Source organism: Treponema succinifaciens DSM 2489 (genome assembly GCF_000195275.1).
In the GTDB taxonomy this organism is placed as follows: domain Bacteria; phylum Spirochaetota; class Spirochaetia; order Treponematales; family Treponemataceae; genus Treponema_D; species Treponema_D succinifaciens.
Map to the genome: position 1 here is coordinate 1,709,216 of NC_015385.1, position 57,671 is coordinate 1,766,886.

At 40.7% G+C, this 57,671-nt stretch carries 55 protein-coding genes (2 of these 55 running past the window's edge); 10 read left to right on the top strand and 45 right to left on the bottom strand.

Going from position 1 to position 57,671, the window contains the following annotated elements; all coding sequences use genetic code 11:
* From TRESU_RS08060 to TRESU_RS08080, 6 genes are all read right to left on the bottom strand, one after another.
* Window positions 1-160 carry the 5' end (the start) of a methyl-accepting chemotaxis protein gene (locus TRESU_RS08060; RefSeq protein WP_013701757.1) on the bottom strand. 1,949 nt of this gene lie to the left of the window's left edge, so the window shows 160 of its 2,109 coding nt (coding positions 1-160); the start codon lies at window positions 158-160; the stop codon falls past the left edge of the window.
* Window positions 161-242: 82 nt separating this feature from the next.
* Window positions 243-401 (bottom strand): hypothetical protein, encoded by a 159-nt coding sequence (locus TRESU_RS15150; protein WP_169309751.1) that lies wholly within the window; start codon window positions 399-401, stop codon window positions 243-245.
* Window positions 402-649: 248 nt separating this feature from the next.
* Window positions 650-1,735 carry a hypothetical protein gene (locus TRESU_RS08065; protein WP_013701758.1) on the bottom strand — a complete coding sequence of 362 codons (1,086 nt, stop codon included), beginning with the start codon at window positions 1,733-1,735 and terminating at the stop codon, window positions 650-652.
* On the bottom strand, window positions 1,711-2,940 hold the full coding sequence (thiI, locus tag TRESU_RS08070; RefSeq protein ID WP_013701759.1) for a tRNA uracil 4-sulfurtransferase ThiI: 1,230 nt from the start codon (window positions 2,938-2,940) through the stop codon (window positions 1,711-1,713). Before thiI ends, TRESU_RS08065 begins: the two co-directional genes overlap by 25 nt.
* Before the next feature lie 11 nt (window positions 2,941-2,951).
* A complete protein-coding gene (locus TRESU_RS08075) occupies window positions 2,952-4,844 on the bottom strand; it encodes a hypothetical protein (RefSeq protein ID WP_013701760.1) in 1,893 nt (630 codons plus the stop codon).
* Between the two features lie 19 nt (window positions 4,845-4,863).
* Window positions 4,864-6,561 (bottom strand): hypothetical protein, encoded by a 1,698-nt coding sequence (locus TRESU_RS08080; RefSeq protein ID WP_013701761.1) that lies wholly within the window; start codon window positions 6,559-6,561, stop codon window positions 4,864-4,866.
* 60 nt (window positions 6,562-6,621) lie between these two features.
* Here TRESU_RS08080 and TRESU_RS08085 point away from each other — a divergent pair, with 60 nt between their 5' ends.
* Genes TRESU_RS08085 through priA form a run of 3 tightly spaced genes read left to right on the top strand, consistent with a single transcriptional unit; the run spans window position 6,622 to window position 10,668 of the window.
* Window positions 6,622-7,848 (top strand): glycosyltransferase, encoded by a 1,227-nt coding sequence (locus TRESU_RS08085; protein WP_013701762.1) that lies wholly within the window; start codon window positions 6,622-6,624, stop codon window positions 7,846-7,848.
* Window positions 7,845-8,669, top strand: coding sequence for a uracil-DNA glycosylase (locus TRESU_RS08090; protein ID WP_041612031.1), 825 nt, complete (start codon window positions 7,845-7,847; stop codon window positions 8,667-8,669). The genes TRESU_RS08085 and TRESU_RS08090 overlap by 4 nt, the downstream gene beginning before the upstream one ends.
* The gene (gene priA / locus TRESU_RS08095) at window positions 8,659-10,668 is read left to right on the top strand and encodes a replication restart helicase PriA (RefSeq protein ID WP_013701764.1); all 2,010 of its coding nucleotides are present in this window, start codon (window positions 8,659-8,661) and stop codon (window positions 10,666-10,668) included. Before TRESU_RS08090 ends, priA begins: the two co-directional genes overlap by 11 nt.
* A 104-nt stretch (window positions 10,669-10,772) precedes the next feature.
* Here priA and TRESU_RS08100 read toward each other — a convergent pair whose 3' ends face one another.
* A complete protein-coding gene (locus TRESU_RS08100) occupies window positions 10,773-12,467 on the bottom strand; it encodes an AMP-binding protein (protein ID WP_013701765.1) in 1,695 nt (564 codons plus the stop codon).
* A gap of 175 nt (window positions 12,468-12,642) precedes the next feature.
* Here TRESU_RS08100 and secA point away from each other — a divergent pair, with 175 nt between their 5' ends.
* Entirely contained in the window at window positions 12,643-15,384 is a 2,742-nt protein-coding gene (gene secA, locus TRESU_RS08105) for a preprotein translocase subunit SecA (RefSeq protein ID WP_013701766.1), read from the top strand.
* 86 nt (window positions 15,385-15,470) lie between these two features.
* Here secA and hslU read toward each other — a convergent pair whose 3' ends face one another.
* The 15 genes from hslU to mraZ all read right to left on the bottom strand — a co-directional run bounded on the left by hslU (window position 15,471) and on the right by mraZ (window position 31,386).
* Complete coding sequence (gene hslU, locus TRESU_RS08110) at window positions 15,471-16,994, bottom strand: ATP-dependent protease ATPase subunit HslU (RefSeq protein WP_013701767.1); 1,524 nt, start codon at window positions 16,992-16,994, stop codon at window positions 15,471-15,473.
* A 1-nt stretch (window position 16,995) separates the two neighbouring features.
* Window positions 16,996-17,538, bottom strand: coding sequence for an ATP-dependent protease subunit HslV (gene hslV, locus TRESU_RS08115; protein ID WP_013701768.1), 543 nt, complete (start codon window positions 17,536-17,538; stop codon window positions 16,996-16,998).
* Window positions 17,539-17,571: 33 nt separating this feature from the next.
* Window positions 17,572-18,495: a tyrosine-type recombinase/integrase gene (locus TRESU_RS08120; RefSeq protein WP_013701769.1), complete on the bottom strand. Its 924-nt coding sequence runs from the start codon at window positions 18,493-18,495 to the stop codon at window positions 17,572-17,574.
* Complete coding sequence (gene topA / locus TRESU_RS08125) at window positions 18,488-20,683, bottom strand: type I DNA topoisomerase (protein WP_013701770.1); 2,196 nt, start codon at window positions 20,681-20,683, stop codon at window positions 18,488-18,490. The genes TRESU_RS08120 and topA overlap by 8 nt, the downstream gene beginning before the upstream one ends.
* Window positions 20,684-20,693: 10 nt before the next feature.
* Window positions 20,694-21,650, bottom strand: a complete 957-nt coding sequence (locus tag TRESU_RS08130) for a DNA-processing protein DprA (protein ID WP_013701771.1) — start codon at window positions 21,648-21,650, stop codon at window positions 20,694-20,696.
* A 38-nt stretch (window positions 21,651-21,688) separates the two neighbouring features.
* Complete coding sequence (locus tag TRESU_RS08135) at window positions 21,689-22,423, bottom strand: tetratricopeptide repeat protein (protein WP_013701772.1); 735 nt, start codon at window positions 22,421-22,423, stop codon at window positions 21,689-21,691.
* Window positions 22,424-22,440: 17 nt separating this feature from the next.
* On the bottom strand, window positions 22,441-23,334 hold the full coding sequence (locus TRESU_RS08140) for a tyrosine recombinase (RefSeq protein WP_013701773.1): 894 nt from the start codon (window positions 23,332-23,334) through the stop codon (window positions 22,441-22,443).
* Between the two features lie 3 nt (window positions 23,335-23,337).
* Window positions 23,338-24,825, bottom strand: a complete 1,488-nt coding sequence (gene ftsZ, locus TRESU_RS08145; RefSeq protein WP_013701774.1) for a cell division protein FtsZ — start codon at window positions 24,823-24,825, stop codon at window positions 23,338-23,340.
* 76 nt (window positions 24,826-24,901) lie between these two features.
* Window positions 24,902-26,146, bottom strand: a complete 1,245-nt coding sequence (gene ftsA, locus TRESU_RS08150) for a cell division protein FtsA (protein ID WP_013701775.1) — start codon at window positions 26,144-26,146, stop codon at window positions 24,902-24,904.
* Window positions 26,147-26,158: 12 nt separating this feature from the next.
* Window positions 26,159-27,001, bottom strand: a complete 843-nt coding sequence (locus TRESU_RS08155; RefSeq protein ID WP_013701776.1) for a cell division protein FtsQ/DivIB — start codon at window positions 26,999-27,001, stop codon at window positions 26,159-26,161.
* Window positions 26,994-28,202 carry an FtsW/RodA/SpoVE family cell cycle protein gene (locus tag TRESU_RS08160; protein ID WP_013701777.1) on the bottom strand — a complete coding sequence of 403 codons (1,209 nt, stop codon included), beginning with the start codon at window positions 28,200-28,202 and terminating at the stop codon, window positions 26,994-26,996. The genes TRESU_RS08155 and TRESU_RS08160 overlap by 8 nt, the downstream gene beginning before the upstream one ends.
* Before the next feature lie 2 nt (window positions 28,203-28,204).
* Complete coding sequence (locus tag TRESU_RS08165) at window positions 28,205-29,638, bottom strand: UDP-N-acetylmuramoyl-tripeptide--D-alanyl-D-alanine ligase (protein ID WP_013701778.1); 1,434 nt, start codon at window positions 29,636-29,638, stop codon at window positions 28,205-28,207.
* Window positions 29,625-29,924 carry a cell division protein FtsL gene (locus TRESU_RS08170; RefSeq protein ID WP_013701779.1) on the bottom strand — a complete coding sequence of 100 codons (300 nt, stop codon included), beginning with the start codon at window positions 29,922-29,924 and terminating at the stop codon, window positions 29,625-29,627. Before TRESU_RS08170 ends, TRESU_RS08165 begins: the two co-directional genes overlap by 14 nt.
* On the bottom strand, window positions 29,924-30,907 hold the full coding sequence (gene rsmH, locus TRESU_RS08175) for a 16S rRNA (cytosine(1402)-N(4))-methyltransferase RsmH (protein WP_041612338.1): 984 nt from the start codon (window positions 30,905-30,907) through the stop codon (window positions 29,924-29,926). The genes TRESU_RS08170 and rsmH overlap by 1 nt, the downstream gene beginning before the upstream one ends.
* A gap of 35 nt (window positions 30,908-30,942) precedes the next feature.
* A complete protein-coding gene (gene mraZ, locus TRESU_RS08180; protein ID WP_013701781.1) occupies window positions 30,943-31,386 on the bottom strand; it encodes a division/cell wall cluster transcriptional repressor MraZ in 444 nt (147 codons plus the stop codon).
* A gap of 185 nt (window positions 31,387-31,571) precedes the next feature.
* Between mraZ and TRESU_RS08185 the strand changes: the two genes are divergently transcribed.
* On the top strand, window positions 31,572-32,309 hold the full coding sequence (locus TRESU_RS08185) for a DUF8091 domain-containing protein (RefSeq protein WP_013701782.1): 738 nt from the start codon (window positions 31,572-31,574) through the stop codon (window positions 32,307-32,309).
* On the opposite strand, the gene ruvC is transcribed toward TRESU_RS08185, so the two are convergent.
* From ruvC to TRESU_RS08210, 4 genes are all read right to left on the bottom strand, one after another.
* On the bottom strand, window positions 32,275-32,760 hold the full coding sequence (ruvC, locus tag TRESU_RS08190) for a crossover junction endodeoxyribonuclease RuvC (protein ID WP_013701783.1): 486 nt from the start codon (window positions 32,758-32,760) through the stop codon (window positions 32,275-32,277). The genes TRESU_RS08185 and ruvC overlap by 35 nt on opposite strands.
* A gap of 81 nt (window positions 32,761-32,841) precedes the next feature.
* A complete protein-coding gene (locus TRESU_RS08195) occupies window positions 32,842-33,585 on the bottom strand; it encodes a YebC/PmpR family DNA-binding transcriptional regulator (protein WP_013701784.1) in 744 nt (247 codons plus the stop codon).
* A 612-nt stretch (window positions 33,586-34,197) separates the two neighbouring features.
* Window positions 34,198-35,505, bottom strand: a complete 1,308-nt coding sequence (locus TRESU_RS08205; protein WP_245535657.1) for an IS110 family RNA-guided transposase — start codon at window positions 35,503-35,505, stop codon at window positions 34,198-34,200.
* Window positions 35,505-36,176, bottom strand: a complete 672-nt coding sequence (locus TRESU_RS08210; RefSeq protein WP_013701786.1) for an RluA family pseudouridine synthase — start codon at window positions 36,174-36,176, stop codon at window positions 35,505-35,507. The genes TRESU_RS08205 and TRESU_RS08210 overlap by 1 nt, the downstream gene beginning before the upstream one ends.
* Window positions 36,177-36,269: 93 nt before the next feature.
* Here TRESU_RS08210 and TRESU_RS08215 point away from each other — a divergent pair, with 93 nt between their 5' ends.
* Window positions 36,270-37,427: a hypothetical protein gene (locus TRESU_RS08215; RefSeq protein ID WP_013701787.1), complete on the top strand. Its 1,158-nt coding sequence runs from the start codon at window positions 36,270-36,272 to the stop codon at window positions 37,425-37,427.
* A gap of 30 nt (window positions 37,428-37,457) precedes the next feature.
* Here TRESU_RS08215 and TRESU_RS08220 read toward each other — a convergent pair whose 3' ends face one another.
* Both TRESU_RS08220 and TRESU_RS08225 read right to left on the bottom strand, forming a co-directional pair.
* Entirely contained in the window at window positions 37,458-38,105 is a 648-nt protein-coding gene (locus TRESU_RS08220) for a PTS sugar transporter subunit IIA (protein ID WP_013701788.1), read from the bottom strand.
* A 113-nt stretch (window positions 38,106-38,218) separates the two neighbouring features.
* Window positions 38,219-39,043, bottom strand: coding sequence for a hypothetical protein (locus TRESU_RS08225; RefSeq protein WP_013701789.1), 825 nt, complete (start codon window positions 39,041-39,043; stop codon window positions 38,219-38,221).
* Between the two features lie 60 nt (window positions 39,044-39,103).
* Here TRESU_RS08225 and TRESU_RS08230 point away from each other — a divergent pair, with 60 nt between their 5' ends.
* Window positions 39,104-39,544, top strand: coding sequence for a MarR family winged helix-turn-helix transcriptional regulator (locus tag TRESU_RS08230; RefSeq protein WP_013701790.1), 441 nt, complete (start codon window positions 39,104-39,106; stop codon window positions 39,542-39,544).
* A gap of 49 nt (window positions 39,545-39,593) precedes the next feature.
* Window positions 39,594-39,827 (top strand): transposase, encoded by a 234-nt coding sequence (locus tag TRESU_RS08235; RefSeq protein WP_041612032.1) that lies wholly within the window; start codon window positions 39,594-39,596, stop codon window positions 39,825-39,827.
* 83 nt (window positions 39,828-39,910) lie between these two features.
* On the opposite strand, the gene TRESU_RS08240 is transcribed toward TRESU_RS08235, so the two are convergent.
* From TRESU_RS08240 to TRESU_RS08255, 4 genes are read right to left on the bottom strand one after another with little or no spacing between them, the layout of a single operon-like run.
* Entirely contained in the window at window positions 39,911-40,345 is a 435-nt protein-coding gene (locus TRESU_RS08240) for a response regulator (RefSeq protein WP_013701791.1), read from the bottom strand.
* Window positions 40,346-40,360: 15 nt separating this feature from the next.
* The gene (locus TRESU_RS08245) at window positions 40,361-40,843 is read right to left on the bottom strand and encodes a chemotaxis protein CheX (RefSeq protein WP_013701792.1); all 483 of its coding nucleotides are present in this window, start codon (window positions 40,841-40,843) and stop codon (window positions 40,361-40,363) included.
* Window positions 40,844-40,876: 33 nt separating this feature from the next.
* Complete coding sequence (locus TRESU_RS08250; protein ID WP_148228325.1) at window positions 40,877-42,244, bottom strand: CheR family methyltransferase; 1,368 nt, start codon at window positions 42,242-42,244, stop codon at window positions 40,877-40,879.
* Between the two features lie 45 nt (window positions 42,245-42,289).
* Entirely contained in the window at window positions 42,290-44,728 is a 2,439-nt protein-coding gene (locus TRESU_RS08255) for a chemotaxis protein CheA (RefSeq protein ID WP_013701794.1), read from the bottom strand.
* A 171-nt stretch (window positions 44,729-44,899) separates the two neighbouring features.
* On the opposite strand from TRESU_RS08255, the gene TRESU_RS08260 reads away from it, so the two are divergent.
* Window positions 44,900-46,150 carry a hypothetical protein gene (locus tag TRESU_RS08260; RefSeq protein WP_013701795.1) on the top strand — a complete coding sequence of 417 codons (1,251 nt, stop codon included), beginning with the start codon at window positions 44,900-44,902 and terminating at the stop codon, window positions 46,148-46,150.
* A 3-nt stretch (window positions 46,151-46,153) separates the two neighbouring features.
* On the opposite strand, the gene TRESU_RS08265 is transcribed toward TRESU_RS08260, so the two are convergent.
* From TRESU_RS08265 to secG, 13 genes are all read right to left on the bottom strand, one after another.
* Window positions 46,154-46,831 carry a response regulator transcription factor gene (locus TRESU_RS08265; protein WP_013701796.1) on the bottom strand — a complete coding sequence of 226 codons (678 nt, stop codon included), beginning with the start codon at window positions 46,829-46,831 and terminating at the stop codon, window positions 46,154-46,156.
* 128 nt (window positions 46,832-46,959) lie between these two features.
* Window positions 46,960-47,457 (bottom strand): universal stress protein, encoded by a 498-nt coding sequence (locus tag TRESU_RS08270; protein ID WP_013701797.1) that lies wholly within the window; start codon window positions 47,455-47,457, stop codon window positions 46,960-46,962.
* Window positions 47,454-48,077 carry a V-type ATP synthase subunit D gene (locus TRESU_RS08275; RefSeq protein WP_013701798.1) on the bottom strand — a complete coding sequence of 208 codons (624 nt, stop codon included), beginning with the start codon at window positions 48,075-48,077 and terminating at the stop codon, window positions 47,454-47,456. The genes TRESU_RS08270 and TRESU_RS08275 overlap by 4 nt, the downstream gene beginning before the upstream one ends.
* A 2-nt stretch (window positions 48,078-48,079) precedes the next feature.
* A complete protein-coding gene (locus TRESU_RS08280) occupies window positions 48,080-49,465 on the bottom strand; it encodes a V-type ATP synthase subunit B (RefSeq protein ID WP_013701799.1) in 1,386 nt (461 codons plus the stop codon).
* On the bottom strand, window positions 49,462-51,252 hold the full coding sequence (locus TRESU_RS08285) for a V-type ATP synthase subunit A (protein WP_013701800.1): 1,791 nt from the start codon (window positions 51,250-51,252) through the stop codon (window positions 49,462-49,464). Before TRESU_RS08285 ends, TRESU_RS08280 begins: the two co-directional genes overlap by 4 nt.
* Window positions 51,249-51,887, bottom strand: coding sequence for a V-type ATPase subunit E (locus TRESU_RS08290; protein ID WP_013701801.1), 639 nt, complete (start codon window positions 51,885-51,887; stop codon window positions 51,249-51,251). The genes TRESU_RS08285 and TRESU_RS08290 overlap by 4 nt, the downstream gene beginning before the upstream one ends.
* Before the next feature lie 163 nt (window positions 51,888-52,050).
* The gene (locus tag TRESU_RS08295; RefSeq protein ID WP_013701802.1) at window positions 52,051-52,380 is read right to left on the bottom strand and encodes a V-type ATP synthase subunit F; all 330 of its coding nucleotides are present in this window, start codon (window positions 52,378-52,380) and stop codon (window positions 52,051-52,053) included.
* Window positions 52,381-52,455: 75 nt separating this feature from the next.
* Complete coding sequence (locus TRESU_RS08300; protein ID WP_013701803.1) at window positions 52,456-52,782, bottom strand: ATP synthase subunit C; 327 nt, start codon at window positions 52,780-52,782, stop codon at window positions 52,456-52,458.
* 61 nt (window positions 52,783-52,843) lie between these two features.
* Complete coding sequence (locus TRESU_RS08305) at window positions 52,844-54,832, bottom strand: V-type ATP synthase subunit I (protein WP_013701804.1); 1,989 nt, start codon at window positions 54,830-54,832, stop codon at window positions 52,844-52,846.
* Complete coding sequence (locus tag TRESU_RS08310) at window positions 54,825-55,856, bottom strand: V0D/AC39 family V-type ATPase subunit (RefSeq protein ID WP_013701805.1); 1,032 nt, start codon at window positions 55,854-55,856, stop codon at window positions 54,825-54,827. Before TRESU_RS08310 ends, TRESU_RS08305 begins: the two co-directional genes overlap by 8 nt.
* 9 nt (window positions 55,857-55,865) lie before the next feature.
* On the bottom strand, window positions 55,866-56,174 hold the full coding sequence (locus TRESU_RS08315) for a hypothetical protein (RefSeq protein ID WP_013701806.1): 309 nt from the start codon (window positions 56,172-56,174) through the stop codon (window positions 55,866-55,868).
* 32 nt (window positions 56,175-56,206) lie between these two features.
* Window positions 56,207-56,665, bottom strand: coding sequence for a PTS sugar transporter subunit IIA (locus TRESU_RS08320; protein WP_013701807.1), 459 nt, complete (start codon window positions 56,663-56,665; stop codon window positions 56,207-56,209).
* Between the two features lie 41 nt (window positions 56,666-56,706).
* Entirely contained in the window at window positions 56,707-57,048 is a 342-nt protein-coding gene (gene secG, locus TRESU_RS08325; RefSeq protein ID WP_013701808.1) for a preprotein translocase subunit SecG, read from the bottom strand.
* Window positions 57,049-57,275: 227 nt separating this feature from the next.
* Here secG and TRESU_RS08330 point away from each other — a divergent pair, with 227 nt between their 5' ends.
* Window positions 57,276-57,671, top strand: partial view of an esterase-like activity of phytase family protein gene (locus tag TRESU_RS08330; protein ID WP_013701809.1) — the beginning only. 918 nt of this gene lie beyond the right edge of the window; the window shows 396 of its 1,314 coding nt (coding positions 1-396); its start codon is at window positions 57,276-57,278; its stop codon lies off the right edge, out of view.

A 57,671-nucleotide genomic window follows, 5' to 3' on the forward strand; every position in this document is an offset into this window, starting at 1 on the left:
AGTCATTTGCTGAATCCTCAAGCACAGACTTTTTTGTGATTTCTCCTGTTATAATAATCTGCAGAAAATTAAAAAATACAATTGAAATGCCTGTAAAAAGAACAAGCCGGAACACAAGGCTCTTGCGTTTTTCGGTGTTTGACGAAGTGTTTTCTCCCATAAATAACAGATTCCTCCTTAAAAATAAAGACCACTAAAAGCCTCAAGCTTTTAGTGGCTTGCAACAATACACTTGATTTAGATTATACAACGAAATTTTTGTCTGTCAACATTTTTTTGTACCCCCCCCGCAGGGCAAACGCATTATAAATATATTCAGCATAAAACTGGCTTTCAGACACGGTTTCCTGGTTCAAAATCGCGCAATAATGGGGATGTCCAATAAGTATCTTTTTTGTCATTCATAGGCTTTTATAGACTTGACCCGAAATTCTAAATGCATATATTACAATCATTTAGAAATTGTTCAGCAATGACATTCAGAACTTATTGGACATCCTCTGATTGTTGCAAAGTAACCATAGAATTCCCCGCTAATGCGGTCGCAGCAATCAGAGTGTTTTTGCCCCAGGAGCCGTTCCTTCGCGCAAACTTTACTTAAATTATTTATAATGCGTTTGCCCTGCAAGTCCCCCTGTCTAATAAAAAATTATTTTCCTAAATCAAGGATGCGGCGGTTCCAGTCCTTTGGAGGATCTTCGATTATGCTCCAGTCAAAGTCAAGAATTCCATGCGGAGGAAAAAGAGGCTGTGGTGGCGGATGATTTTTTTTCAGGTTTTCAGCAAGAATTTCTTCAAGAGATTTTCCCTTTTCAAGTGTTAAATACGGCTCGCCGAATGCGCAGATTGTTGAGTAAACAGACTCCTGAGGAACTTGAATTCCATTTAAATCATTTGAAGATTTTATTTTTAAAACTGAATTAAAAGTACAGTCAGCAGGAAAAGAAGAAATTTTTTTCACACTGCGGATTTTGGTTCTGCGCCCTGTAACGCAAGTAAAAATTTGCCCGGCTACAACAAGATGCTTTGGAACAGAATATTCACTTCCTGCGTCGGAAAAAAAAGCCTGGGCTGAACTGTCGTATTCCATGTCGGTTTTCCAGTAGCGGATTTGGTAAACTGCGGAATCCGTGGAAAAATAAGACAAAAGTTCCTTGCTTGAAACAGGCGGACTTATTAAAATTCCAGAAGCGTTTCCTGAATCTTTCCAAAATCCGGAAACTCCAGCTTCCCCGCTTTGCCTTATGACGAATTTTAGAAAAAGCCTGTCTCCAATCACGGCAACCGGCACATTGTAAATTTCTTTTCTATTCGGATATTTTATTTCAAGATTCCAGGCGCCGGACGTAATTCCATTTGCATAAAGAAGTGAGCCGCCATCTTGCAAAACGCTCTTTCCGTCTGACTGCAAAAAAAGCTCATCCGTAAGCGGAACATATTTTATGCTGATTTCCTGCGCCGGATTTTTTGAAGTTGTGTTGTTTACGTTCCGTGGATTTTTTTCTGAATAAAGGCTGCTTTCTGCCGCGCGGTCATCGTACCAAGTGTAGAAAGATCTAAGCACAGCCTGTGGAATTGCACCTCCGTCATCAGAAACATAGCCTGAATCAAAGACAAAATACCGGCTGGAATTTTTCCAAACGCCTTTTAAAAGTACCGGGACTTCTTCCTGCGAAAAAACTTTGAATGAGAAAATTAAAAAAGCAAATGTTAGAAATTTTCTTTTAAAGACCATTTTTCCCCGATAACGTCTCTCATTGAGTATCGGAAAATTTGACGCTCATCAAAAGATTTTTGAATGAGAAAATCAATTTCCATGGAATCATAAATTTTCTTTGCTTCTTCTATAGTTGCGCGCAAAACAGGATGCTTTGGGCTGAACAAAACGCAGCAGTCTTCATACGGAAGAATTGAAGTTTCGTAAGTTCCTATGAAATTCGCAGTGTCCATGATTTCTTCTTTGTCCAAGCCAATCAGAGGACGAACCAAAGGTTTTTCTGCAAAGCTTTCTGTAACTGCAAGATTTTCAATTGTCTGGCTTGCAACCTGCCCCAAACTTTCGCCTGTAATTATGCAGTCGCAGTTAATCCGCTCGGCAAGCATATTGGCGGCTTTCATCATACAAAGGCGGAGCATCAATGTTGAGTAGGCTTCCGGTGTTTTTTGTTTTATTTTCATCTGAACTTCTGTAAAAGAAATCACGTTAAGATGTGTGTCGTTTCCGTACTGCGCGATGATTTTTGCAAGATCCTGGACTTTCTGCTGGGCTTCTTCCGAAGTGTATGGATAAGAATGAAAATAAACACATTCAACTTTCATTCCGCGGCGCATCATTCTGTAGCCCGCAACAGGACTGTCAATTCCGCCTGAAAGAAGCAAAAGACCTTTTCCGCTCACGCCAACTGGAAGACCACGGCAAGTTTTTTTCTGGGAACAGTAAACATAGCATTTTTCGCGCACTTCAATATTAATGGAAACGTCCGGCTTGTGAACATCAACATCAAGAGTTCCGTCATCAAAAAGAACTCCGGCAACTTCCGTGGCAATCTCGTAGGAATTAAGCGGAAAATCTTTGTCTTCACGGCGCGCTTCAATTTTAAAAGTCTTTGCTCCGTTTGATTTTGCAACTTCTCCTTCTTTTCTGACTGCAATTTTTATAGCTTCAAGATTTTTTTCAACAGCCTGAACTTTTGCCCAGCCGGTAATTCCAATCAAATGGTCAAGCGCATACTCAACTGCGCCGCAAGAATTTTTTGTGCAGTAAATGTAAAGCCGCCCGGAAAGAAGTTTTACTTTTGCCTCGACAGTTTCCAAAGCAAGCCGGATATTGCACAAAAGCTGTTTTTCAAAAACACGGATATTTCCGCCTTTAAGTGTAAGCTCGCCAAGCTTTCCAAGATAAGTTTCTGTATAAAAATTTGTGTCAATTTCAGTTTTCATTTTTTAAGCCGTTAAAATCTTATTGTTACGCCAAAGTTAAAGAAAAGATTAAGTTTGTTTGTAAGTTGAGAAATCCAGGCATCTTTAAATCCGTCCACAATTGCTTTTGCCTCAGCTGAATCCAAATCGTATTTTTCTCCGTCCTTTGATTTGCGGAATCCAATGATGTCGCCAGTTCCGCCGCCGTTTCCGTCATCATCTTTTTCGTAAACTGGAATTATGTCTTCATTTCCACCTGGGAACATCTGGTTTGAAACTCCATAATTGTGAATGTATTCAAATGTGCAGCCGGCATTCAAGGAAACGCGCGTTCCTTTTTTTGTAGGCTTAAAATCGTACTTTACATTCAACGAAGACTGAAGCGTAAACTGAACGTGCTTTTGGTTCAGCCAGTTCATGGAATCCCAAGCGGAAGAAACGTGGTTGCCGGAATTTGAATTATTTGCGGCAAACATCGAATGAGTGTAAACCGAGCCGTCTGTTGAATAAACATTTTTGTCTGCGCAAAGATAAATCATGGCTTCTTCTGTGTCCAAAGTTTCGCAGACATTTCCGTGGCGTGAATAAGTTGTTCCCATTGACAAAGTGAGCTGCTTAAAAGGCTTTATGTCAACGGAAAATTTTACAGCGTCTGAGTTCGGTTCATACTGCGAGCCAATCAAAACACCGGCATTTGTACAGTTCTGATAGTTTATTGTTGAAGATGAAATTGAAGCCAAACTGTCGCTGTCATACTGCCAGTGGCTGTAAGTATACGGAAGCACAAAAGTGTAGTTAAAATCCAGCCGGTCAAGGAATGAATTTGCCGGAGTGTAGATAAGCCCGGTTTTTGCAGCAATCCTGTACTTTGAATCGAAATTCAATTTAAAGAAATCTTCCGCCGGAAAATCATCGCACATAACGTCAGTTTCCCACAAAACCCCAGGAGCAGGCTTTATGTCGATTAAAAGTCCCATCGCAAGATTGTCGCTCGCACCTCCGACTCCCTGAGCAACCATATAAGGAACCGGCAAAATGTAAGAAAGATCAAGGCGGTTTCCGTAGACTGCACTTTCATAAAATGAAACTTTCAAAAAATCAAAAGGCTCATATCCAATTGCATGGAACGCCATTATTTTATCTGGAGCCAAAGTTGAAAGGTCGCCGTCATAAGATGAAGTTGCGCCAATCATTGAAAGTTCCTGAACATAAGAAAGTTTGTCGTGCAAATATGTGAGCGAAAGGTTTCCTGAATGATAGCTTGTGTCGTTAAGCGAAAGTCCTTCATTTATAAATGCTGAATATCCGCTTCTGTAAATTCCGCCCTGAACAAAAAGATTTTTGTAGCCAAGCGCAATGATACTATTCACGTCAAGGTACATTTCAATCGGGCCGACTTCAGTGGCATCAAAAATAGAATCGTGGAATGAATTTGAATACTGCGGCATAAAGTCTATATCAGTCGCATTCGAAACCGCAAAGCCCGCTCCGTATCCAAGCGAAACAAAATCATCTTTAAAACCCAAGTCGCCTTTTATTGCAGGATAAAGCGCAAGCATTTTTGAAGTGCTAAAGGACTGCTTTTCTTTCTTTTCGTTCTTTTCGTTCTTTTCTTCCATTTCATGCTTAATGAAAAAATCAGTTTCAAAAGTTATGTGGTAAGGCTTGCCGGTTACGCGCTCATAAATTTCAGTTGCAATTTCCTTGTCTTTTTCGCAGCCGGTTTCAATTACTTCCTGAAGAATCGACTTTACATTTGCAAGCGGATAAGGACGGATTGGAGGCACATTTGAAACAAGCCCGCGGTTTTCCCAAATTAATGCGTACTTATAAAATTCGTCTGACGGGTCAACAGAAACTTGAGAAAAACAAAAAGCTCCAGCAAAAGCAAAAACAGCGGCAAAAAAAAGTTTTCTTAACTTCATTAATATTTCCTTCAATTAATTACAAAATTTTTATATTCGCGGCAAAAGCAACTTCAAATCCATTTTCATTTCTGCCGCTTTCATTATTGTAATTTATAATAAACGTATATGACGGCTGAAACACAAAAGTTATATTTTCCTTAGGGCTGAAAGTTCCGCGCAAAGAAACAACATTCACATATTCGTTAGTTCCAGACGGCGTAGAAGCTTTCTGTCTTTTTTTTGCCTCATCGCTTCCTTGAGAATCAGAATCCGGGAAAATCCAGTTCTCGCGGTTTTTCTTGCCATCATCGCTGTCGTCAATTACGTATTCATTTCCTTCGTGCCAACCAAGATTCTTGAAAATTTTTGTGCCGGAATTTTTTCCGCAAGCCTTTAAAAGATAAGACGCGCCCAAAGACCATTTTGCAGGCTTTTCATATTCAATGCTCAACTTGCCGGAAACAGTATCCGGACCAAAGGGAGTTCCAATCCATTCATAGAAAACATATTTTGTGTCGCCAAGATTTTCGCGGTAGTTGCGCACCATGCTCCAGTCAGGGCTTTCCTTTATGTACATATATGCGTCTGTGTAAGTTCCTTCAAGCCAAAAGTGAAAATATCCGTCATTGCAAGGAACAAAGGATTCGATTCCGCCTTGAAAAGCAAGTCCGTTCGGCGTTGTGTCGTCTTTAAAGTTTGAAGTTTCATATACAGTCTGAAACTGCGTCATTGCAAATTCACCGTACAGCCTCAAAAATTTTACAGGCGTGTAGGCAAGCTTTAGGGCAAGATAATCGCAGGTATTGCTTTCGTTGCTTCCATAGTCACGCCAAGCTGCAAATCCGTGGTAAATTGTCCAAGGATTCAAATAGCGAAGCTCCATCGGCGCAAAAACAAGCAAAGATTCCCTTGCGGTAAACTGAAGTTTCTTAAAAAAGCGGAAATTGATTTCGTGCGAGTAAAGATATTTGTCCACATTGAACTGATTTACATTCATGGAATACCTGAAATTCGGCGTGTAAAAGCCAAGTTCCAAATAGCTAGAGCCTGTAAAATATCTGCTTTGCACAATGCTTCCAGTCAGCGAGCGGGTAAAATCAGAAGCTCCTCTTCCAATCTGAAAAGTCAAAGCCGCGTTTTCTGTAAAATTATGGCTTGTACTGAAATATCCTGTGTCCGGGAAATTTATGTCGATTTCATCAGCCGCAAGTGGAACGCTCAAAAAATTATCATTATCTTCTTTTGTGTTTTTATTCAGCGCGAGTTTTCCTTCAAACATCATTGTAAAATAATCCGCGCCTTCAATTTTTACAGGAATATAAAGGAAGTCGCCTTTATCATAGCGTCCGTAGTTCCACTCCAAATCATCGTCATCGTTCTGCTTGTAATAGCCTTCCGCATTGAGTTCAACTTCAAAGCCAAGCTTTATAAAATCCGGTCCGAACTCAAAAGATTCCTGCGAACAATAATTTTTTATTCTGTCATACTGAAGTTTTCCGGCGGAACTCAAAGAGCTGTATTCGGCTTCATCAAGGAAAAAAAGAATTTCTCCAACACTCAAAGGCGATCGGTCTGTAAAATCAAGCCTGCCCTCTTCCATTGAAACAGCGGCAAGGGCGTCATAAATCCAGTGTCCGTTTTTTACAAGTTCATTTTTTCCGCGTGCAAAAGAAAAGAACGGCACGTAAAGCAAAACAATCCAAAGAAATTTTTTAAATGAACTTAAAATTTTCATAGAAACCAATTTTACTTGATTCTTGCAGAAAGTACAAGTATAGAGTAAAATCGATAGAATATGAAAATCGCGATGTTTACAGACGCATACTTTCCGCGCATAAACGGAGTTACAGTTTCTGTCCAGTCTTTTGCGGAAGGACTTTGCAAGCTTGGACACGAAGTCTGTGTTGTCTGCCTTGAATATACAGAAGAACAGCAAAAAAGTTCTTTTTTTGACGAAAAAACAAATGACGAGAAGTCGCCGTTTAAAATTTTAAGAGTTCCGTCTGCTTGGATTGCATTTTCAAAAGAAGACAGAATGATGCGGCTGGACAAATGGCATCTAGTAAAAAAATCCATGGACGAATTTCAGCCTGACGTAATCCATATTAATTCAGAATGGACAATCGGATATTTTGGAGCAATTTACTGCCGCCATCGCCATGTTCCTTTTGTATTCACATTCCACACGCTTTGGGAAGATTATCTTGCAAACTACATAAACTTTGTTCCTGCCCGCGGACTAAAAAAAATCGGAATGGAAGTCGTTCGCTTTTATTTAAAGAGAGCCGACGTTATTATCGCTCCGACAAAGCGGATTGCAGAAGTCGTGGACAGATACGGAATAAAACGCCAAGTAAACATTCTTCCAACAGGAATTCCAGACAGCAAGCTTGAGTACGATGAAAAAAAATCAAATGAAGTTTACGCAACGCTTTTCAAAAAGTTTCCAGAATTAAAGGAAAGAAAAATCCTTCTTTTTGTAGGACGCATTGTAAAGGAAAAAAATCTTCCGTTTCTTTTTGATGTCTTGGAAAAAGTTCAGGAATCCCAGCCGGACACTGCGCTTTTGTTCGTGGGCGGAGGTCCCTTCTTGAATGAACTGAAAGAATTAGCAAAATCACATGGACTTGAAAAATCAGTTTTCTTTACAGGATATATCAACGGAAACGATTTGATTTACTTTTACAAGATGGCTTCGGTCTTTACATTTCCGAGCAAAACGGAAACACAGGGGCTTGTTACAGTTGAAGCGATGCTTTCCGCGCTGCCGGTTGTCGCAATCGGAGAAATGGGCACCATCGATGTGATGCAGGGAAACAACGGCGGCTTTATGGTAAAAGATGATGTGGAAGAATTTTCGCAGAAGACGCTGGAACTTTTGCAAAACGAATCCCTTCACAAGGAAAAATCAGAGCAGGCCTTGGAATGGGGAAGCAAATGGAAAATTTCTTATCTTACGCCGAAACTGATTGAATGCTACCAAAAAGCAATCGGCATCTGCAAAGAAAGGGAAAGCAAGTGACGGCGGAAGAAAAAAGCAAAGTCTACAATTTTATAAAAACAGCCTCTTCCTGGAGCTACGGTTATCCGTCGCCGGATTTTAAGGAAATTCCAGAATTTGAAGACGACATAGAAATCCCAGAAGAACATGAAGAAATAAAAACGCAAGAGCATGCTCAAGTTCAGCCGAATACTTTTCAAATTCCTGCAGAACAAAACTCAGCTGAAAAAGCTCCATCTCAAGGCGCAACACTCGAATCAATCGCGACAAAAATCGCTTCGTGCAAAAACTGCATTCTATGCAAGGCAAGGACAAACACAGTTCCGGGCGAAGGCGTTGAAAATCCTTATGTAATGGTAATAGGCGAAGGTCCGGGCGAAGACGAAGACAAAACAGGGCGTCCGTTTGTTGGAAAAGCAGGACAGCTTCTTGATAAAATGCTTGCGGCGATTTCTCTTGGGCGCACAACAAACTGCTACATTGCAAACATCGTAAAATGCCGCCCGCCAATGAACAGAACACCAATGCCTGACGAAGCCCATGCCTGCTCAGGCTATCTTCAGGCTCAGATTCATATTTTAAAGCCAAAGTACATTCTTGCAATGGGACGCACGGCGGTTCAGAATCTTCTGGACACACAGGAAGGAATAAATTCTCTCCGCGGAAAATGGCTTGAATACAGCCTTGGCGAAACAAAAATACCATTGCTTGCAACTTATCATCCAAGCGCGCTTTTACGAAACGAAAGCTTCAAGCGTCCTGCCTGGGAAGATTTAAAAGTTTTCAAATCCCGCATCTTAAAAGAAATCCCGAACTACGCGGAAAAATTCTATGCAGAATGATTCTCCCGCCATGAATTCAGCGTACATCGATGTAATTCTGAACGTTCCGCTGAACCAGACTTTCACCTACAAAATACCGGAAGGCACACAGAACATTGAAAATCCGTTCGGGCTGCGGGTTGAAGTAAAATTCGGAAACAGAAAAACTTCAGGCTTTGTTGCCGCCGTCCATAAAACTTTGCCGCAAAACTGCGCTGTTTCAGAAGAAAAAATCCGCACAGCAATTCGCTACATAGACCAAATTCCGCTTTTGACAAAAGAGCTTTTGGAGCTTGCGGAATTTATGAGCGGCTACTATATTGCGTCAATCGGAGAATGCGTGTTTGCGATGATTCCTTCAGGCAAGCGCGAAACTGAAATTCCAGGACTTTCTTTTTCGGAAGATGAATCCGGATTTAAAAGAAAAGACCTGAGCGAAGAACAAAAAAACGCAGTGAACGGAATTCTTTCTTCAACTGAAAAATTCCACTACCTTTACGGAACAACAGGAAGCGGCAAAACAGAAGTCTTTTTAAGCGCGGCGGAAAAAATCATGGAATCAGGCAAAGGCGTAATTTATCTTGTGCCGGAAATCGGACTTACGCCGCAAGTTGTAAAAGCCGTACAAAAAAGATTCGGAAGTACAGTCGCAGTCCTTCATTCCGCGCTAACACCAAGCCAGCGTCTCGGAGAATGGAAGCGAATTCTAAGCAGGGAAGCACGCATTGTCGTAGGAGCAAGAAGCGCAGTTTTTGCCCCGGTCCCCCAGCTCGGACTTATAATAATTGACGAGGAGCACGACTCTTCATACAAGTCAGGCTCATCCCCGCGCTACCATGCAAGGCAGATTGCAATGCTTAGGTGCAAAAAAAACTCCATTCCGCTTGTAATGGGAAGCGCAACTCCTTCCGTTGAATCATGGCACTCAATGCAAAACGGAACAATCATCCGCCACACACTCACAAAAAGACTTGCAGGAGGCGAAAAGCCGCAAATCAGCTGTGTAAACCTAAGCCTTGAAGCCGACAAGGAAAGCTGCATTTCAAAGCCGCTTCAAAATGAAATCCAGACAGCACTTTCAGAAAAAAAACAGACAATTCTGTTCCTAAACCGCCGGGGATTCACGCATTTTTTTAGATGCTCAAGCTGCGGATATGAATTAAAGTGCAAAAACTGCTCGGTTTCAATGACATACCACAAAAGCGAAAACCGCCTAAGATGCCACTACTGCGGATATTCACTTCCGCCGCCACAGCAATGCCCAAAATGCGGCTCGCTTGACATAGGATATTCAGGATTCGGAACTGAATACATCGAGGCAGAAGTAAAGGCAAAGTTTCCCAACGCAAAAGTCGTGCGCATAGACACAGACTCTCTGCACCACAAAGGAGAATTGCAGGAAAAGCTTGATTCATTCAGAAAAGGCGAATACGATATTCTCCTTGGAACACAAATGGTCGCAAAAGGTCTGAATTTTCCGAACTTAAAACTTGCAGGGGTTGTTCTTGCAGACACTGCCCTTCATTTGCCGGACTTTAGGGCGCAGGAAAAGACATTCGCTCTTATAACGCAGGTTGCAGGCAGAGCCGGAAGATTTTTTCCCGGCGGAAAAGTTATCGTGCAAAGCTACAGCCCGGACCGCGACGCAATAAACTACGCAGTAAAAGGGCTTACAGAAGAATTCTACAAGAATGAACTTGAAGCGCGCCAAATTCTGAACTTTCCGCCCTATTCACGGCTTTTGCGACTTGTGTTCCGCTCACAGAAACCAGACGCAGCCCAGAATGCAGCCCAAAGCGCATACAACATCCTGTGCAAGTGCCGTCCGCAGGGAGTAGATATTCTTGGTCCTGCAGAGTGTCCGCTTGAAATGGTAAACGGAAGCCATCGCCATCAGATTCTTATGCGCGCAAAGCAAATCCGCCCGCTTCAGGAAATGGCAAAAAAACTCGTGTGGGGATTCAAGCCTCCAAAGGATGTCTATATAGAAACAGACACAGATCCTGTAAGTCTTCTATAAAGAAAACATTTGGAAGCCTGCCGAAGTCTCCCGGAACAATCAAAAGCCGCCAGATTAGCATTTTTCGCTAAAATGACGGCAGTTTTAGAAGTTCTTTGTACGATTTAGAATTCCTGCTTAACCTTGTCCACGTCTACACCGGCATCCTTTTCGCGGATTTCCACACGGCGGATTTTTCCGCTGATTGTCTTTGGAAGCTCGTGCACAAACTCAATTATTCTAGGACACTTGAAAAGCGCAGTCTCGTGCTTTACAAAGTCAAAAAGCTCATGCTCAAGCTCTTCGGAAGCCTCGTATCCCGGAGAAAGAACGATTGTAGCCTTTACAGCCTGTCCTCTTTTTTCATCAGGAACGCCTGTAACAGCGCATTCCATTACAGCCGGATGCTGCTGAAGAACAGACTCAACTTCAAACGGACTGATTCTGAATCCAGAAGACTTAATTATGTCGTCTTTTCTTCCAACGAACCAAACGTATCCATCCTCATCCATATAGACAGTGTCTCCCGTATGGTAAACACCTCCGTCAAAAGCATTCGCGGTAAGGGCAACATCGCGGTAGTATCCAGAAAGAAGTCCGAACGGATGTCCTTTGTCCAAGTGGATTACAAGCTCACCTACTTCACCTGCAGGAACCGGCTTTCCACTGGCATTTACAACAGAAACGTCATAAACAGGAGACGGACGACCCATTGAGCCAGGACGAACAACAGCGTCAAGGAAGTTTCCGCAGATAATCGTGGATTCAGTCTGACCGTAGCCTTCATAGATTTTCTTTCCTGTCTGCTCTATAAACTTGTTGTAGACTTCGCCGTTGAGAGCTTCTCCCGCAGTCGCAAAACGCACTACGCTGCTGATGTCGTACTTTGAAAGGTCCTGCCTGATAAGATAGCGGTAAACAGTTGGAGGCGCACAGAAAGTTGTAATTCCGTACTTTGCGATTTTCTGGAGCATCTTGTCCGGCTTGAAACTATGCATATCGTAAACAAAAACCGCGCTTCCGCAGATCCACTGACCGTAGAGCTTTCCCCAGACAGCTTTTCCCCAGCCAGTTTCAGAGACAGCAAGATGAAGACCGTTGTCCTGAACACCGTGCCAGTATTTTGCAGTTATAAGATGTCCGATCGGATAAAGATAATTGTGCAGAACCATCTTTGGATAGCCTGAAGTTCCTGACGTAAAGTAAAGAAGCATCGGATCTTCACTGTGGACGGCGGCATCTCCTACCGGGCGCGGAAATTCCGGAACGCACTTGTCAACTTCAGCATGGAAGTCAATCCAGCCTTCGCGTGAAGGTCCGACAGTAACAAGTTTTTTTACAGTCGGGGAATTCGGAAGAGCCTTTTCAATTTCAGACTGAACAGCCGGATTGTCGTAAGAAATAATCATCTTGATTTCAGCGGCATTTGTGCGGTACTCAATGTCTTTTTGAAGCAACTGATCTGTAGCCGGAACTGCGATTGCTCCGATTCTATGAAGAGCCATCATTACCCACCACCATTCGTAGCGGCGGCGCAAAATCATCATAACGGCATCGCCTTTTTTTATTCCCTGTGAAGCAAGAAAATATGCAGTCCGCTTTGAATCAGCTGAAATCTGCTCAAATGTCCAAGTATGTTCTTCACCGTCGTCATCGCACCACACAAGGGCTCTTTTTCCAGGCTCTGTAACAGTGTAGCGGTCTACAATGTCATAGGCAAAATTGAAATTTTCCGGAGCCTTCAAGCGGCAATGCGCCTTCAAGTCCTCGTAGGAAGTAAACTCTCTGTCTTCAACTAAAAAATCATGATAAAGTGCCATATATTCCTCTAAAAAACAGTGTAGTTAAAAGCTTTTTTGACATTTTAATACAAAATGTCATTCATTTCAAGCGAAATACTTCCGCAGAAAATGAACTTCAAACCACTATAGTCTTAGACAGGAAAAGTTTCAGAAAGTTGCAAATGTATAGAAAATTTTATATATTTACTGCATTATGTTTGATAAATTATTAACACTTATTTTCGGTTCGGCAAATGACAGAGCTGTAAAAACACTGAAGCCTGTTGTCGCGCAGATTGAAGCTAGAGAAAGCTGGGCACAGGCATTTTCTGACGAGCAGTTTCCTGAACAGACAAAAATTCTAAAAGAGCGTCTTGCAAAGGGCGAGACTCTCGATGATATTCTTGTGGACGCATTCGCATTAGCAAGAGAAGCGGCAAAAAGGGTTCTTGGAGAGCGCGCTTATCCATGCCAGCTTATGGGTTCTCTTGTGCTTCATTCAGGCAGAATAACAGAAATGAAGACCGGTGAAGGTAAAACTCTCATGTGCGTTTGCGCCGCCTACTTGAATTCGCTTAGCGGAAAAGGCGTTCACATTGTTACAGTAAACGATTACCTTGCAGAGCGCGACAGCCAGTGGATGGGACGCATTTACAGATTTCTCGGACAGACAGTAGGTTGCATTTTAAGCAACATGGACAACGACGCAAGAAAAGCCGCTTACAACTGCGACTTGACTTACGGAACAAACAACGAGTTCGGATTTGACTACTTGCGCGACAATATGCAGATTGACGCTTCCCGCAAAGTTCAGCGCGGATTCAACTTCTGTATTGTAGACGAAATCGACTCAATTCTTATCGATGAAGCAAGAACTCCGCTTATTATTTCAGGACAAGGCGAAGACGACACTTTCAAATTCCACGAAGTTGACAAATACATTGGAATGTTCACAGAAGTCAAAAAAGATCCAAAGACAAACGACTATCCGGACGAAGTTGAAATGACTCCTGAACAGAGAGCGGCTCTCGAAGGCGACTACAAGCTTGATGAAAAAAGTAAGCGTGTTTCATTTACAGACAAGGGAATGAACAAAATAAACGACATTCTTCTTTCCCACAATCTCATTGAGCCGGGAACAACTGTTTTTGACGAGCAGAATTTTGAATTCGTTCATTATTTTACACAGGCATTGAGGGCTCACACGCTTTATCATCCTGACGTTGATTATGTTGTAAAAGATGGACAAGTTCAGATTGTTGACGAATTCACAGGACGCATTCTTGAAGGAAGGCGGTACGGCGACGGACTTCATCAGGCAATAGAAGCAAAAGAACATTTGAAAATTGCCCAGCGCAACAGAACTCTTGCGACAATCACGTTCCAGAATTTTTTCAGAATGTACGACAAGCTTTCTGGAATGACAGGAACCGCGGCTACAGAAGCAGTGGAATTCGATAAAATTTACAATCTTGATGTTGTTGTAATTCCAACAAACAAGCCGGTTGCCCGCATTGATGAAGACGATGAAGTTTACCTGAACGAAAGCGACAAATGGATTGCAATTTCAAAAGAAGTTGAAGAGGCGCACAAGAAAGGTCAGCCAGTTTTAATCGGAACTGTTTCCGTGGAAAAATCAGAGCATCTATCGGCAATTCTCACAAGAAAAGGAATCCGCCACGAAGTTCTTAACGCAAAAAACCATGCGCGTGAAGCTTTGATTATAGCTGAAGCCGGAGCAAAAGGCGCTGTAACTGTAGCAACAAACATGGCAGGCCGCGGTACAGACATCAAGCTCGGCGGAAGCCCTGAAACCAGAGCAAGAAAAAAAGTCGGAACAGAAGCTTCTCAGGAGCAGTTTGACGAAGCTCTCAAAATTGAAAAGGAGCAATGGAAAAAAGACTACGAGGAAGTGAAAAATCTTGGCGGACTTTACGTAATCGGTTCTGAACGCCATGAAAGCCGCCGTATTGACAATCAGCTTCGTGGACGTTCTGGACGACAGGGAGATCCGGGAAGAAGCAAATTCTACATTTCAATGGACGATGATCTTATGAGGCTGTTTGGCGGCGAAAAGATGAAAGCCATTATGAGCAGAATAGGAATGCAGCCGGGAGAGCCGATAAATCACCCGATGCTTAACCGCTCAATTGAAAAAGCCCAGAAAAAAGTAGAAGAAAGAAACTTTGAAATAAGAAAAAATCTTCTTGACTACGACGATGTTTTAAATCAGCAAAGAAAATTTATTTACGAGCAGCGTGATGAAATTCTTGTAGACGAGGACTTGAGCGGCAGAGTTATGAACAACGCAAAAGAAACTGTCTCTGAAATTTTCGAAGAATTCAAGCATGAAAGAACCCCATCACAAAGCGCGCTTGCAGATAAAATTTACAACACATTCGGTCAGCAGCTTTCTTATGATCAGCTTACAGAAGAAGGAGTTGACGCGGCGCTTCAAAATGACTTGACGCAAAAGGAAATGCTTGCCGGAAAGCAAAACCTGAATATGTTTATCCGCTACCAGTATATTCAGATGATTGACAAAAAATGGCTTGACCAGCTTGAATTCCTTGACGGATTAAGAGAAGCCGTTCACTTGCGTTCTTACGGAAGCAAAAATCCGCTCACAGAATATAAAATTGACGGATTCAATCAGTTTGATGAAATGCTTGACAGCATAAGAGATTCCGTAACAAGCAGAGTTTTCAAAGTAAAAGTTCAGGTCGGATCTCAGCCTCCACGCCAGCAGCAGCCTCGCCAAATGAATGCCCAGCATCAGGAAGCACAGTCAATGGCAAGAAGCGCGCAGCAGGCAGCCCAGAATTCAGCAATGAAAAGCGGAAGGCAAGGTCAAAGCGTAACAGTAACTAGATCCGTTCCAAAAGTAGGCAGAAACGATCCATGCCCATGTGGAAGCGGAAAAAAATACAAGAACTGCTGCGGAAGAAATTCCTAAGCAAAAAATTCCAGCTAAAAAATTAAGGACTTGGTTCTGAAAAACAGTTCCAAGTCCTTTTTTGTTTGTTTCGGAATGAAAAATAGCTAGAGTATATAACGCTCCAAATTCTGGTTTTGAATTACGCCATTCAGTTTTTCATCAACATATTTACTGTCAATTGTTATTGTTTCACCTGCATGGCGGTCAGCATCAAAGCTCAATTCCTCAAGAACAGTTTCCATTATAGTGTGAAGCCTGCGCGCGCCTATATTTTCACTGTGAGAATTTACGTCTTCTGCTATAAAACTCATGCGGTCAATAGCTTCGTCTGCAAACTTTAAAGTTACGCCTTCAGTTGCAAGAAGCGCTTCATACTGCTTTACAAGAGCGTTTTTTGGCTCGGTAAGTATGCGCTTGAAATCTTCTTTTTTGAGCGGCTCCAATTCAACGCGAAGAGGAAATCTGCCTTGAAGTTCCGGGATAAGATCACTTGGGGCAGACACGCTGAACGCTCCGGCTCCAATAAACAAAATATGAGTTGTGTTTACCACGCCCCATTTTGTATTCACATCGCTTCCTTCAACAATAGGAAGAATGTCCCGCTGAACTCCTTCCCTGCTGACTGCCTGACGGTCGCCTTCACCGCCGTGAGTTGCAATCTTGTCAATTTCGTCTATAAAAATAATTCCGCTTTGCTCAACTCTTTTCTTTGCCTCGTCAGCAGCCTTGTCACTATCCGTATTCCGTTCAAGAGTGTCCGCCATGAGAATCTGCCGTGCTTCCCGAACAGTTACATTGCGCCTTTTTGATCTTCCGCCTGAAAGAAGCTCCTGAAGTCCATTTATACTTTCCTCAAGATCTTCTGGATTGCTTGCTCCCATCATGTTCATACTGAACGAAGGCTGGCGGTGAACAGTTATTTCCACAACACGGTCTTCAAGCTTGCCTTCACGGAGCATTGTCCTGAATTTTTCACGTGTAGAAGCCATATCTTCGCTGGTTGAAGTTTCTTCTTCAATTTCTTCCTGCGGCTCATCCTGAGCAGGATTTTCTTTTGGAATATCAACTTGAATCAAGCTTCCCTGAATCGGACTTGACTCGCCGAATATATTTCCAAGCACATGGACATCTCTTTTTGGAGAGGAATCCTTGCGCTTTTTCTTGCCAGAACTTCCAGGCAAAAGCAAGTCAAGCAACTGGTCTTCCACAATCGGAATGCATTTTTCACGCAGTTTTTCCTGCATTTCAGCCTTTACCATGTTATAGCCAACTGCCATAAGATCGCGAACCATGCTTTCAACATCACGGCCAACATAGCCAACCTCGGTGTATTTTGTGGCTTCCACTTTCAAGAATGGCGCTCCGCAAAGTTTTGCAAGACGGCGGGCAATTTCAGTTTTTCCGACTCCAGTTGGTCCCATCATCAAAATGTTCTTCGGCGCAACTTCGTCCCGGATTTCCTCTGGAAGCTTTATCCTGCGCTGACGGTTTCGCAAAGCAACTGCGACAAAACGTTTTGCCTTCTGCTGTCCGATTATATAATTGTCAAGTTTTTCAACAATCTGCGCTGGAGTAAGTCCGTCTGGAATTCCTTTTGAATTCAGCTGCGCCTTGATTTCTTCAGTCATATTAAAGCTCCTCAACTACAACATTGCTGTTAGTATAAATGCAAATTTGCCCTGCGATTGCAAGCGACTTCTGGGCAATTTCTTTTGCTGAAAACTGTGAAGATTCCATATAAGCCATCGCCGCCGCATAAGCATAATTTCCTCCAGAACCGATTGCAAGAATATCGTTTTCTGGCTCAATGACATCTCCGCTTCCTGAAATCAAAAGGATTTTTTTTGAATCAGCCACAAGCAAAAGCGCCTCAAGCTTGCTCATTGAACGTTCTGTTCGCCAAAGTTTTGCAAGCTCAACAGCGGCACGAGTAAGGTCGCCGTTAAATGTCTTGAGTTTTTCTTCAAATTTATCAAAAAGAGTAAAAGCGTCTGCGGTTGCTCCGGCAAATCCTGTAAGAACTTTGCCATCATAAATGCGGCGCACTTTTTTTGCGTTGCCCTTCATAACAGTGTTTCCCATAGTAACCTGACCGTCTCCAGCCATGGCAACTTTTCCGTTTCTCCTTACAGCGATTACAGTGGTGCTGCGGATTTTATTTTCATTTTCCATAATTTATATTCTCCTTAGCAGGCAGTTTTTATTTCAGTCTTTTTTTCCTGAATGCGGAAACGCCTGGCTGTATACTTTTTTTAAACGTTCCAAAGTTACATGAGTATAACGCTGGGTCGTGCTTATGTTGGAATGCCCAAGAAGCTCCTGAACAATTCTTATGTCCGCGCCGGAATTGAGCATACCCGTAGCGAAAGTGTGCCTAAAAGCATGAGGCGAAACATGGCTTCCTGTTCCTTCAATTCCTGTGTATCGGCTCACGATGTACCAAATTCCGTGGGCTGAAAGCGCAGTTCCTTTTTGGCTTAAAAAAATTCTGCTTACTTCGCCAGCGCATCCTTTTTCAGCCTGCGGAAATCTCGCCTTTCGTTCCTTCAAATAAAGCATAAGGGAATTTCTTGCGTCCTGTTCAAAATAAACGCGGCGGTCTTTTTTTCCTTTTCCTGTAACAATTGCGCTTCTAAAATCACTTGTAAAATCCTGAAACTTCAAGGAAGCAAGCTCGCTCACACGGCATCCAGAAGAATACATCATTTCAAAAATCGCCTTGTCCCTTGATGCCCACAAAAGCTCTTTTTTTTCAGGCTGACGGCAAACATTGTCAATTTCAACCTGAGACATAAAGCGCGGAAGTGTTTTTGGCTGACGAAGACACTTTAACTCGTAGGAAACGTTTTTAGAAATATAACCAAATTTCTTTAAATATGCAAACAATCCTCTGACTGCGGAAATAATTCTATTTATAGAAGCCACTGAATATTTTCTGCGGCTCAAATATCCAACAAAAAGCCTCAAATCTTCCAGTGTCAGTCCTTCTGCCGATTTATCATTTCCAAAGAATTCGCAAAAATGAGCCAAATCCTGCCTGTAAGACAAAAGTGTATTTTCAGACAGTCCGCGCACACTTCCGAGGTAAATCAAAAATTCTTCGGAACATTCAAAGAGAGTTTCAGGCATTTTGGGATTCTTTTGACACTTTATCAGCCTTGTTCGCCTTTGCAAATTCTCCTGCAGCTTCAGCAGCAACAGCTTCATCCGCTGAATGGAGATAGTCGCAGTCAGGATTTATGCAGCTTTTATATGAACCGTTTTTCTTGTCGTATTTTTCAACAAGAAACCAGCCGCACTTAGGGCAATAAACATCAATAGGCTTAAAATGCGAAATAAATGTGCATTCAGGATAATTTGTGCATCCATAGAATTCTTTTCCACGGCCTTTTGTTTTTCTTGCGACAATATGCCCATCACAGCCTTTGCGCGGACATTTTGCAAGCGGAACACTTTTTGTATTGTGGCACTCAGGAAATCCAGAGCAGGCAAGAAAGTATCCGAAGCGTCCAAGTTTTTTCACCATTGGCTTTCCGCACTTCTCGCAAATCTCATCAGTAGGCTCATCAAGAGTTCCTTTCAAGCTTTCCTGATTTTCCATGACTTCCTCAACACGATTTTTAAACGGTCCAAAGAAATCCGCAATCATATTGTTCCAGACAAGCTCATTCTGCTCAACCTTGTCAAGATTATTTTCAACTTCAGAAGTAAACTGCTCATTTATAACATCAGGAAATGATTCCACAAGAATCTTGCAGATGATCTTTCCGAGCATCGTTGGAACAAGCTGCTTGTTATTCCGCGTAACATAATAACGGTCAAGCAAAACTGAAATTATAGGCGCGTAAGTTGACGGGCGGCCGATTCCCTTTTCCTCCAAAGTTTTTACCATTGAAGCATCAGTGTAACGAGCCGGACCTTGAGTAAAATGCTGCTCAGGATAAAATTTTCCGCTTGAAAGAATTTCACCAATCTTAAGAGAAGGAAGGCTTCCTGTTACATCTTCCTTTGAAGAAAGTGTCTTTATGACATTATAAAAACCTTTGTGGCTTAACTTGCTTGCGCTCACACGGAACAAAGCGTCTCCAGCCTGAATATCAACACTAGTCGTCTTTGACTTAGCATTGTTCATCTGACTTGAAACAAAACGTTCCCAAATAATCGAGTACAAACGAAGTTCTTCACGAGTCAAATATTCCTTCACGCTGTCTGGAGTATACTTTACATAAGTCGGACGAATCGCTTCGTGAGCATCCTGTGCGCTCTTTCCAACTGCATATTCAATTTTTTCAGCAGGAAGATCCTCCGGGAAATTTTTTCCAATCCACTCTCTTACATCGTTTATAGCGGTCTGGCTTATGCGGACAGAATCGGTACGCATATAGGTAATAAGTCCAACGCGAGTGTTTCCAATCTGCACGCCTTCATAAAGACGCTGGGCAATCTGCATTGTTTTTCTTGAAGTAAAACTGAGCCTGTTTGCCGCTGCCTGCTGAAGTTTTGAAGTTGTAAAAGGAGGCTTAGGACGGACAGTTTTTTCAGTTTCCTTTATGTCTAAAACTTTGCATTCGCTGTTTTGAATTTCTTTTATAATATCATTAACAGCATTTTCATTTTTCAGTTCAGGTTTTGTTCCTTTGTACTGAACAAGCTGAGCCGTAAATTTATTTTTTCCCTTCGCAAAATCCGCATCAAGAGACCAATATTCTTCAGGAATAAAATCTTCAACTTCTTTTTCACGCTCGCAAATAAGACGCAACGCAACAGACTGAACACGTCCGGCACTAAGTCCGTTTTTTACTTTTTTCCAAAGAAGCGGACTCAAATTGTAGCCAACAAGCCTGTCAAGAACACGGCGGGCTTTCTGCGCATTTACCTTTGCTTCGTCTATTTCACGTGGATTTTTTACAGATTCCTTTATCGCAACTGGAGTAATTTCATTAAAAACAATGCGATGTATGGGAGCTGCGGTTTTTTCCTTGAGCGCGTTATTCAAATGCCATGCAATTGCCTCACCTTCACGGTCATTATCCGATGCAAGCAAAACGCCAGAAGAATTCTTTGCATCTTTTTGCAGTTCCTTTAAAAGCTTTGCACGCCCGCGGACAGTTATATATTCCGGCTGAAAATTATTGTTTACATCGATTGCGATGCGGCTTTTGGGCAAATCAATAAGATGTCCCATAGAAGCCTTTACCGTGTAGCCAGTTCCAAGATAATGCTCAATTGTCTTTGCTTTCGCAGGAGACTCAACAATAATCAGAGTGTTCTTTTTTGCCTCTTTTTTCGATGTTTTTTTAGCAGTTTTTTCAGCCATAATTCACCTGTCAGCATGAATCAAAAAATTCAAGCTGTCCTTTATTTTTACAGACTTTAAATCCCGGAGCATTTTTTTTTACCGCGACAAAATCCGCATAGTTTTCTATAACCGGAGCTCCTTCCTCAATAAATTTTTCAGAAGTACGGACACTTTTCTTTCCGCCGTGCCCATTTTTTTCAGCTTCACTGCAAAATCCAGCCGAATGAAAAACAACATCGCGGTTGTAATCAAGGGCGAAATCAGCAGTAATAAGAGCACCGCTTCCAGCAGGAGCATGAACAACGACAGTGCACGAAGACAAAGCCGCCACAAGCCTGTTCCGCTGAACAAATCTCCAAGGCTCAGCAGGAATGCCGGGAACATACTCGCTTGCAATAAATCCGCCGTTTTTTACAATCTGCTGGGCAAGGCTTCTGTTTCCATAAGGAACAACAGTATCGATTCCGCACGGAAGAATCGCCGCAGTTGACTGCAAAATTCCGCTGGAAAGAGCGCCTTTATGAGCAAAACTGTCAATTCCATTTGCAAGCCCGGAAATAACAGTCTGCCCGCAAAAAGCAGCTTCCCTTGCAAAGCCAAAAGCCGCATGCGCAGTTTTTTCACAAATGCATCGTGTTCCCACAACAGAAACACACGGCTTTTTCAAGGCTTCTAAGGTTCCGCGGTAAAAAAATGCGTAAGGAGAATCTGGAATAGTCCTAAGCATGGCAGGAAATTCCGCTTCATAATAAAAAACGGAATTTATTCCTTTTGATTCTGCAAGGCTAAAACTTCTTTCAGCTAAAGCCCTGCACGCTTTTCCATTCCAAGCCGCCCTTCCCAAACTTCTGCCTATAATAGTAGAAAGCTCTTCTATAGACAGTAACGCAAGATTATCCATGCTGTCAATATTTTTCTTTAAAAGAATTTTTTCTTTGGCAGAAAGGAATGTTATTGATGAAATTGCAATGTCTAAAATATCCACAAGAAAAAGATATAAAAAACTGTTATAAAATGCAAATTTTATTTATACTGAAGCTCAAGGCATTTCTTTTTGTTTTCCTGCGCAGCCTTAACTTTTTCATCATTAGGTTTTAGCTCAATAATTTTGTCGTAAAGCTCAATAGCCTTGTCAAACTGATACGTTAAATAATACGCGCCCGCAAGAGCAAACATTGCATTTGTATCTCTGGTTTGAACAGAAAGAAATTTTTCAAGATAAGGAATCGCCTTGTCGCCCTGCCCGAATTCAAAAACGTAAAGAATTCCAAGTCCGTACAAAACGCGGTAATACTTCGGGTTAATTTTCAATGCCTGAAGATACGAACTTTCCGCAAGCCGAAGATAATTCATTTTTTTTATCGCTTCATCTGACGAAGTTCCTTTAGCATCAAAATCAAGGCTAGCGTTCGCCATGTGGCCTGCACAGCTTCCTACATAATAATAAAGATTCGCATTGTCCGGATAATAAGACAAAGCCTTTTGAAAACATTCCAAAGCTTTTCCGTACATCTGCTGGTCAATATAACGGGTTCCAAGAATTTTATACCAAATTCCAATCTGACCTTCTGTAAGAGCCAAATCCATTGCGCGGGCATCGTATTTTTTTATAGCTTCTTCAAGTTCTTCTTTTGTCGTAGGATTTGAAACACCTTCTTCAATTCGCTGCATCCGTTTTATAGAATTATAAGAAGGAGAACAAGAAATCGCCGCAAAAGAAATCAAAAGAGCAAACGAAATTTTGATAATTTTTTTCATAAAAATCCTCCGTTGTTTTATTCAGTTTTATGACCCGGGAAAAAATCCCTGTGGCTTTCTTCAAGCCTTGAATCATCTATGTGCGTATAAATCTGCGTTGTAGATAAATCCGAATGCCCCAAAAGTTCCTGCACAGATCTTAAATCCGCGCCGCCTGAAAGCAAATGTGTTGCAAAGGAATGACGCAAAGTGTGAACTTTCGCTTCAATTCCAGTTTTCTTTCCCATGGCCTTGAAATTCTTCCAAATTCCTTTTCTTGAAATAGGATTTCCTTTAGAATTTACAAAAACTTCAGGAATAATTCTACTTCCTACAAATCCTGGGCGAATTTCAAAAATCCATTTCTTAAGCCAAAACGCCGCATCCTCTCCAAACGGAACAAGACGCTCCTTGCTGCCCTTTCCGCGGACAAGAATCAGGTTTTCGTCAAAATGTACATTTGCAATCAAAAGTGAACAAGCTTCGCTTATCCGAAGTCCGCAGCTGTAAATCACTTCGTACAACGCGCGGTCTCTTATTCCAAGCGGCTTTTTCACGTCAATTGAAGCCAAAAGGCTGTCAACCTGCTCAACTTCCAAAACTTTTGGCAAAGCCCTTGAAACCTTAGGCTTTCCGATTTCATGCGCAAAATTTTCAATCCATATTTTTTTTCGGACTAAAAACGAACCAAAAATTCTAAGCGCAGACAAATCTTTTGCAAGCGTAATTTCTTTTCTTCCGGAAGTTTTTCTAAAAGCCGTATAATAAAGCAAAGACTGAACCGTAACTTTTTCTAGCGGCGTTTCATTTTTTTCCAGATAATCAAGAAATTCCTGAACACAAATCAAATAAGTTTCCGCCGTCAGTTTTCCGTGATTTTCCACAAAAAGAAGCTCACTGTAAAATTCCTGAAGCAGAGATTTTTTTTCCATATATTAAAGCTGCGTCAAATCTATGGAGCGCGAAAGTCCGTTCAAGCGTTTTCTATAAATCGCCGGCTGATTTATGTCGTTCGGATCAATTTTTATTCCCGATGGAAGCTTGTGCCCAGAAAACGGTCTTTTTTCTTCTGCAGAATTTTTTTCTTCAGGCTGATTTTCAACAAGCGAAACAGTCTCTCGTTCACCAAGAGATTCCGCTGGAGCAAATGAAGTTTCGTCATTTTCTTTTGGTGCGGAATTTTCAACTGAAGAATTTTTAAAATCTATGGAACTAAAATGTTCGGAATGTTTTGCAGGTTTTGAATCGGATTCAGTTTTTCCGCCCAATGCACGGATAAATTCACCATAGTCGGCAACAGAATCATCTTTTTCATCTTCTTCCAAAGGAACTGAAGTTGCAAAGTCGTCATTGCCGCTAAAATCAGTTGCAATTACGGTAACAGAAACTTCGTCGTCTTCCATTGCGGAATTTTCTGAAAGTCCAAAGATTATTTCCGCCTCTTTGCTTGCAGAATGCTTGATTAAATTCACAATATCCTGTGTTTCTTCCAAATCCAAATTTCCATTACTTGTTATGTTAATGAGAATTTTTCTTGCGCCGTCAATCTGGCGATTTTCAAGCAGAGGATTTGCAATCGCACCTTCAACAGCTTCGTTGACTCTGTTTTCACCCTTGCCTTTTCCAACGCCAAGAATTGAATCGCCTGAACCGTACATGATTTTTCTTACATCGGCAAAATCAAGATTTATATCACCAGGCTGAGTAATAAGTTCAGTAATTCCCTTTACGCCAGCACACAAAAGTCCGTCCGCAAACTTGAACTGTTCTCTAAAAGTCATGCGGTGGTCAACATTTTCAACGGCCTTAAAAATCAAATCATTCGGAAGAACAATCAAGCTGTCTACATTTTGCCTAAGTTTTTCAAGTCCTTCCATAGCGTTATCCATGCGGACTTTTCCTTCAAATTCGAAAGGAGTTGTAACAACGGCAATTGTAAGAATTCCAGCATTGTGAGAAAGTTCCGCAACAACAGGCGCGGAACCTGTTCCAGTTCCGCCCCCCATTCCGGCAGTTATAATAACCATGTTTGCACCGGAAATAATTCGTGAAATACGCTCAGCATCTTCTTTTGCGGCATTTTCACCAACAGCAGGATTTCCGCCCGCGCCAAGTCCGCCTGTAATTTTCTGTCCAATCGGAACTCTTAACTGCGCAGTTGATTTATGCAAAGCCTGCTTATCTGTATTTAAAACAATAAACTGAACACCAGAAACTCCGTCTTCAATCATGCGCTGAACCGCACTAGAGCCTCCGCCTCCACAGCCAATAATTTTTATAACAGTAGGATTTATGTCACCAAGCTCGTCATCAAAATTCAACGGCTCGTCATTTTCAACGCTTGAAGCTGACTGCAAAACTGAACCACTCAGCGGCACATTCATTTTTTGAGAAGACGTATCTTCAACATTTGTAAATTCCATATTATTCCTCCCGACCCGCGCATTCTGCTTCTTAATCCCCATTAAAAACAGAGCGCATCCAAAAATATTTAGTTTATCAATTTATCTTTTTTAACAAGTTCTTAAACCAGCTGGACATTGAATCCTTTTTTTGTTTTTTTGAAACTTTGCGGGAAACCGCCGCAGAAGAATCATCATTTTTATTCGCAAGAACCAGTCCAACAGCAGTCGCAAAATCCGCATTTCTATAAGAATCATCAGTTCCACCAAAATCCGCACAACAGCCGATTCTAACAGCCGTAGTCTTCCAAACTTCCTGCGCAAGAGTTTCAATGCCAGGCATAAGAGCTCCTCCGCCAGTAAGAACAATCGTTCCCCTAAGTTCCGTAAGACCAGAACGTCTGACAACTTCTTTTTTTGCAGAAACAAGAATTTCTTCAACACGCGCCGTTATAATTTCACTTAAAGCCGCTTTGTTTGTAAGCTCAGGCGGAAGTCCTCCAACGCCAGGAATTATAACTTCCTCATTTTCCTCTCCTTCGTTAAGCCAACAAGTACCGTACTTTATTTTCAATTCTTCAGCTACAGAAAAAGGAACACCCATTACTTCGGAAATATCATTTGTAACACGGTTTCCGCCAGCTGGAATTGAAGTTGTAAAAACCGGAGCGTCTTTGTTCAGAACAATCACATCCGTAGAACCGCCGCCCAAATCAATCAAAATAGAACCAAGATCGCGCTCGTCTTCTCTTAAAGTCGCATAGGCAGCCGCCAAAGTTTTAAGCGTGATCCTTCTAAGTTGATATTCTGCGCGCATAATACATTCATTTATATTCGCATAGGCTGAAGTTGAAACTTTTAAAAGCAAAGTCTTTACTTCAAGCCGCACGCCTTTTATTCCGATTGGATTTGCATATTCGCGTCCGTCAACAAGATATTCCTGCGGAAGAATGTGAAGAAGAATTTCATTCAGCGGAATTGAAACAGCCTGGGCGCAATCCAACGCACGGTTCTTTGCTTCCATTTTGATTTCAACTTCACGGTTTCCGCCTTTAGGATCTGCGCCAACAACACCCGTAGAAGGAAGACTTGTAACCTGTGAACCACCGATTGAAGTATAAACTTCAACAACTGTTGTACCCGCGCTGATTTCGGCAGCTTCAATTGTTTCTTTTATTACATTTTTTGTTGCATCAATATTGACGATTATTCCGTTTCTAACTCCCTGAGACGGTCTTTTTGAAATTCCTATTATTTCAATTTCGTCATTTGCATTTACTTCTGCAATAACTGCCCTGATCCAGCAAGTGCCAATATCAAGACCAACAATTGTCCGAGCCAAAATATTCCTCACTCAACGGCATCTGTATGAAAGCGAATCATATCGCAAATCGACTTCCACAACATCCGGTTCTATAGAATTTACAACGTCAAGAACAACCATCATATACTTCAGCGCGTCTTCAGTCAAAGAGCGGTCGGTAAGAACTCTGACCTTTGCCTGTGTAGGATAAAGAACAAGCTCGTAGTTTCCATACTCTTTAGGCACAACCTGAATTTCTGAAATCGCGGCAAAATATTTCTGAGACAAATTTCTTATCGCTGAAATTTGCTCCATAAGCACACGATATTTTGCCGGAAGTCTCATTCCTTCCTGAAGATTTTCAATAGGAAGTCCTGAAATAAGAGGAACAGAACTGTCCTGCAAAATGGAATCTGACTGTATGCTGAATAGTACACAATTTTCGTCAATTTGAACAGACTTTGACACACCATTTACAGAAAGAATAGTTTTTGCAACCGGAGTTCTTTCTTTTACGGAAATAAAAATCTTGTCTGGAAAACGCTTGTCAACGGAAACTCTTTCAATATAAGAAACGTTGCTCAAAATTGAAGCCGCACGGTCTGTGTCGAATCCTGTCCAAGACGAATTTGAAAGAGGCGCAAGCCGCTCAGCTATATCTTTCCGCGCAAAAGAATCCAAGCCTGAATAAATTATAGCTGGATGTCCAAAGCACGGAAGAACAAAAGCATAGATAATTCCTTCAACAAAAAGAAAAAATCCAAGCACAAAAACAACAATTTTGAGAGCAATATATTTTTTTTCACTTGCTTTCTTGTCTGCCTTTTCAGAAGTTTTTACACCTTCAAAAGAACCCCAAAATTCTTCAAAATCAGAAATCGCCGCATCACTCATATTCAACTACAACTCCCCCGATTGTTTCTATGTTATCAAATTTATTTTTCAAAGTTTGCCCTGATTCTTTATCGGCATCGCAGTGTGAAGCGTTTATAATAAATCCGCACATGCAGAGCGTTATTATAAGGGACGAGCCGCCTGAAGAAAAAAACGGCAATGGAATTCCAGTTGTAGGAGAAGCTCCGCAGACAACGGCGCAGTTAAAAACCGACTGGCAAAAAATGCAAAGCGTGCATCCAAATGAACCGTAAGCCGCAAAACGATCCGGACAGTTAAGGGCAATTTTAAATCCGCGGCAGGCAAAAACTACAAGCAAAATAAAATAAGATGTTACGCCAAAAAGCCCCATCATTGTAGCCCAGCCTGCAAAAATATAGTCAGTCTGAATCTCTGGAATTGCAGAAATTCTTTCAAGTCCGTCGCCGATTCCAGTTCCCCAAATTCCACCTGAGCCAATCGCCCTTTCAGATGCTGAAGTTTGATAGCCTGCTGTCAGCCTGAATTTTTCAGGAAAAATATATGCAAGAATTCTCATCAAGCGGTATTCTTCCATGGAAACCAAAATCACTGCGGCTGGAATAGCAAGAATAGAAAACGGAATAAGCCATTTTAAAGATGCGCCAGACAAAATAAACATCGCCACACCAAGTGCAAAAACAAAAATTCCCGTGGATAAATTTCTCTGACAAAAAATCACAACAACAAAAAGCAAAAGCGCCACAACTGGATAAATAAATTCCTTGGAGCTTTCCTCGTATTCAGAAGAGTGAGCGTCAAACATATGCGCCAAGTACATTACAATTGCGAACTTCACAAGTTCCGATGGCTGAAAAGAAAATAAATGCGGAATCACAATCCATCTTGAAGCGCCTTTTCTTTCGCTTCCAATTCCAGGAAGAAACGCAAGAATGCAAAGAACAAAAGAAATCACGGCAAACATAAAAACGAATTTTCGGATTTTCTTTACAGGAACAACTGCGAAAAAAATCAATCCGAAAAAACCTACAACAGAAGAAACAATTTGCCTATTTAAAAAATAATTTTTATTTCCGAAGAAGCGCTCGCCAACTCCAGGAGAACAAACATAAAGCGTAAAAATTCCAAGTCCCCACAAAAGCAAAGAGCAGACAATAAAAACAGAATCGCTTTTTCTATAATTTGACACAGGACGGTCAGGAAAAAATCTGTATTCTCCCATAATCACTCGTCTCCAGCAAGCAAAATTTTTGAAATCCGCTCAAGCCCCATTCCTCTGGAACCTTTTATAAATATAATTGAATTTAAACTTCCGTGCAAAACTTTTTTTATTTCCGAAGCAGCCCGCTCCATTGAATCTTGAGAATTTCCAGCAATAAAAATAATATTTTTTTCAGAAGAATTTTTCGCCTTTTTAAAAGCGGCTTTCATTTCTGTTCCAATAAAAATCACAAGGTCAACATCAGAATTTACAGCAAGAAGTCCAGTTTTTTCATGCGCGGATTTTGAATCAGAACCAAGCTCAAGCATATCGCCAAGAACAAAAATTTTTTTTGCGTCCGCTTCTTTTTTTACAGAGCCGATAAATTCAATTGCTTTTTCCATTGAATCAGGATTCGCATTGTAGCAGTCCTGCATAATAAGAAAATTTTTTCCGTCAAGAATTTCAGAGCGGCCGGACAATGGCTTTAAACTTGAAATTCCATCTGAAATTTGCCGTGAAGAAAGTCCAAGAACCTGAGCAAGAGCAATCGCGCCCAAAGCATCTTTGTAGTTATATTTTCCAGGAAGCGGCAAAATCGTTTCAATTCCGTCTATGCTGAATTTTGTTCCTTTCAATCCCATGTCGCAAATATATTTTACAGAATCAGTGTCGTTTCCATAGAATACAACTTTTCCATCAATTTCGTTTTTTAAAAAATCTGAAAACTCATCGTCAACCGGAATTACGCCAGTTCCAAATCCGCCGAAATAACTGAAAATTTTTGCTTTCTCTTTTGCAATATTTTCACGGCTTCCAAGAATCCCAATATGTGCTGTACCAATATTTGTTACAACAGCAAAGCGTGGCTTCAGCACAGAAGCGATTTCTCCAATTTCATTTTCACGGTTCATGCCCATTTCAAAAACACCGCACTCATGCTCGGCTCTTATGTTGAACACAGAAAGCGGAAGTCCAGTTTCGCTGTTTAAATTTCCTTTGTTTGAAATGACTTTGTATTTTTGCGAAAGTATTGAAACCAAAATTTCTTTTGTTGTGGTTTTTCCGCTTGAGCCTGTAACGCCAATTTTTATAAGATGCGGAAATTTTTCCACGTAACGGGCAGCCGATTTCTGCAAAGCTTCAAGAGTGTTTTCCACAGCGATAAAAATTACAGAAGGATTTTTTTCATGAAGTTCAACAAAATAATTTCCGTTGTTTTCAAAATTTTTCATACTTATAAAAACTACGCTTGCACCTTTTTCAATCGCCTGTGGAACATAAGAATGTCCGTCCTGATTTTCGCCAATGAGCGGAACAAAAAGAGTATTTTTTTCAACCAAGCGGCTGTCTGTCTGAACGGACTTTATGCAAAGCGGACTGTTTCCAAGAACATGCACGCCATTAACGGCTTCAAGTATTTCTTCCAGCGACAAAAGCGAATCATTTTCGTTCATTTTTTCTCATCTCCACGCGCACGATTTCTTCAGTTTCAGCTTTTCTCATGCCCAAATCATTTTCTGCAATAGTTTCAATTCTATCCGAACTTGAAAGCACGCTTATATCCGTTATAAGTTTTTTATTTTCCGCTATTAATTTTTCCTGTTTTTTCTCAAGATCCAAAACCTCTTTTTTTAGCTCGCGGTATTTGCTTGACTGAATTCCATTTAAAATCAAAAGTCCAGGAATTCCCAAGGAGAATATAACAAGACAAAAATTTTTCAGCAAACTTTTTATTTTCATTACAAAGCCTCCACTCCATAAAGCCGAAGTTTTTCCGCATCCCGAAGTTTTCGCACAACACGGAGCTTTGCGCTTCTGGAAGGCGAATTTGCTTTGATTTCTTCTTCGGAAGGCTCAACCGGTTTTCTTGTTAAAATTTCCGCGCAGGGAGTTCCGCCGCAAACACATTCAGGAAATTCCCGAGGACAAACACATTGCTTTCCAAGATTACGAAAATAATTTTTTACAATTCTGTCCTCAAGCGAATGAAATGTTATAACGCCTATTTTTCCACCCGGAGCAAGAACATTGAACGCGGCATGGATTGCTTCCGGCAGCCTTTTAAGCTCACTGTTGACAAGAATTCTCAAAGCCTGAAAAGTCCTTGTCGCAGGATGAATATTTCCGTATTTATATTTTGAAGGAACGGCATTGAAAATTATATCTGCCAAAGCTTTTGTTGAAACAATTTTCTGAGACTTTCTTGCAGAAACAATCGCACTTGCAATCCGCCTTGAATATTTTTCATCTGAATAAAGATAAATCATATTTGCAAGCTCGTCTTCCGGCATTTCATTGACGATGTCGGTGGCGCTTTCTTTTGTGTCAGCATTCAACCTCATATCAAGCTCTTCGTCATGCCGAAATGAAAATCCTCTGCCGCTTTTTTCATAATGAAAAACACTTATTCCCAAATCAAACAAAATCAAGTCAGGCTTTCTTTCTTCAGAATAATTGCAATAAAAATCGTTGAACCAGCCATTGTAAAACTTCATCCGCTCTCCAAATTCCGAAAGACGCTCTTTCGCCCTTGCCTGAATAACGCTGTCGGCATCAAGTCCAAGAATTTTTAAAGTTGGAAATTTCTTTAAAAAATTAAACGAATGTCCGCCTTCTCCCAAAGTTGAATCAATCATAAAAGCGTCCTTTTCAAACGGCTCGCCAATCGGAGAAAGAAATTTGAGACATTCATTTAGCAATACAGGAGTATGAACAATTTCCACTTTTTTCCAGCCTGATTTTTTTTGAGCGGCAAAACTCACATCAAAATATCGCCCATAGTTTCCGCAGCCTTAAGGAAGGAATCTTCAGTTTTCTCAAGATAAGCCCTGTACTTTTCAGAATCCCAAAGCTCCATATACTTGTTGATTCCAAGAATTGTACATTCACCTTTAAGTCCCGCGTAATCTCTAAGCGTCTGGGGAATAGAAAGACGACCGGATTTATCAAAGTCCAATTTTTGTGCAGGCGCAATAAAGCGTCGCATAACAAGGCGTTTCTGGTCATTGAACAAAGACGCCGAGTCCACAATTTTTTTATTAAGAGAAGTCCATTCATCAATGGAGAAAATCATAAGACAGCGGTCGAGCCCCTGAGTTACAACAAGACTTTCCTGCTGCAAAACAGAGCGCAACTTAGCCGGAAACTGAATTCTTCCTTTATCGTCCAGCGTGTTGTTGTACTCGCCAAAAAGCATTTCCATGCCACTATCCACCACTTTACCCCACTATTTCCCACTTATTAAATATTTTATCAAAAAAAAACGTAATGTCAATGCAAAAACTCTCCGATAAGCTGATTTTTATAGCTGAAAATTCAGTTGGACTTTAAAACTGTATAGTTGAGAATCTTTTTTATATCTGATAAAAATCCGCAGGCTGTAATAAAATGATAAACACACTGAATGAAACAAGCCTTCACAAATCGCTAAAAGCCATTTACAGAATCCAGTGCAACGGAAAATCAGAAGTAAAGATCGGCGCATACATTGCGGACATTCTTTGTCCTGACGGCGGAATCATAGAAATTCAGACAGGAACGCTTGGAAAACTGCTCAAAAAAACAGAATTCTTTTTATCTGAAAAACGAAAAATAAAAATTGTCTATCCGCTTGCAACCGCAAAGTACATAGAAACAAAAGATGCCGCCACGGGAAAAATTACAAGGCGAAAAAGTCCTTTAAAGAAGAACATATATTCAGTTTTCAAGGAAATAACAGCACTTATCCCCATTCTGCTCGAAAAAAATTTCACACTTGAAATAATCGAAGCAGAAATAACAGAAGAGCGCGTAAAAACGGAAGAGCCAGTCCAGTCAAAAAACAAAAGACGAAGATTCAAAAAAAACTGGCAAAAAACAGGAAAGCGTCTTGAGCAGACAGGAAAAATTTTTACACTTCACGGAAAATCTTCTTACAAAAAACTGATTCCAAAAAATCTTCCAGACACATTTACTTCAAAAGACTTTTTTGAACTTTTAAAGAAAAATGCTCCTCTTGTAAAAAGAAACGACGCAAATCTTATGCTTTGGGTTCTTTCAAAGATAGAAATTATAAGCACAGTCGGAAAAAAAGGAAACGCAAAAATTTATTCTACGCAGACAAAGTGCTATGAAAATGTGTTATAGCACCGGCAAGAGCGTCCGCGGCATGGTCCGGACGAGGCGGCTGCTTCAAATTCAACAAAAGCTGAACATACCGGGCAACAGTATCTTTATCCGCAGTTTTTGTTCCAGTAACTGCGCATTTTATCTGATTCGGAGAATACATAAAAATGGGAATCGCCTGCTGAACAAGGCACAAGTTCACAACACCTTTTGCTTCCGCCACTGCAAGCGCGCTAGTCGTATTGCGAGCAAAAAATAAAGTTTCCATTTCGGCTTCTGTAGGACGAAATTCATTCAAAATCGCCAGAAGTTTATTGTAAATATAAAACAAGCGGACTTCATGCGAATCGTTGCTTGAAGTTTCTATAACTCCGTAGCTCACAAGAGAAATTCTGGAATTTTCACAGTCGATTATCCCAAACCCGGTATGCGCAAGCCCAGGATCTATGCCTATAATCCGGCGTTCTTTCATATATGCTGAAAAAAAAACAAGGCACTTGGACGAAAAAAAATTCCGCACCAAATGCCTGCACAAAAACTAAAAAGTCAAAACTTAGGCTTCTGGATCGAAGTCTTCCGGATATTCAACAGTTGAATAAACGTTCTGAACATCATCGTTTTCTTCAAGTTTGTCCAAAAGTTTCTGAACTTTCTTTGCAGTTTCTACATCAACTGCTGTATAGTTAAACGGAACCATAGAAACAGCGGCAGAAAGTGTTTCCCATTCTTTAGACTGAAGAGCTTCAAGAACCGCATCAAATGAAGCAGGATCTGTTGTTACAGTGATAACACCATCTTCATTTACAACATCTTCCGCGCCAGCTTCAACTGCAACGCTCATAACATCGTCTTCGCTTACTTTTTCTGCATCATATTCTATAACGCCTTTGCGCTCAAACATACGGCTTGTAGAACCTGTTGTTCCGAGATTTCCGCCGTTTTTATTGAAAATATTGCGAACATCAGCAGCAGCGCGGTTCTTGTTGTCTGTAAGAACATCCACGAGAACAGCAACTCCGCCCGGAGCATATCCTTCGTAAACAAGTTCTTCATAAGAAACTGCACCAAGTTCACCAGTTCCTTTCTTTATAGCGCGCTCAATATTGTCCTTTGGCATAGAAGCAGCCTTTGCCTTGAGCATAGCAGTTCTAAGGCGAGGGTTAGAATCAGGATCTCCTCCACCCATTTTTGCCGCGATAGAAATTTCCTTTATGAATTTTGTGAAAAGCGCTCCACGTTTTGCATCAGCAATACCTTTTGCGTGTTTAATGGTTGACCATTTACTGTGTCCTGACATACGGAACTCCTATAAATAATAACGAATAAGTATAATATACTACCATAAAACAAATAAATACGTCAATAACGACCCCATGGCTTCCAGGGCTTACGCATGTAAAATAAAAATGAAAATATTTTACGTCAAATATACAAGAAAAAAGTAAAAATTATACAAATCAGCATTATTTTAATCAGTTATGCTCATTAAAATCTGTAAATTAATTGATTTTGTGTTTTTTATGGCTTCAACCGTAATACAAAAATACGGCATTTTTTTTCATGCTGAAGCCATGCCTGTTACTGGCTGTTTGATATGTTGTGCCATTTGTCAACATAAAAAACTCCTTTTGAGAAAAAATATAAAAAAAAACGGAAGGAAAGCGATAGATCGGCACATGGCCATTCTGATATACGTGGATTCGCCTGAAAATCAGGTTTACCGACAGGTCAATGGTCCGCCTGGAATTCTTTCTCTCTAACTGCGAGCATAGGAAGTTAAAAAGTTTCCCGCTCATAAACCGCTCGAAGATAATTCCTTAAATGCTCACAAATTCCTTCCGTTATGATACAAGTTAATTTTTCGCCAGAATATCTTTAGCGAAAGTTTCATCCCGCAGGTGATTTGATTTCATTGCGCAATAAACTCCTCGACCGTTTTTTGAATGTCGGAAAGCTCCCCCTCATCAATTTTGTTCAAGGCAGTTTTCCTGTTGTCAACAAAATTCATCATTCCCCAGACAAAACATGCAAGCTCCCTTGCCCCCGCCGTCGTTACTAGATTGTAGGGGAGCCCTTTTTGGGAAAGATAAAGCATTCTTTTTCTGAGCCTGAGCGTGCACTTGTCCGCGTAAGAAACGATGGCGGCGGACGCATTTTTCTGCCGCTCTTTTACCCTGACTGATTTTGCCGTGACAACAGAATGCATTCTAAGGCTTCCCGCACACTCAACAAGAAGACTTCTGACTCTTGAATTCCCAGCTTTCGTAATCGCCGTGTGCCGTACCCTGTTTCCGCTTGAATCCTCGCCGGGACAAAGTCCTGTAAAGCTTACGAAGGACTTCGCCTTTGAAAAACGGGAAAAATCCCCGATTTCCGCGACAATCGAAATGGCGGAGACATAACTGATTCCAGAGATGCACACCAGGGCATCAATTTTTTCCCTCACTTCATCATCCTTGCAGAGTTCCAGAATCTTCGCCTCAATTCTCTGAACTTTGTCCATGAGCGTTATTACTTCGGCGTGATATTCCTCAAATGATTCCTGAAGCCACTTGTCAGCGAAGTTCATCGTCCTGAGCCAAGCCATGTGAGCCTGCGTCCAGTAATGGCCGCTCTGAGGATAAGGCAAGCCCATTCGCAGCAGGAAAGAAAGGAGGTTCTGCTTTGCTTTTTTGAGCATGGTGATTTTTGCCGTCCTGACCCGTGTATATTCCTTTATCGCCTCAAGTTTTTCAGAAGGAAGGCAGACAGGGCTGTAGGTTTTGAAGGCGAGAGTCTTTGCAAGAAGGCGGGCGTCCATCCTGTCTGTCTTGACTTTCTGACCAGGTGCCTTTGCTATTGTCGATGGGGCGATAATGACGCAGGCGAAGTCTTCTTTTTGAAGTTTTCTGCAAAGTCCGTATCCTGTGGGACCTGCCTCGTATCCAATAAGAAAAACTGCATCTTGCCCGACTGATTTTTGAAGGTTCTTCAGGTAGTGAAGCGTGTTTTCAAATTTGGAAGAGCTTTTGTGCTCCGCGAATAATTTGTCTTCACGGCTGTCATAAGCACAGAAAGAATTTGTGTCCTTGTGCACGTCAATTCCGACATAGATTACTTTTGTGTTCTCTGTTACATTGTTCATTGTAGTGCTCCTTTTTGCATGAGGCAGGTCATGCTTGTTGTTTTCTATTCCAAGTTTACGACCGAACCCTCGATTCTGCAAACCTGGTGGCACTACATATTGTCTAACGTAGTTTTTATATGCTCTGGAAGCGGAATCTCAAAAGTCTGCGTTTTTCCATCAACCGGCAATGAAAGTTTTACAGATGCAAGCTGAAGTTTTTTTATTCCGATTTTTCTCGCAAGCTTATTCTTTTTAAAATCTCCGTGCTTGTCGTCTCCTGCAATCGGACAAGAAGCCTTCGCAAGCTGAATTCTTATCTGATGCATACGGCCAGTTCCCAAAGTGAGCTTCAAAAAACTAAGTTCCAGTTCTTTTTCTGATTCTGGAATTTTTACATTCCAAACTGATTCAACTTTAAAAAAAGTTTTTGCCGCCTGAGTTCTTCCGTGAGCCTCAACAGTTCCTTCCAGAACACCTGAATAGCATTTTTTTCCGTCTACAACAGGAATTCCAAAGCAAACCGCGACATACTCTTTTTTCACTTTTCCACCTGAAATCAAGTTCGTCCACTTTGCAGCTGCCTGCGCGTTTTTTGCAACAACAAGAATGCCGGAAGTTTCTTTATCCAAACGGTGAACAAGAAAAATTTTGTAGCCAAGCTGAATGGAAAGCTCCGCATCAAGCGGATGTGCAATGCCAGCTCCGCCTTGAACAGAAACACCACCCTCCTTATTCACAAGAAGAATTTCTTCATTTTCAAAAATTATAGAAAAAGTTTTCATTTGCCGAAAATAAAATACAAAGAGCTTCAAAACTAAAACGTTTTTGAAACTGGCTCAATATTTTGAGTTCCATATTAATTGAGGTTTATAAAAATGACAAGCATCTCAAAAAAAGCATCCGCACTTGCATTCCTTTTTTTTATTTCAATAGAAATTTTTGCGCACAGAGTTTCATTTGAAGGATTTTCAAATTCAGTTTTTATCGACTTGCCTGAAGAATTTGCGCTCGTCCAATCTCAAGGTGAAGACTCATTTCTTATGCAAAGCAAAGTTGCGCCAGTCAGCTCCATAATTAAAATTTACAAAAAAGAAAAATTCATTTCAGCGCAAGAAGCATTGGGAATCACAATCCAAAAACTCAATCTTAAAACTCTTGAAACAAAAACTGCGCAATGGAGAAACAACGAAGCTTGCATTGCAGCGGTAAAAGGAAAAATTTCTGGCGCAGAATCTCAAGGCTACGCGGCGGCTTCTGTAATTCCAGAAAACAAAAGCATTGCCGTTCTAATTTCCTGGTGCGGCGCGGAAAATTTTAACAATGCAAATTTTCTTATTGAAAGTTTTATCGACTCGCTTTGCATTGATTCAGAAAGCTGTTTTTCGCCTGGACTTTTTACATCGTTGTATCATCCGGCTTCCGGCTATGAGCAAACGTTGAATCTTCTTATAGACAAAAAAGAAATTTCAACGCAACTCGATTCGCTTGACTGCAAAAATTCAGAATATCTCATTGAGCGCGAATACAAAGTGCTTCAAATGTATATGAACAGTCCGCTTTGGAAAGAAGCTTGGCAACGTTACTACAGAATGATTTTTAAAGATTCGTGCAAGAGGCTTCAAAAAGTTTCATTTGACATTTACAGAACTCTTGCGCCCGACTGCAAGGACGAAACTGATTTTGCGCAGAAAATTTTATCATGGACTCAAGGATTCAAATACGAAAGGGAAAAAACTGCAAGCGACTTTGCATCCCTTCCGTCTATAATTTCCGGTGGAGGAAGCGACTGCGATTCAAGAGCCATGCTGATTGCCGTAATTCTTCAAAGCATGAACATAGACTCGATAATTTTTGTAAGCAGCGAATTTCATCACGCAATTGCAGGACTTGTTTCGTCCCATCCGGGATTCGTTTTTACAGTTGATGGCAAAACTTATCTTACAGGTGAAACAACAGTGCCAGGATTAACTTGGGGAATTATTGACAAAAACCAAAGCGATTTTTCAAAATGGATTCCCGTAATGCTTCCCTGAACATTTTAAGCGCAAGAAAGCAATGCGGTTTTATTTTATGAGAAGATTGTAAGCATCCATAGGAGATTCTGAATTAAGAAGAACTTCTCTCAAAGATGCGTCCTTTAGTTTTGCGCTAAAGAATGAAAGTGTCTTTAAATAATAGCTGTGCTGATTATAAGCCGCCGCAATCATAAAAAGAATTCTTACAGGAATTTCATCAACAGGCTGAAAACCAATTATGTCGCATTTTGAAATTCCTACGGACATAACAAGGTCAGTAACACTTGAAAGGCGCACATGGGGAATCGCAAGACCTCTTCCAATAGAAGTTGACATAAGATCTTCCCGCTTGAGAATTTCAGCCTCCAGTTCTTTTGCATCTTTTACCTGAGGGGCTGTGGCAAGATTCTGCGCAAGACGGACAAGAGAATCATGCTTTGTCTGATGATTCATAAAAACAATCCGCTCTGGAGAAAGTATATTTTTTACCTGAACAATAATCTCAGAATCATTTGACTTTCCGCCGGAAGAAAGCCGCTCATTTACCCATTTTTCAATTTCAGATTTTTTAAATCTCCAGACAGTTCCAATTTTTCCACTTGGAATTTCGCCTTTCTGAGCCCAGTCATATACAGTACGCTCGCTTACACGAAGATATTTTGCAACTTCTTCAATTGTAAGAATATCATCTTCCATAGATTACGGCCTCTTATTTTTATTAAATTTCAACAATTGTATATGTTGCGTCATTTTGCAATCTTTACGCTTTTTTGTCAATATTCGCAGAAGCAAAACAACAATGTAAAAATTTAGGCTTTATTATCTTTCCATGGAAAAAAGAAACCTTTTAATGTTCTTGGCCCCAAAAGTTTCCTGTCTTTAGCAAGCAAATCGTTCCAAGGCACATTCTTGCGTTCCTTTGCAGAAAGCCCAGGATTTACTTCAATCCAATCGTATTTATAAAGAAGAAGCCTGAGCGCATTTGTATTTGTGATTACGATTCCAGTCATTCCCGGATAAAGTCCAAAAGTAAAAATCGTAAGCAGAAAATTCAGAAAGTTTACAAAAGAAAGCGCAAAGGTAAATCCGATGTTGTCAAAGAAAATTATGTACGATTTTTTGAGGCATTTTTTAAATCCGTTGTTCATCAGGCTTCTTACAGGCAAAAACCACTGGAGCGCAAAGAAAGTTGTGACTAAAAACCAAAATATCAAAATCATAAAAATGAACCAAACATAGCTTCCGCTTGATTTCCACATTTTAAAATAAAACGGCAAGGTCACAGCCGCAACGCAAATCAATGCGCCGGTAAAAAGTCCGAACAACGCGCCGGTTTTAAATGAAATCAAAAATTCCTTGAAAAATTCACTGTATCTTGGAGCATCAAAATTTGCAATTTTAGCGGCATTTTTTCCAGCAGCAAATCCCACGGAACAAATCAAAATGCTGTCAATAATAACTGAAGCAAAAATCAATGTCGCTCTAATTTCACCAGAAAAAGGCGAACTATAGGCAAACATAAAAATAAGATAGGAAACAAAAAGCGCAATCAGTGAAAAAAAATTGCAGACAACAACGTAAAAAAGATTGTCCCAGACATCACATAAATTCTTTTTAAAGAAAAATCCAAACATGGAAAAAATAGTAATATAATTGCTGACAATTTTCAACGCCAATGATAAAATTAGAAAAATATGGAATACAACGTCAATTCTGTAATTTCGCTTATCTCAAGAATCCACACGCAGACCGCAGAATTTACAAACAAAATGCTTTCAAACCATAATTTTGTGTCTTCCCACGGATTTATACTTTTTCTTTTGTCTGAAAACGCAGAAATGTCCATGGGAGAAATTGCAAAAAAAATAAACAGAGATAAAAGCACCACAACATTTTTAATCAGAAAATTAATAGACGAAAAACTTGTAAAATGCGAACAAAGCAGAAAAGACAGCCGGAAAAAAATAATTTCTCTAACTGCTGAAGGAAAAAAATACAACAACTTTACAAGCGAAATTTCAAACAAACTGCTTTCAATTTGCTATAAAAGTTTTTCCGCAGAAGAAAAAGAAACGCTTTTAAATCTTCTGGAAAAAATGAGTCTGAACCTAGAAAAAGAAGAAACTCAAGCATAACAAAAGCACTTTTTATAAAACACAACACAAAAAGGGCTGTCCAAAAAAAATGGGCGCCTGGCTTGAGCAGAAAGAAAAAGTAAAGGAACTTCTCGCAAGTGAAGAATATAAGACACTCATGAAAAAACGCTCAACGGAGTACGAGACCGTCTTCAACCAGACAAAAGGCAATCCGGGATTCAGAAACTTCCATCTCCGCGGGAAAGCAAAAGCCGGGACTGAATGGGGATTGCTGATGATTGGATATGATTTCAAGCAGCTGGTTCGATTAATGAATGCCTAAAGAAAAAAAAGCTGCCCTTTGTTGAAAAAATCTTCAGCTTTAAGGACAGCTCCATTTCTTTTCTATCTAAAAATTTAAAAGCTCTATTTTAAAGCCGCGCTTATGCGTTCCAAAACCTTCTTGCGGTCCAAAGGTTTGACAATATAATTTTTTGCACCGCTAAGAAGAGATTTTTTTACAAGCTCTTCTTTTCCAAGCGCACTGACCATTACAACCTTGGCATTTTTGTCAAAGGCAATAATCTGCTCAAGGGCTGTAATTCCGTCCATGCGAGGCATTGTTATATCCATAGTTACTAAGTCAACATTCGGACAAAGCTCTTTATATTTATCAACGCCTTCTTTTCCGTCCTGAGCTGTAGCAACAATTTCATAGCCATCACTAGAAAGAATCTGAGTGAGCTGTTTTGCAACAAACATAGAATCGTCTACAACTAGCACACGGTACTTTGTTCCGTCAAGTTTTTCACCTTCAGGCGGACGCTCATTAATAGATGGAAAATCCTGTTTTGTTTTCATTCTAAACTCCTTATATTATGTGCGCTCGCGAATTGCGACGTTAACTTCAATTTTGCCATAGTCAGTAATAAGAGGAACAATAAGAGCTTCTACATTGTCTGTTGTTCCGCCCAATGCCGCTATTTCCATTTTTTCACCTGCGAACAAGGCAGGAGGCGTAAGGTCAAATTTAAAACCAAGGTCATGCAATTTTGTAACAGACTGCGCTGTAATCAAATTTGCAAGCTCGCTGATAGTAGCCTTTGCCAAGTCGTCAAAAGCCGGCAATTTTTCCTCATTCATCTTGGAAGCAATATTCAATGCAGTTTCAAAAGTCATGTCAAAAAGAACACGGCCTTCAACATCTCCTGCAAGTCCAACAAGAGCCGCAACACCCATTACAGGCATAGCAGTTGACTTCAAATACAAGTCGCCTCTTTTTACTTCTGCCCCGCCCAAAACTTCTTTTAAAACACGGTAAGAAGTTTCGACAAATGGATTAATATACTCTACTCTCATTAATAACCCCCTGAAAAAAACATATTTTCTAGTCTATTTTTTATATACTGAAATATTTTCTGACGCATTTACTTTGTTCCAGCCTGGAATCTGAATATTTTCATTATCTCCAACAATTATAACACCATTGCCTTTAGTTTTTTCACTAAATTCAGACAAAAGCGTATTTCTTGAAGCATCGGGCAAGAACGCAAGCAAATCCCTTGCAAACACAATATCTATAGGAGGAAGATTATTTGTGTTTACGCAGTCATGGTATTCAAACATTATAGAATCTTTTATATCCTTGTTGAACGCATATTCACCGCTTACAGTCCGAACAGTATAAGGCTGATACCAACTGTTGCTAGCTTCATCCGAAAGCGTCATAAGAGGAGCATTTGAAACGCTAAGCAAATCAATATCATGAGCGTAAATTCTAATTTTTGCAGACGGATATTTTTTTCTTAATATGCACGCCAAAGAATAAGACTCGTAGCCTTTTCCGCATCCCGGATTCCAAACAACAATATTTTTTGCGCTGTTGTCAGGAAGCATTTTTTCCAGCTCATCTGCGTATTCTTCTGTCCACCAGTTTCCATTGCATTTTGAATAGAAAGAATTTAAGAACAAATCCGCATCAGTTTCATTTTGAAGCTGAGTTTTTCCTTCGCCACGCTCATTGCACCATTCTGAATATCTTTTTTCAGTCCAATCCTTTGTAATCTCGCTTACATAGAATTTCTTGAAATTTTTAAGTGAATCAGCTATGAAATTCAAATCCTGAACAGAATTTTTTTCTTTTTCAGCAGGCTTTTCAATCTCAGGAACAGACTTTTCAGGAGAAGCCGCAGATTCTGCGAGTTCAGCTTCCTGCCGCAATTTTGCCTGATTTTGGGCAGTTTCCGCAAGTTCTTTTTCTTCTTCTGAAGTTCTGTGACCAAAAATTCTGTCAATGTCCAAAAGAACATAAAGATTGTTTTCGGATTCAACAACGCCGTAAATATACTTTATGTTTATGTCGCCAAACAAAGGATGCGGTGGCTGAATGGAACTTTTCTGAATTCCAACAACCTTGTCAATTTCGTCAACTACAATTCCAAATGTCTGCTCGCCAACTGAAACAATCAACAAATTCTCAAGATAATCATCATCATGCTCATGAACTTCGCTGTTGAAGAAAAGGCGCAAATCAATAATCGGAATAATATCGCCACGCAAATTGTAGACACCACGGACAAAGGGAAGAGCATTCGGAACATAAGTAAAACGTCCGGCTTTTGCAATTTCCTTTACCTTCATAATATCTATGGCATAATCTTTTCCAGACAAAGAAAACGTAACCATTTTGAAATCTACAACTGTAATCTTGTTTTTTTCTTCTGCAAGTTGTTCCGAAGACAAGCCTTCAGCCCTGTCCATTGTATTTGCAAGCACACTAAGTTTTTCTTGAATTGTCGCCATACACTAACCTCTTGCCGCAGCTGATTTTATAGCTTCTGCTTCACGTACTTGCTGAGCATCAAGCTCCTGCTTTACACCAAGCTCAAGAAGCTGGTTCACATCAATAATAAGAGAAACTGAACCGTCTCCAAGCACTGTCGCGCCAGCAATTCCTGGAGAAGAAGTAAACTGATCCTGAAGTGGTTTTATTACAACGTCCTCTTCGCCAATAAGAGCATCAACCATAACGCCGATTTTCTTTTCCTGAGAACCAACAATGACAATAAAGCAATATTCATCATTATCTGTCTTGCGGATATTAAAGAGCCGTCCAAGACGCAGAATCGAAATAACTTCATTGCGCACATTCAAAACTTCATAGTTGTCAATTGTATTTATTGTGTCAAGTTTTACACGCTGGCTTTCAATAACATTGGCAACCGGAATAGAGTAAACTTCTTTTCCAACACGAACCAAAAGTCCCTGAATAATTGCAAGCGTAAGCGGAAGTCTTATTGAAAACTTTGAGCCTTTTCCTCTTTCGCTTGTAACATTGATTGTTCCTTTTAGTTTTTCAACCATTGTCTTTACAACATCAAGACCTACACCGCGTCCAGAAACACTGCTGATTTTATCGCTTGTAGAAAATCCCGGAAGGAAAATAAGATTATAGGCGTCTTGATTTGAAAGAATTTTATTAGGGCTTATAAGACCTTTTTTAATCGCCTTTTCTCTGACTTTATCAACTTCAATTCCCGTGCCGTCATCTATTATGTCAATGACAATCATGTTGCCTTCATTTGCAGCGCGCAAAGTCAAAGTTCCAGTCTCGTTTTTTCCGATTGCCTTTCTTTGTTCCGGCGGCTCAATTCCGTGGTCAACAGAATTTCTTACACAATGCATAATCGGATCTAGCAAATCATCAACAACAGTTTTATCAAGTTCTGTATCTTCACCTTCAATAACAAGGTTGACTTTTCTGCCTAAATCACGGCTTAAATCACGGACAACGCGCGGAAATCTGTTGAAAATAGTTCCAATAGGAACCATTCGGATTTTCATAACGCCTTCCTGAAGTTCGCCTGTAATGCGTCCAAGATTCTGCGTTGTAGAACGGTATTTTGTAGAAGAAGACTTAAAGTCAGTTTCAAAAGCATCGAACCAAGAAGACATAGAGCCGAATTCTTCTGTCATCTTCTGCATGATTTCTTTCATTTGACCACCGTTTTGAAGCTCTTCAATATACTTCGGCATACATTCCATAAGACGGCGATGCTTTTCTTTGAAAGAAAGATTCAAATTCTGAAGTTTTACCTGCAAGTCAGCCATGTGAAGTCCATTCTGGTTAAACGCGGCTTTTGTAATAACAGTTTCAGAAACAAGATTCATAAGATTGTCAACACGCTTTGAATCAACTCTTAAAATTGAAGACTGATTTACAGCATGACCAGCAGCAGGCTTTTTTGCAGGTTGCGCATTGTTCTGTGCAGGCTCAGTTTTATTTTCTTCTGCCGGCGAAGCAACTGTAGTCTCCGCAGGTTCAGGCTGTTCTTCAGCAACAGGAGCAATCTGAACTTTTTCCTGCGCAGGAGGCTGTTCAGCAATAGGAGCGGCAACAGCAGAAGAAGCACCAGAAACCGGCTGGGCATCAACAGCAAGAGTTACATCATCTAAGAAAGCCGCATCTTCAAGGGCAGAACCTTGATTTGCAGAAGAAACATAGTAAACAACCTGCGGATGAAATTCGTCCTCGTAAAGCTCTTCAAAATCAGGAACAGTCTTTAAAACAGTTCCGCAATTTTTTAGAGCCGCAAAAACCTGAATTCCACCAACGCTGTTCATTGGATTTGATTCATCAAAAGTGACATTTACAGACCAAAGTTTCTGGTCTTCTGGAACTGCATTTTTAAGTTCCGTATATTCATCATCAGACAACGGCGGAATAGGCGGCATTCCACTGGAAGCCTGAACCGCTGGCTTTGGCTCACTGGCAACTGGTTTTTCAGCAGGAGCAGCACCAAGCATTCCAGACGGAAGTTTTACGTGCGCGCCTTTTTTTGGAACTTTTGCCGGTATAAATGAATTGATTTTCTGGACAATAGGAGTTATATCTTCCTGATAAACAGAACCATTGCTTCTTGCGTCAAGCATAGCTTTTATAGTATCTATAGAAGACAATAAAACATCAACAATAGGTTCAGAAACTACAACAAGACCACTTCTAAGCGCATCAAGCAAATCCTCTACATCATGGCAGAATGTTGCAAGTTCATTCATTTCCACAGTAGCCGAGCCGCCTTTCAATGTATGCGCCGCCCGGAAAATTTCATCTATGGCATCATGATTTGAAGGGTCATTCTCTATTACAAGAATGTTGCTTTCAAGAGTCTCTACCTGCTGTTCAGCTTCCGAAAAAAAATCCTTTAGAAGCTCTTCATTATTGGCATCAAGATAATCACTCATAAAGTATATTTTAATCGAATCTAATAAAAAATCAAGTAAAGTTTAATCTTTTTTATTAGAACATCTCAAAAAAATCCAATTGTTAAGTTTTTTTTTATTCTTCCGAAAATCAAAGGACGGAAAGTTTTTTCTTTATTTTTTTTCACTGAATTTTTCCGCACGGAGGACTAATTGAAACGATTTCTTTGCGCAGCCGCCATTTCAATTTCAGCAGCTTTAAATTTATTTGCATTTGAAAGCCCGTATTTTAACGGATACACAGGATTTCTTTCCGGAATCCAAAATGAATACGACTCTGAAAGTTTTGATCCGGCTTTTACAGGAGAAACTTTTTTTGCAGGTCAGATTGACTTTGGCGGAAAACTTTTCCTAAGAGGCGAATTCTATGCCAAGGCAAACGACATTTTCAAATATGACTCTTTGAACGGAGACACTCCAAACTCATATCTTAGAGTTGAAGAACTGTCCGCAACATACACAGTCAATTCCGCGCACGCTTCTCATTATATAAGCCTTTACTACGGAAATTTTGAACCGGTCGGCTCGGATTTGTTTCTTCAGCGTCAGTTCGGAATAAAGCCAATCCGCTCTTCATTTACAGAAAGTTTCCGCGGACTTGCAGGAGCCAGTTACTACCCTCTTTACGCACAGGGAATCGGCTACACATTTCACCCGGAAGGAAATTTTGCGGCGGGAATAAATCTTTACAAGAACAAGGCTGCGGAAGATGAAAATCAGGATGACGTTCTGAATCTTGACTTGAGGATTGCTTCTCTTGCTGGAATTTCAACAATAGATTTTTCAGCGGGACTTGCGCTTCCTTCCGAAGTAAACAGCGAAGACAATGACGCGCTCGTGTACATAAAAGAGCTCCAGCTTCACGGCGGATTGAATTTTCTTATAGGAAACAGAAACACAACTTCTCTTTTGATTCAGGGCGGTGTAAACAAATACATTTTGAGAAAAGACAACAGCGATTCAGATTCAGATTCAGATAAGATAGAAATGAAAGATATCTGGGCGTTTGTTGAGCCAAGAGCACAGGGAAAATACATTTCCATTGACACGTCTGGATTTATTTTTCCAGCGGAAGCGGCAGAAGACATGATTTTTCTTAGAAACATCATAAGAAGATACCCGGGAACAGAAAATGTTCTTGGAATGAATTTAAATATCCACACTGACAGGCTTTACGCAGGAGCAACACGGCTTTCTGTTGGAGCGCACACGACTTTTGCAGTTTCGCGTATTGATCCAGACGGAGATGACAAGCAAGAAAACAGCCTTTGTATTTCGCCTTATGCAGGAATTGAAATTCTTGGAGGAACACTGAACGCATCTGTTTCTGTAAATTTGCTGGATCTTAAAAGCGATCCGGAAAAAAGCTATTCAGCTACAATCGGATTTAAAACAAAATTCTAAAAGCTAAGCGATTTCTTCCAAGGAGTAGCCTATGCCGCGCGCAGTTCTTATCCGTGCGTTGACATTGAGCTGCTCCATTTTTTTTCTGATAAAGGAAATATAAACTTCAACATTATTATATTCCGCGGCACTGTTTCCACCCCAAATTTTTTCTATAATAAGCTCTTTTTTTACAACCTGATGCGGAAACTCAAACAAAAGTGTAAGAATCAAAAGTTCCTTCAAAGATATTTTCATAGATTCGCCGCTGGAATTTTGAATTTCGCATGAATTTTTATCCAGTAGAAAATTTCCTATTGAAACTGTGCTTGACTTGAATTCACCTTTTCTACGTGTAAGAGCTTTTATTCTTGCAAGAAATTCTTCAAAAGAAACAGGTCTCCTAATATAATCGTCCGCACCGGAATCAAGACCTTCAACAATTTCGTCAACAGAAGGATTCTCAGACATAAGAAGAACCGGAACAAAATTTTTTTTCGCGCGGAGAATTTTTACCACCTCAAGCCCGCTCATCTTTGGAAGAGCAGATCCAATAACAAGCGCATCATAAATTTCATAAGAGGCATATTCAATAATTTCTGTTCCAGTGTAAACTGTGTCAGTTCCAAAATGATTTTTTTGCAAGAACTCCGCCAAAGCCTGGGAATTTCTTACATTGTCATCGGCAAGTAAAATTCGCATAAAGTTTATTATAAGACAAATTTTCAGGAAACAAAAGGGCGAATATAAAAATTGTGATTTTAGTTTTAAAAACAAAAAAGCTGTCCAAAACAATTTATTTCAGACAGCCAAAAATGTTCTATAAAAAATTAAACAAGCTTGAATTTTTGCTCAACATAAGGCTCGCGTACAACCATTACAGAACAGTGCGCGCTTCCAATTATTTCGCTGTCTTGGGAAGAAATCACATCACGTGAAAGTGAAGAAAGATGGTCAAGGTTTTTTGCACCGCCTAAAAGTATAAGATCAGCCTTAAATTCATCTGCGGCAGTAATAATTTCAGACCAAACAGCGCCTTTGCGAATTTCAGTTTCAATCTTTACGCCTTTTGACTTTGCAAGATCTGTCACATAATCCAGATTTTTTTCACTGTCAGATTCCAGACTTTTTGCAATAGACTCGCCTTCCTGCGAAACCATAAATTTCTGCAAAGTAAGATACTTTATGGAAGCAATGTCTACAACACTCACAACTTTTACTGCGCACTTGTAGACTTTTGCCATAAGAATTGCGTACAAAACTGTATGAAGAGAAGAGCGGGAACCATTGTAGCCAACTACAACCCGCTGAAAAAGAGGTTTTATCATTTTTCACCCTGCCTTTTTTTTAAAGACTTCATAACGAAAACATTATCACGTTCCCGTTCCTCAAGAACACCTTCAATATACTTCACAGTTTCCTTGTCCTGCGGAATAACCGTTTTATCCAAAGCATTTACGCGGCGCTGGGTTTTCTTGACTTCAAGAGCAAGCCTCCAAGCGACAGTTCTTATGCTCGCCATTTTTGTCAGAAGCGTCAAAAACTCAAAAAAATCCGCCATGACTTCATCGCTGTCTGCAAAACTTCCCATAAAAGAAGAAAAAAGCCTTCTCTGCGGAAGATTCACATCGATTGTTGTAAAAGACATTCCTGCAATTACGGCCGGCTTTTTTGTAATTTCAAAGTTGTAGTCAATTCCGTGCGCAATCCGCTCAACACGGTCGCCGCCGACAGAAACAAGCATTTTTTTCAGCGCAGGATAGGCTTTCTGAACGCACTTGTCAATCTGATTTTCCAGAAGCTTAACCTGTTCAACAATCCGCATAAGCTCCATTACAAGAATCTCGCGCTTTTGCTCAAGCAAGTCGTAGCCTTCAGTGCTGATTGCCAGCTGCTCTTTTATCGCGAGAAGATTCGATTTTGTCGGAGCAATATTCAGTTTTGCCATAGTCAGTTCTCTAAAGCTTTTGGAAGATATTTGTCAATCATTTCATTCTTGATTCTGTAAAGCTCTTCACGCGGAAGAATACTAAGCATTTTCCAGCCCAAGTCAAGAGTCTGATCTATTGAGCGGTCTTCATATTCGCCTTGGGTAAAGAATTTCGCTTCAAGCTCATTTCCGAATTTCAAGTAGCACTGGTCAAGCTCTGAAAGCTCCTCTTCGCCAATAATAGAAGCAAGGTTTCGGATTGATTTTACTTTACTGTAAGCGGCAAAAAGCTGGCTTGAAACAGGCGCATGATCTTCACGTGTCATGCCTTCACCAATTCCGTCTTTCATAAGGCGGCTCAAGCTAGGAAGTCCTGATACCGGCGGATACATCCCCTTCTGGCTCATTTCGCGGTCAAGAACAATCTGACCTTCCGTGATATATCCTGTAAGGTCAGGAATCGGATGCGAAATATCATCGTTCGGCATAGAAAGAATAGGAATTTGTGTAATTGAACCTGTGCTTCCCTGAATTTTTCCTGCACGCTCATAAAGCTCAGCCAAATTTGAGTAAAGATAGCCCGGATAACCTTTTCTTCCAGGAACTTCACCGCGCGTTGTTGAAATTTCACGCAAGGCTTCGCAATAGTTTGTCATATCTGTCATAACAACAAGAACGTGCATATTGCATTCATAGGCAAGATATTCAGCGGCGGTAAGAGCGCATCTCGGAGTAATAATACGTTCAATGGAAGGCGCATCAGCCAGCGACTGGAACATTACAACTTTTGACAAAACTCCAGACTCTTCAAAAGTATGCTTAAAAAACTGCGCGACATCGTATTTTATTCCCATGCCGGCAAAAACCATAACAAATTCTTCGTTGCTATTGAGAATTTTAGCCTGACGGATAATCTGGGCGGCAAGCTTGTTGTGCGGAAGTCCGTTTCCAGAGAAAATCGGAAGCTTTTGTCCGCGGATGAGCGTGTTCATTCCGTCAATTGAAGAAATTCCTGTCTGAATAAAATCGCGCGGATAAACACGTGCATAAGGATTTATCGGATTTCCGTTTACATTTACTTTTTTGTCGGAAATAATCTGCGGATAGCCATCTATAGGCTCGCCAAGTCCGTTGAAAATGCGTCCAAGAAGCCCTTTTCCAACACGCAGTTCCATTGGCTCTTCAAGGAATTCCACAGTTGTATTTTCCAAGTCAAGACCAGTTGTGCTTCCAAAAATCTGAACAATCGCAGTTTTTTCATTCAAATCTATAATGCGTCCAGTCTTTTTTTCACCGTTTTTATCGCGGACATAAACAACTTCGTCATAAGAGGAATTTTCACTGCGCTTTACAGCTACAATCGGTCCGTCAACAGAAGTCAGTCCTGTATATTCAATTCCTTTCATAGTGCAACATCCTTGCGGTACATTCTTTCAAGTTCCGCCATCTGATCGTCAAGGTGATTTTGAATAGTTGTAAGCTCGTCAAGCTTGTCGTTTGGAATTTCGCTTTTTGCCCTGATTATTTCATTTCGTACAGGAAGCTCGGTAACTTTCAAAAGCGGACAGCCGGATTTTATAACCTTTAGAGCTTTTTCATAGAAAGTCATCATAAGCAAAAGTATATTCACCTGTTTTTCAGGAACTGCATAGGCATCAATTGAATCAAAAGCATTCTGCTGCAAAAATCCGTTTTTAATCATTTCGCAGACAGTAAGAATAAGACGGTCGCTGTCCGGCAAAGCATCAGCTCCAATCAAGCGGACAATCTGCTGAAGACGCTGTTCACGCTTGAGCAAGTCCAAAGCCTGAACACGGATTGCAGACCACCGAGGATCAAATTTGTCCCACCAGCCTTTAATTTCCGCGGCATATTCTGAATACGAATCAATCCAGCCAATAGCAGGATAATGGCGTGCATTTGCAAGCTCACGGTCCAACGCCCAGAAGCAGCGGATAAAACGCTTTGTATGCTGGGTTACAGGCTCAGAAAAGTCGCCGCCCGCAGGAGAAACAGCTCCAATAACAGAAACTGAGCCTTCTTTTCCGCAGAGAGAATTAACACGACCGGCACGCTCATAGAATTCAGCAAGACGAGTCGGAAGATACGCAGGATAACCTTCCTCAGCAGGCATTTCCTCCATACGGCCGGAAAGCTCACGCAAGGCTTCTGCCCAACGGCTAGTCGAGTCCGCCATAATTGCAACGTGCATTCCCATGTCGCGGTAATATTCGGCAAGCGTAATTCCAGAATAAAGCGAAACTTCGCGCGCCGCAACCGGCATATTTGAAGTGTTTGCAATCAAAATTGTGCGTTCCATAAGAGAACGTCCTGTACGAGGGTCTATCAAAGTCGGAAATTCAGTCAAAACATCGGTCATCTCGTTTCCACGCTCACCGCATCCAATGTAGACAATCAAATCCGCATCGCACCATTTTGCAATCGCGTGCTGGGTCATTGTTTTTCCAGTACCGAATCCGCCTGGAATTGCGGCAGTTCCGCCCTTTGAAAGCGGAAAGAAAACATCAATTACACGAAGACCTGTAACAAGCGGCTGGCTTACTTCGAGTTTCTGCGAAAAAGGACGAGGCTTGCGCAAAGGCCAGTACTGGCTCATCGAAATATTTTCACCAAGCTCTGTAGTAGCGATTGTCTCATCAATTGTATAAGAGCCCTTTCCGGCAAAAGTCTTTAGAACACGTCCGCGGATTGTCGGAGGAACCATTATCTTATGAACAATAGAACCAGTTTCCTGAACAGTTCCAAGAACCATTCCCGGAGCAATGGAAAAACCTTCGCACATTTCTTTTCCATCAGAAGGATGAGCGGCAGGAATAAATTCCCATTTCTTTTTATTATCGATAGGCTCTGTGCGCTGTCCAGGAAGCAGGAAAACTCCGCCGTCTTCATACATTTCTTTTAGCGGACGCTGAATTCCATCGTAAATTGTGCCCACAAGCCCAGGACCAAGTTTAAGTGAAAGAGGTCGCTCGCTAGAAACAACCTGCTCGCCAACGTGCATTCCAGTAACATCTTCGTAAACCTGAATTGTAGCTTTTCCTTCACTCTGGCGGATTATTTCACCAATAAGCTTCTTTTCACCAACATCAACAACATCGTAAAGTCCACATTTTTCAAGACCTTCAGCATAGACTATAGGACCTGAAATTCGGGTTATTTTTCCAGTAATCATTCAGGCAACCTCCCGCCAAAAAGAGTCTGTGCAAGAACTCCTCTTTTTTCGTCTAAAATTTCCTTTATTTTTTCATCAAGCGTCAAACGGCAAGTAACAGAACCGTCCAAAGACTTCAATATAATTCCTTCCTTTAGATTGAATCCTTCAAGACTTTCGCGGGAAACAAGTTGAACGTCTCCAGCCTCGCATGAAGAAAGATTCTGCGGAAAAACTTCTTTCAGCATAGATTCAGCATCAGAAAGATTGAATCCAACAACAACTGCTGAAATTTTCTTTTCCTGAATTGCTTTTTTTGCACGCTCACAAAGACTTTGTATAACAAGAAGACGTTTTTTGTCTCCGATAGATTCAAAATACTTATTCATAGCTTCTATAATAGAGCCATAAATGAAAGAAACCAGATAACGCTGCTTTTCAAGAGGAAGCGACGCATTTATATTTTTTTCATAAACAGCAATTCCTTCCGCGGAGATTTTTTCTGCGTCTGACTTCGCCTTTACAATGCGGGCTTGAACTCCGTCAATGAGCTGCTTTGCGCTTTCGACCGCTTTTGCAAGAATTTTTTCTGCTTTTTTTACACTGTCAGAACGAATTTCTTTGTCCAGAACTTCCGTTGAACGTAATTCTTCCATAAAAAGTCTTCCTTGTATGGTTTCGGTATGAACCTTCCGCACAAAATAATTAGTTTTATAAGCCCCCTAAAATTCAGAGCAAGGGCAGTTCTTTCTGCATACATAAAGCCTTGCAACTGGATTTTTTTAGTTTTGCTTAAAATCCAAAATCGATGAATAAAAATTAAACTTGAATTCCAACTGCTTCCCGGATTGAATCAGTAAGAGTTTTTCTTCCCTGAATGTGTCCCTGAAGCCCAGGAATTTCCACAATAAGAGGAGCTTTTCCGTGCATCTGCCAAGACTGAATTTCCTTGGACAGCATATCGGCTATGTCTTCCGTAAGAATAAGAACCTTTGGTATGTCACCAACGGAGCCTACGGAAGAATTTTGTCCGGTTGCCTTGTTAAAAGCATCCAAAGCTTCCTGTCTGTTAGAAACAGCCTTGCCTTTTACGCCCGCAAGCATAAAGCCAAGAATCAGTTCCCGTTCTCCAATTACAAAATATTCCATGATTATGCTTTTATGCCAGACTGAATTTTAAGAAGATAGAAGTACCCAAAATTCAGTCTTCAGCAAAAAATTCTATTACATTATCATAATGAACAAAGCAACAAGGAATCCCCAAAGACAAATACCTTCAGCAAGACCTACAAAAGGAAGCGCCTTTCCTGAAAGCTCTGCGTTTTCGCTCATTGCGCCCATAGCAGCTGAACCGATTTTTCCAACAGCAGAACCACCGCCAATACAAGCGATTCCAACAGCAAGAGCAGCAGCTACATATTTTATAGCTCCAGCATTAGAAGCCGCCTGTTCTACAGCCTGCTCTTCAGGAACAGAAGAAGCCTGCGCAAAAACGCCAGCAACAGCAACCAAAAGCATCATTGAGAGAGCAACCAAAAATTTCTTGTTCATAATAAAAACCTCTTGTTCTAAAAATTCTATAAATAAACTGCAAAAAGCAGCTGTCCACAAATTAAACTGTCTCTTTATAAACAAAAGAGAACGGCTTGAATTCCCGTCCTGTCTCGCTAAAGAATTTCGAGAAGAACTCGTAATACTGAAGACGCACAACCTGAATTGCAACAATCATTCCTTCAAGAACTACAACAATAGCATTCCCCAAAATGGCTACAGCAATTCCGCCTGCGCCAGGGGCAAGCTCAACAAAAGTATTGATAATATATCCCAAAACTGCGTGGGCAAGAGCAAATGCGCCTACACGGACAAAGCTCACTGTATTTGAAAGATAAGAAGAAATGACTTCTATAATCTCAACTACAGCGCCAATAACTGCGCTAAAAAGGCCGTTTTCCAAAATAGGACGCTCGCCGTCAACAAGTCTCTGGAATATTTCGGAGCAGGCAGTCAAAAACAGCGAAACAGATATAATAACCCAGTCATAAGCGGCAGGAGCATGCTTGAACAGCGCAACTCTAACCGCAAAAATAATCACATACCAGAAGAAAACCGCCCCTGAAATTCCAGTTTTTCCAAACAAAGCTTTTCCAATACGACGCAAAGAAAACTGATTTATTATATTTATTATAAGTCCGCAGCTGTTGATTATAAATCCTATTGAAATCGTAAAGCCAAAGAACGCAAACATTCTAGTTATAGAAGCAGGATCGCTTGAAGGCATCATGTGCAGAATCGGAGCGTGCGGAGTTCCAAAAAGTCCTGTAACCCACAAGGCGAACGGACGCAACAAAGTTTCATTTGCAAAAAACTCGCCAGTAAGAAGTCCCATAATCGTACTGCTTATTCCTATGCAGCAAAAAATTCCGCCGAACTTTTCCCAGCCTGAAATCTTGATTTTTTTAAGGCAGCAAAGAATTCCTATTATAAGGAAGCACAATCCCTGACCAGCATCCCCAAACATAATTCCAAAAAGAACCGTAAAGAACAAAGCCACAAACGGAGTCGGATCAATAGTTCCATACAAAGGCGAGCCATAGCTGAAAATCATGCGCTCAAAGTTTGAAACAATTTTTCCATGCTTAACCTGAACCGGAACCTTTTCCTGTCCGGAAATAACAGACGGAACTTCAGTTGGCAAAAATTCACGGATTCCAGCTCGGCTTTGTGTAAGCTCGTCTAAATCTTTCATTACTTTTCTAATAAGAAAAGCCGGAATCCAACCTGTTATTCTATATACAAATTCCGTGGACTCAAGAGAATTTTCCACAGAATAAATTTGGCTTCCAATTGAATAAATCTGCAAAAGCCTGTAAAGCTCGTCCTTGTGAGTTTCCGCAAAATTACGGCGTTCAGTCTGAATTTCCTCAAGGGCAGCGGCGGCTTCAGTTTTATTCCGCTCCAAAGTAAGCAGAACTTCATCTGGAATTCCCTTAAAATCTTTTGGAACCTGAAGCTCTGTAAATCCTGCCTCCTTAAGCTCCCCGTCCAATGCAAAGCGGGCTTTTTTTGACGAAGCCGCAAGAATTCTTGAATCATCATCGCCAAGCCTTACAATAATTCCACGTGAGCCAAGCCGGGCCTTTAAATCATCAATTTTTTCAGGATCTATTTTTCCGATTCGCAAAGTAAGAAAAGAAAGCGACTCAAGGTCCGAATAAGAAACTTTCAAATTTGCAAAAGCCAAAGCTTCTCTATATGCGGAAACAGCTCTTTTTTCCTCGTCAACGGCAGTAAGCTCTTTTTTGTGAATATCTTCAACTGAATCAATAATTTTTGTCGCGCTTTCAAAATCTGCGTCAGAAGGAAGCGGAACAGAACCTTTGTATCCGTCCAAGTCAGGCAAATCCAAAGCCGCCCTAACCTGCTGAAGCCGCTCAAAAACGGAAGCGTCAGGATTAAGCCTTTTTGCAGAATCGGAAGAATCAGAGGCAAATTCCTGCTGGAACTGAAATTCGCCCAGCTCGCCAAGGTATTTAAGAACAGAATGTATGTCTTCCCGCAAAACCATAAGCTCAATAAGACGCATTGTGGTTGTTCTAGCCATTTATTACCTCCAAGGCTCCAGTCATCTGCATAGCCTGCGATGAGTCAATGCTAAGCCGCAGACTTTCAGAAGCCGTGCGGATATTGTCAAGTTCGTTTCTTTTTATGATAAACCAGCAGACAATCGGGCAAGCCGTAAACGGATATTTATGGAAAAGTTTGTACGCTTTTTTTACATAAAGACTTTTATATGAGTTTGAAATCCATCTAGGATCTATTGTCCATATAACGCCTTCTTCATGCGGATTCAAAAGCCTGCTATATTTCCAGTTTTTCCAGGCATCGTAATTGTCCAGTTCCCAGTCCAGCGTTCTTATAGCTTCATAGGCAAGCGGATCTGAACTTTCCTTTTTTTCTGATGAATATGCCAAAAGCGGAATAATTTCTTCTTTTTGCATTTTATAGTAAAAACGAAGCCGGATTGCCCAGACAATATTGTCTATTCTGATTTTTTCACCAATCAGCTTAAGAATTTCTTCCCTGCAAGACGAATGAACCTGCTTAGCGGCATTCCAAATCGACATAATATAATGGCAGTCAAGCTTGTAATTCGCCAAATGCTGCTCGGAAACAGGAGGAATATTATTGTACCAAGAAAGCGGTCCGCCAAAAGTAATCGAAGCAATGTCCGGCCATTTATCGTAATTTATTATATTGAAAGGAGTTATTTTTTGAATATCAGGAATTTTCTTTTCTCCAAGTGAAAGAGAAGCTGAAATGTCCTTTAAATTCTCATAGTCAAAACTTCTAAGCAAAGTTAAAACAATGCCGTCCGGCTCTGAATAGTTTCCGACAAGTTTTTTGTAATCGTAAATAAAACGTTCAAAGGCTTCCTGCTCCAAGGCATGGGCTAAAAGAGTTTCTGGAACAACAGGAACTTCTTTCTTGAACAAAAAAGCCCACAATTCCTGCAATGTGTGAAAAGAAAACAACTGCCTTGCGCGTTCCCCGACATAAGAGCGGGCAAGCATACCGCTGGCTTTTGCATAAATATAAGAATCAGCGGCGGACTTATCCATTGCCATATCGCTCTCCTATGAAAAAAGAATTTTATCCATAAGAGCGTTAAAAGACGAATAATCCTTTTCGCTTGAATTCAAATTCTGTTTATAAGATTCTAGGTCTGCGGAATGCTTTTTTTCTATAGCGGATTTTGTATCTTTTTCTTTCTGCTCAATTTCTGAAACGACAGAGGAATACTTGGTCTTGAATTCAGATTCAGCCTGAGCGCGTGCAGCTGCAATTTTTTCATCTGCCCTTTTTTGCGCGTCAAGCACTGTTGTAGAAGCTTCTTTTTCTACATCAAGAAGATGTGTAATAATATCAATTTCTTCAGCAGCCATTATGTACTCCAAACAAAAGTTTTACACTTACTCTATTGAGATTCAGCCTCACACAAAGCATCGAAGACTTCCTGCGGTGAAGTTTTTTCAAAAAGTTTTGTTATAAACAGAGGATCTTGCAGAACAACGGCAAGCTCTTTTAAAATCTCAAGAAGAAGATTGTTGTCATTCGGACCGCACAAAAGCATAAATACAAGGTTTACAGGAGAACCGTCCAAAGCGTCATAATCAATACCTTTGCGGCTTATTCCTATTGCTCCGACACAGCCTTTTACAGAACTGCAAATTCCATGCGGAACAGCAACACCATGCATTATGCCAGTGCTCATCTGAGCTTCACGTGCATGAAGAACTGCAAGCGCATCGTCCCTGCCTACTTCCGGATGTTCAGAATGGATAACTTGCACCATTTCCTCAAAAAGCTCGTCTTTATCTTCGCTTTCAAGGTTTACAATTATGCTTTTAGGAGAGAATATTTTTGCAAAAACCATATTACCATCCTTAACAATAGAGCCGCCAAAAACAAGCAGCTTTATTTTTCAGCCGGGCTAAGCTCCTCCTGAAGCCAGCTTCCGTTATCCTCAGAAGAAGTCTGTTCTCCCTGAATTTCCTTTACAGTGGAAGACAAGTCTTCTTTTGCAGGAGCTTTGTTCAAAAGTGAAATTCCAAAAGCAGTTACAAAGAACAATGCGGCAAGAACACCAGTTGTCTTTGTAAGAACACTCGCTGAGCGGGCACCAAAAGCTGTAGACTGTCCGCCGCCAAAAGCGCTTCCCATGCCATTATTTTCTTCATTCTGAACAAGAACAAGAAGAACTAAAAGCACACAGATAATTACAAACGCAATGAGAAGGATTGTTTTTAAAACAGCCATTTTTTACTCCAAACACCGGACATTTCCGGCAAAATTCATTTTTAGTTTCATTATAATAATGAAATATTTCCGTTAGGTCAATTAAGAATCATAAAAACAATAGATTCCAAGCAGCAAGTACAAAATTAATCATATAAAAAATAAATTATCCTTAAACTAACAGTTTCTTAATTGGAATTTTACAGTCGGCATTTATCTTTTTGTAAAACATAATCAACGAGGTTTTTATGAAAAGACAATTATTTTATGCATTGGCTGCAATGGCGGCTTTTTTGCCGGTTTCCTGTGCTTCAACATCAAAGGCAGGAGCAGATTCAACATCTCCGTTTGAAAAAGTCGGCTTGAACGGAAGCGAAGTTTCCTACACTGTTCTTGCAAAAACAAATGACGGCGTGGAAATTCAAAACGGCGGATACGGCTCAGACGCGTGCGCCCATCCAACGGATTCAAGTCTATTTTATTTAGTAACAGACCGCGGTCCGAACATCGATTTTAAGGGGAACAGCGGAAAAGGAAAAATGTTCCCGGTTTCTTCTTACGCTCCAAGAATCGGACTTTTCAAGATGAACAAAGACGGCTCACTTTCGCTCGTAAAAGAAATCACACTGAAATCTCCTGACGGA

What these genes read in the sequence shown, in the direction of transcription:
- TRESU_RS08300 (WP_013701803.1), bottom strand. Translation starts at nt 52,782, where the DNA reads ATGAACAAGAAATTTTTGGTTGCTCTCTCAATGATGCTTTTGGTTGCT.
- TRESU_RS08290 (WP_013701801.1), bottom strand. Translation starts at nt 51,887, where the DNA reads ATGGAAGAATTACGTTCAACGGAAGTTCTGGACAAAGAAATTCGTTCT.
- TRESU_RS08195 (WP_013701784.1), bottom strand. Translation starts at nt 33,585, where the DNA reads ATGTCAGGACACAGTAAATGGTCAACCATTAAACACGCAAAAGGTATT.
- TRESU_RS08265 (WP_013701796.1), bottom strand. Translation starts at nt 46,831, where the DNA reads ATGCGAATTTTACTTGCCGATGACAATGTAAGAAATTCCCAGGCTTTG.
- TRESU_RS08155 (WP_013701776.1), bottom strand. Translation starts at nt 27,001, where the DNA reads ATGAGTGATGCGGCGATTTCTGATTTTGAAGAATTTTGGGGTTCTTTT.
- priA (WP_013701764.1), top strand. Translation starts at nt 8,659, where the DNA reads ATGCAGAATGATTCTCCCGCCATGAATTCAGCGTACATCGATGTAATT.
- TRESU_RS08270 (WP_013701797.1), bottom strand. Translation starts at nt 47,457, where the DNA reads ATGATAAAACCTCTTTTTCAGCGGGTTGTAGTTGGCTACAATGGTTCC.
- TRESU_RS08285 (WP_013701800.1), bottom strand. Translation starts at nt 51,252, where the DNA reads ATGATTACTGGAAAAATAACCCGAATTTCAGGTCCTATAGTCTATGCT.
- secA (WP_013701766.1), top strand. Translation starts at nt 12,643, where the DNA reads ATGTTTGATAAATTATTAACACTTATTTTCGGTTCGGCAAATGACAGA.
- TRESU_RS08165 (WP_013701778.1), bottom strand. Translation starts at nt 29,638, where the DNA reads ATGAACGAAAATGATTCGCTTTTGTCGCTGGAAGAAATACTTGAAGCC.
- secG (WP_013701808.1), bottom strand. Translation starts at nt 57,048, where the DNA reads ATGGCTGTTTTAAAAACAATCCTTCTCATTGCGTTTGTAATTATCTGT.
- hslV (WP_013701768.1), bottom strand. Translation starts at nt 17,538, where the DNA reads ATGGAAAATGAAAATAAAATCCGCAGCACCACTGTAATCGCTGTAAGG.
- TRESU_RS08245 (WP_013701792.1), bottom strand. Translation starts at nt 40,843, where the DNA reads ATGAGAGTAGAGTATATTAATCCATTTGTCGAAACTTCTTACCGTGTT.
- TRESU_RS08255 (WP_013701794.1), bottom strand. Translation starts at nt 44,728, where the DNA reads ATGAGTGATTATCTTGATGCCAATAATGAAGAGCTTCTAAAGGATTTT.
- TRESU_RS08235 (WP_041612032.1), top strand. Translation starts at nt 39,594, where the DNA reads ATGGGCGCCTGGCTTGAGCAGAAAGAAAAAGTAAAGGAACTTCTCGCA.
- TRESU_RS08295 (WP_013701802.1), bottom strand. Translation starts at nt 52,380, where the DNA reads ATGGAATATTTTGTAATTGGAGAACGGGAACTGATTCTTGGCTTTATG.
- thiI (WP_013701759.1), bottom strand. Translation starts at nt 2,940, where the DNA reads ATGAAAACTGAAATTGACACAAATTTTTATACAGAAACTTATCTTGGA.
- TRESU_RS08230 (WP_013701790.1), top strand. Translation starts at nt 39,104, where the DNA reads ATGGAATACAACGTCAATTCTGTAATTTCGCTTATCTCAAGAATCCAC.
- TRESU_RS08305 (WP_013701804.1), bottom strand. Translation starts at nt 54,832, where the DNA reads ATGGCTAGAACAACCACAATGCGTCTTATTGAGCTTATGGTTTTGCGG.
- ruvC (WP_013701783.1), bottom strand. Translation starts at nt 32,760, where the DNA reads ATGAAAGAACGCCGGATTATAGGCATAGATCCTGGGCTTGCGCATACC.
- TRESU_RS08160 (WP_013701777.1), bottom strand. Translation starts at nt 28,202, where the DNA reads ATGGGAGAATACAGATTTTTTCCTGACCGTCCTGTGTCAAATTATAGA.
- TRESU_RS08170 (WP_013701779.1), bottom strand. Translation starts at nt 29,924, where the DNA reads ATGAAAATAAAAAGTTTGCTGAAAAATTTTTGTCTTGTTATATTCTCC.
- ftsZ (WP_013701774.1), bottom strand. Translation starts at nt 24,825, where the DNA reads ATGGAATTTACAAATGTTGAAGATACGTCTTCTCAAAAAATGAATGTG.
- TRESU_RS08075 (WP_013701760.1), bottom strand. Translation starts at nt 4,844, where the DNA reads ATGAAGTTAAGAAAACTTTTTTTTGCCGCTGTTTTTGCTTTTGCTGGA.
- TRESU_RS08320 (WP_013701807.1), bottom strand. Translation starts at nt 56,665, where the DNA reads ATGGTTTTTGCAAAAATATTCTCTCCTAAAAGCATAATTGTAAACCTT.
- TRESU_RS08315 (WP_013701806.1), bottom strand. Translation starts at nt 56,174, where the DNA reads ATGGCTGCTGAAGAAATTGATATTATTACACATCTTCTTGATGTAGAA.
- TRESU_RS08080 (WP_013701761.1), bottom strand. Translation starts at nt 6,561, where the DNA reads ATGAAAATTTTAAGTTCATTTAAAAAATTTCTTTGGATTGTTTTGCTT.
- TRESU_RS08240 (WP_013701791.1), bottom strand. Translation starts at nt 40,345, where the DNA reads ATGAAAACAAAACAGGATTTTCCATCTATTAATGAGCGTCCGCCTGAA.
- TRESU_RS08220 (WP_013701788.1), bottom strand. Translation starts at nt 38,105, where the DNA reads ATGGAAGATGATATTCTTACAATTGAAGAAGTTGCAAAATATCTTCGT.
- topA (WP_013701770.1), bottom strand. Translation starts at nt 20,683, where the DNA reads ATGGCTGAAAAAACTGCTAAAAAAACATCGAAAAAAGAGGCAAAAAAG.
- TRESU_RS08275 (WP_013701798.1), bottom strand. Translation starts at nt 48,077, where the DNA reads ATGGCAAAACTGAATATTGCTCCGACAAAATCGAATCTTCTCGCGATA.
- TRESU_RS08215 (WP_013701787.1), top strand. Translation starts at nt 36,270, where the DNA reads ATGACAAGCATCTCAAAAAAAGCATCCGCACTTGCATTCCTTTTTTTT.
- TRESU_RS08225 (WP_013701789.1), bottom strand. Translation starts at nt 39,043, where the DNA reads ATGTTTGGATTTTTCTTTAAAAAGAATTTATGTGATGTCTGGGACAAT.
- TRESU_RS08085 (WP_013701762.1), top strand. Translation starts at nt 6,622, where the DNA reads ATGAAAATCGCGATGTTTACAGACGCATACTTTCCGCGCATAAACGGA.
- TRESU_RS08280 (WP_013701799.1), bottom strand. Translation starts at nt 49,465, where the DNA reads ATGAAAGGAATTGAATATACAGGACTGACTTCTGTTGACGGACCGATT.
- hslU (WP_013701767.1), bottom strand. Translation starts at nt 16,994, where the DNA reads ATGACTGAAGAAATCAAGGCGCAGCTGAATTCAAAAGGAATTCCAGAC.
- TRESU_RS15150 (WP_169309751.1), bottom strand. Translation starts at nt 401, where the DNA reads ATGACAAAAAAGATACTTATTGGACATCCCCATTATTGCGCGATTTTG.
- TRESU_RS08120 (WP_013701769.1), bottom strand. Translation starts at nt 18,495, where the DNA reads ATGCCTGAAACTCTCTTTGAATGTTCCGAAGAATTTTTGATTTACCTC.
- TRESU_RS08100 (WP_013701765.1), bottom strand. Translation starts at nt 12,467, where the DNA reads ATGGCACTTTATCATGATTTTTTAGTTGAAGACAGAGAGTTTACTTCC.
- TRESU_RS08065 (WP_013701758.1), bottom strand. Translation starts at nt 1,735, where the DNA reads ATGGTCTTTAAAAGAAAATTTCTAACATTTGCTTTTTTAATTTTCTCA.
- TRESU_RS08210 (WP_013701786.1), bottom strand. Translation starts at nt 36,176, where the DNA reads ATGAAAACTTTTTCTATAATTTTTGAAAATGAAGAAATTCTTCTTGTG.
- mraZ (WP_013701781.1), bottom strand. Translation starts at nt 31,386, where the DNA reads ATGGAAATGCTTTTTGGCGAGTACAACAACACGCTGGACGATAAAGGA.
- TRESU_RS08310 (WP_013701805.1), bottom strand. Translation starts at nt 55,856, where the DNA reads ATGGCAATGGATAAGTCCGCCGCTGATTCTTATATTTATGCAAAAGCC.
- TRESU_RS08185 (WP_013701782.1), top strand. Translation starts at nt 31,572, where the DNA reads ATGATAAACACACTGAATGAAACAAGCCTTCACAAATCGCTAAAAGCC.
- TRESU_RS08250 (WP_148228325.1), bottom strand. Translation starts at nt 42,244, where the DNA reads ATGGACAGGGCTGAAGGCTTGTCTTCGGAACAACTTGCAGAAGAAAAA.
- TRESU_RS08140 (WP_013701773.1), bottom strand. Translation starts at nt 23,334, where the DNA reads ATGGAAAAAAAATCTCTGCTTCAGGAATTTTACAGTGAGCTTCTTTTT.
- TRESU_RS08135 (WP_013701772.1), bottom strand. Translation starts at nt 22,423, where the DNA reads ATGAAAAAAATTATCAAAATTTCGTTTGCTCTTTTGATTTCTTTTGCG.